The sequence below is a fragment of the Chitinophaga sp. W2I13 genome, from assembly GCF_050434005.1.
GTDB lineage: Bacteria > Bacteroidota > Bacteroidia > Chitinophagales > Chitinophagaceae > Chitinophaga.
Window position 1 is genome coordinate 2,305,634 of the sequence record NZ_JBNPWD010000001.1, and the last position, 57,551, is coordinate 2,363,184.

Annotated in this window: 60 protein-coding genes (2 of these 60 running past the window's edge); 23 read left to right on the forward strand and 37 right to left on the reverse strand. The window is 45.2% G+C overall.

Translation table 11 applies throughout. The features are described from left to right. The 3 genes from QFZ48_RS09310 to rsfS all read right to left on the reverse strand — a co-directional run. Positions 1-79 carry the 5' end (the start) of a LutC/YkgG family protein gene (locus tag QFZ48_RS09310; RefSeq protein WP_370909176.1) on the reverse strand. 557 nt of this gene lie to the left of the window's left edge, so the window shows 79 of its 636 coding nt (coding positions 1-79); its start codon is at positions 77-79; its stop codon lies beyond the left edge, outside the window. An 8-nt stretch (positions 80-87) separates the two neighbouring features. Then, entirely contained in the window at positions 88-2,115 is a 2,028-nt protein-coding gene (ftsH, locus tag QFZ48_RS09315; protein ID WP_370909175.1) for an ATP-dependent zinc metalloprotease FtsH, read from the reverse strand. A 76-nt stretch (positions 2,116-2,191) separates the two neighbouring features. After that, entirely contained in the window at positions 2,192-2,596 is a 405-nt protein-coding gene (gene rsfS / locus QFZ48_RS09320) for a ribosome silencing factor (protein WP_429043755.1), read from the reverse strand. 158 nt (positions 2,597-2,754) lie between these two features. Here rsfS and QFZ48_RS09325 point away from each other — a divergent pair, with 158 nt between their 5' ends. Then, on the forward strand, positions 2,755-3,498 hold the full coding sequence (locus QFZ48_RS09325; protein ID WP_429062063.1) for a biotin--[acetyl-CoA-carboxylase] ligase: 744 nt from the start codon (positions 2,755-2,757) through the stop codon (positions 3,496-3,498). Positions 3,499-3,503: 5 nt separating this feature from the next. On the opposite strand, the gene QFZ48_RS09330 is transcribed toward QFZ48_RS09325, so the two are convergent. Then, positions 3,504-4,526 carry a hypothetical protein gene (locus QFZ48_RS09330; RefSeq protein WP_429062065.1) on the reverse strand — a complete coding sequence of 341 codons (1,023 nt, stop codon included), beginning with the start codon at positions 4,524-4,526 and terminating at the stop codon, positions 3,504-3,506. Beyond that, a complete protein-coding gene (locus QFZ48_RS09335; protein WP_429062066.1) occupies positions 4,477-4,995 on the reverse strand; it encodes an ArnT family glycosyltransferase in 519 nt (172 codons plus the stop codon). The genes QFZ48_RS09330 and QFZ48_RS09335 overlap by 50 nt, the downstream gene beginning before the upstream one ends. 425 nt (positions 4,996-5,420) lie before the next feature. Here QFZ48_RS09335 and QFZ48_RS09340 point away from each other — a divergent pair, with 425 nt between their 5' ends. Both QFZ48_RS09340 and QFZ48_RS09345 read left to right on the forward strand, forming a co-directional pair. Further along, positions 5,421-6,359, forward strand: a complete 939-nt coding sequence (locus QFZ48_RS09340) for an AraC family transcriptional regulator (RefSeq protein WP_370909171.1) — start codon at positions 5,421-5,423, stop codon at positions 6,357-6,359. 87 nt (positions 6,360-6,446) lie between these two features. Further along, positions 6,447-7,439, forward strand: a complete 993-nt coding sequence (locus tag QFZ48_RS09345) for an aldo/keto reductase (RefSeq protein ID WP_429043748.1) — start codon at positions 6,447-6,449, stop codon at positions 7,437-7,439. Between the two features lie 222 nt (positions 7,440-7,661). On the opposite strand, the gene QFZ48_RS09350 is transcribed toward QFZ48_RS09345, so the two are convergent. From QFZ48_RS09350 to QFZ48_RS09365, 4 genes are all read right to left on the reverse strand, one after another. Next, positions 7,662-8,000 (reverse strand): translation initiation factor, encoded by a 339-nt coding sequence (locus QFZ48_RS09350; RefSeq protein WP_429043746.1) that lies wholly within the window; start codon positions 7,998-8,000, stop codon positions 7,662-7,664. A gap of 20 nt (positions 8,001-8,020) precedes the next feature. Further along, complete coding sequence (locus tag QFZ48_RS09355) at positions 8,021-8,902, reverse strand: diacylglycerol/lipid kinase family protein (protein WP_429062068.1); 882 nt, start codon at positions 8,900-8,902, stop codon at positions 8,021-8,023. A 10-nt stretch (positions 8,903-8,912) separates the two neighbouring features. Beyond that, positions 8,913-9,764 carry a carboxylating nicotinate-nucleotide diphosphorylase gene (gene nadC / locus QFZ48_RS09360; protein WP_429062070.1) on the reverse strand — a complete coding sequence of 284 codons (852 nt, stop codon included), beginning with the start codon at positions 9,762-9,764 and terminating at the stop codon, positions 8,913-8,915. Positions 9,765-9,899: 135 nt separating this feature from the next. Further along, positions 9,900-10,313 carry a DUF4783 domain-containing protein gene (locus tag QFZ48_RS09365; protein ID WP_429043742.1) on the reverse strand — a complete coding sequence of 138 codons (414 nt, stop codon included), beginning with the start codon at positions 10,311-10,313 and terminating at the stop codon, positions 9,900-9,902. Between the two features lie 293 nt (positions 10,314-10,606). On the opposite strand from QFZ48_RS09365, the gene gpmI reads away from it, so the two are divergent. The 3 genes from gpmI to uvrC all read left to right on the forward strand — a co-directional run bounded on the left by gpmI (position 10,607) and on the right by uvrC (position 14,943). Further along, on the forward strand, positions 10,607-12,130 hold the full coding sequence (gene gpmI / locus QFZ48_RS09370) for a 2,3-bisphosphoglycerate-independent phosphoglycerate mutase (RefSeq protein ID WP_429043740.1): 1,524 nt from the start codon (positions 10,607-10,609) through the stop codon (positions 12,128-12,130). 414 nt (positions 12,131-12,544) lie between these two features. Next, entirely contained in the window at positions 12,545-13,129 is a 585-nt protein-coding gene (locus tag QFZ48_RS09375) for a hypothetical protein (protein ID WP_429043738.1), read from the forward strand. Positions 13,130-13,131: 2 nt separating this feature from the next. Continuing rightward, entirely contained in the window at positions 13,132-14,943 is a 1,812-nt protein-coding gene (gene uvrC, locus QFZ48_RS09380; RefSeq protein WP_429062072.1) for an excinuclease ABC subunit UvrC, read from the forward strand. A gap of 9 nt (positions 14,944-14,952) precedes the next feature. On the opposite strand, the gene QFZ48_RS09385 is transcribed toward uvrC, so the two are convergent. The 9 genes from QFZ48_RS09385 to QFZ48_RS09425 form a co-directional block, all read right to left on the reverse strand. Further along, positions 14,953-15,546: a DinB family protein gene (locus QFZ48_RS09385; RefSeq protein ID WP_429062073.1), complete on the reverse strand. Its 594-nt coding sequence runs from the start codon at positions 15,544-15,546 to the stop codon at positions 14,953-14,955. A 66-nt stretch (positions 15,547-15,612) separates the two neighbouring features. Continuing rightward, positions 15,613-16,188, reverse strand: a complete 576-nt coding sequence (locus QFZ48_RS09390) for a Crp/Fnr family transcriptional regulator (protein ID WP_429043733.1) — start codon at positions 16,186-16,188, stop codon at positions 15,613-15,615. Positions 16,189-16,263: 75 nt separating this feature from the next. Beyond that, positions 16,264-17,292 (reverse strand): gliding motility protein GldN, encoded by a 1,029-nt coding sequence (gldN, locus tag QFZ48_RS09395; RefSeq protein ID WP_370909160.1) that lies wholly within the window; start codon positions 17,290-17,292, stop codon positions 16,264-16,266. A gap of 21 nt (positions 17,293-17,313) precedes the next feature. After that, positions 17,314-18,852, reverse strand: coding sequence for a gliding motility protein GldM (gene gldM / locus QFZ48_RS09400; RefSeq protein WP_370909159.1), 1,539 nt, complete (start codon positions 18,850-18,852; stop codon positions 17,314-17,316). A 55-nt stretch (positions 18,853-18,907) separates the two neighbouring features. Then, the gene (gene gldL / locus QFZ48_RS09405; protein ID WP_429062075.1) at positions 18,908-19,645 is read right to left on the reverse strand and encodes a gliding motility protein GldL; all 738 of its coding nucleotides are present in this window, start codon (positions 19,643-19,645) and stop codon (positions 18,908-18,910) included. A gap of 142 nt (positions 19,646-19,787) precedes the next feature. Then, positions 19,788-21,071, reverse strand: a complete 1,284-nt coding sequence (locus QFZ48_RS09410) for an SUMF1/EgtB/PvdO family nonheme iron enzyme (RefSeq protein WP_370909157.1) — start codon at positions 21,069-21,071, stop codon at positions 19,788-19,790. A 268-nt stretch (positions 21,072-21,339) separates the two neighbouring features. Continuing rightward, entirely contained in the window at positions 21,340-23,388 is a 2,049-nt protein-coding gene (locus QFZ48_RS09415; RefSeq protein ID WP_429062077.1) for a thioredoxin domain-containing protein, read from the reverse strand. 175 nt (positions 23,389-23,563) lie between these two features. Continuing rightward, positions 23,564-24,355, reverse strand: a complete 792-nt coding sequence (locus QFZ48_RS09420) for a uroporphyrinogen-III synthase (RefSeq protein WP_079469908.1) — start codon at positions 24,353-24,355, stop codon at positions 23,564-23,566. A 35-nt stretch (positions 24,356-24,390) separates the two neighbouring features. After that, the gene (locus tag QFZ48_RS09425; protein WP_429062079.1) at positions 24,391-25,443 is read right to left on the reverse strand and encodes a DUF4271 domain-containing protein; all 1,053 of its coding nucleotides are present in this window, start codon (positions 25,441-25,443) and stop codon (positions 24,391-24,393) included. Positions 25,444-25,660: 217 nt separating this feature from the next. On the opposite strand from QFZ48_RS09425, the gene hemW reads away from it, so the two are divergent. Further along, positions 25,661-26,788, forward strand: coding sequence for a radical SAM family heme chaperone HemW (gene hemW / locus QFZ48_RS09430; protein ID WP_429062081.1), 1,128 nt, complete (start codon positions 25,661-25,663; stop codon positions 26,786-26,788). A gap of 58 nt (positions 26,789-26,846) precedes the next feature. On the opposite strand, the gene QFZ48_RS09435 is transcribed toward hemW, so the two are convergent. Both QFZ48_RS09435 and QFZ48_RS09440 read right to left on the reverse strand, forming a co-directional pair. Beyond that, positions 26,847-27,821, reverse strand: a complete 975-nt coding sequence (locus tag QFZ48_RS09435) for a deoxyhypusine synthase family protein (RefSeq protein ID WP_429043718.1) — start codon at positions 27,819-27,821, stop codon at positions 26,847-26,849. Between the two features lie 153 nt (positions 27,822-27,974). Continuing rightward, entirely contained in the window at positions 27,975-28,427 is a 453-nt protein-coding gene (locus QFZ48_RS09440; RefSeq protein WP_370909152.1) for a hypothetical protein, read from the reverse strand. Between the two features lie 301 nt (positions 28,428-28,728). Between QFZ48_RS09440 and QFZ48_RS09445 the strand changes: the two genes are divergently transcribed. From QFZ48_RS09445 to QFZ48_RS09470, 6 genes are all read left to right on the forward strand, one after another. Then, positions 28,729-29,328 carry an ACP phosphodiesterase gene (locus QFZ48_RS09445; RefSeq protein WP_429043715.1) on the forward strand — a complete coding sequence of 200 codons (600 nt, stop codon included), beginning with the start codon at positions 28,729-28,731 and terminating at the stop codon, positions 29,326-29,328. A gap of 94 nt (positions 29,329-29,422) precedes the next feature. After that, positions 29,423-30,022: a DUF2911 domain-containing protein gene (locus tag QFZ48_RS09450; protein ID WP_429062083.1), complete on the forward strand. Its 600-nt coding sequence runs from the start codon at positions 29,423-29,425 to the stop codon at positions 30,020-30,022. A gap of 380 nt (positions 30,023-30,402) precedes the next feature. Next, the gene (locus tag QFZ48_RS09455; protein WP_370909149.1) at positions 30,403-31,542 is read left to right on the forward strand and encodes a cystathionine gamma-synthase; all 1,140 of its coding nucleotides are present in this window, start codon (positions 30,403-30,405) and stop codon (positions 31,540-31,542) included. A gap of 144 nt (positions 31,543-31,686) precedes the next feature. Next, positions 31,687-32,460: a TIGR02757 family protein gene (locus QFZ48_RS09460; RefSeq protein ID WP_370909148.1), complete on the forward strand. Its 774-nt coding sequence runs from the start codon at positions 31,687-31,689 to the stop codon at positions 32,458-32,460. Positions 32,461-32,476: 16 nt separating this feature from the next. Beyond that, positions 32,477-33,418, forward strand: a complete 942-nt coding sequence (locus QFZ48_RS09465; RefSeq protein WP_429043710.1) for a DUF6263 family protein — start codon at positions 32,477-32,479, stop codon at positions 33,416-33,418. After that, on the forward strand, positions 33,418-33,762 hold the full coding sequence (locus QFZ48_RS09470) for a hypothetical protein (protein ID WP_429043709.1): 345 nt from the start codon (positions 33,418-33,420) through the stop codon (positions 33,760-33,762). The genes QFZ48_RS09465 and QFZ48_RS09470 overlap by 1 nt, the downstream gene beginning before the upstream one ends. 43 nt (positions 33,763-33,805) lie before the next feature. Here the strand turns inward: QFZ48_RS09470 and QFZ48_RS09475 are convergent, their stop codons facing one another. Both QFZ48_RS09475 and QFZ48_RS09480 read right to left on the reverse strand, forming a co-directional pair. Continuing rightward, positions 33,806-34,462, reverse strand: coding sequence for a sterol desaturase family protein (locus QFZ48_RS09475; RefSeq protein ID WP_370909145.1), 657 nt, complete (start codon positions 34,460-34,462; stop codon positions 33,806-33,808). Positions 34,463-34,651: 189 nt separating this feature from the next. Then, the gene (locus QFZ48_RS09480) at positions 34,652-35,899 is read right to left on the reverse strand and encodes a serine hydrolase (protein WP_429062085.1); all 1,248 of its coding nucleotides are present in this window, start codon (positions 35,897-35,899) and stop codon (positions 34,652-34,654) included. Between the two features lie 120 nt (positions 35,900-36,019). Here QFZ48_RS09480 and QFZ48_RS09485 point away from each other — a divergent pair, with 120 nt between their 5' ends. Together QFZ48_RS09485 and QFZ48_RS09490 are read left to right on the forward strand one after the other, a co-directional pair. Further along, on the forward strand, positions 36,020-37,033 hold the full coding sequence (locus tag QFZ48_RS09485) for a fumarylacetoacetate hydrolase family protein (protein ID WP_429043703.1): 1,014 nt from the start codon (positions 36,020-36,022) through the stop codon (positions 37,031-37,033). A gap of 2 nt (positions 37,034-37,035) precedes the next feature. Continuing rightward, positions 37,036-37,920, forward strand: coding sequence for a flavin reductase family protein (locus tag QFZ48_RS09490; RefSeq protein ID WP_429043701.1), 885 nt, complete (start codon positions 37,036-37,038; stop codon positions 37,918-37,920). Positions 37,921-37,989: 69 nt separating this feature from the next. Here the strand turns inward: QFZ48_RS09490 and QFZ48_RS09495 are convergent, their stop codons facing one another. The 3 genes from QFZ48_RS09495 to lysS all read right to left on the reverse strand — a co-directional run bounded on the left by QFZ48_RS09495 (position 37,990) and on the right by lysS (position 41,291). Then, the gene (locus QFZ48_RS09495; protein WP_370909141.1) at positions 37,990-38,748 is read right to left on the reverse strand and encodes a DUF4197 domain-containing protein; all 759 of its coding nucleotides are present in this window, start codon (positions 38,746-38,748) and stop codon (positions 37,990-37,992) included. A 39-nt stretch (positions 38,749-38,787) separates the two neighbouring features. Then, positions 38,788-39,621, reverse strand: coding sequence for a universal stress protein (locus QFZ48_RS09500; protein ID WP_370909140.1), 834 nt, complete (start codon positions 39,619-39,621; stop codon positions 38,788-38,790). 155 nt (positions 39,622-39,776) lie between these two features. Next, the gene (gene lysS, locus QFZ48_RS09505) at positions 39,777-41,291 is read right to left on the reverse strand and encodes a lysine--tRNA ligase (RefSeq protein ID WP_429043693.1); all 1,515 of its coding nucleotides are present in this window, start codon (positions 41,289-41,291) and stop codon (positions 39,777-39,779) included. A 290-nt stretch (positions 41,292-41,581) separates the two neighbouring features. On the opposite strand from lysS, the gene QFZ48_RS09510 reads away from it, so the two are divergent. Then, complete coding sequence (locus tag QFZ48_RS09510; protein WP_429043691.1) at positions 41,582-43,735, forward strand: S9 family peptidase; 2,154 nt, start codon at positions 41,582-41,584, stop codon at positions 43,733-43,735. Positions 43,736-44,430: 695 nt separating this feature from the next. On the opposite strand, the gene QFZ48_RS09515 is transcribed toward QFZ48_RS09510, so the two are convergent. The 4 genes from QFZ48_RS09515 to QFZ48_RS09530 all read right to left on the reverse strand — a co-directional run bounded on the left by QFZ48_RS09515 (position 44,431) and on the right by QFZ48_RS09530 (position 47,907). After that, on the reverse strand, positions 44,431-44,769 hold the full coding sequence (locus QFZ48_RS09515; RefSeq protein ID WP_429043689.1) for a tRNA-binding protein: 339 nt from the start codon (positions 44,767-44,769) through the stop codon (positions 44,431-44,433). 236 nt (positions 44,770-45,005) lie between these two features. After that, a complete protein-coding gene (gene lptC, locus QFZ48_RS09520) occupies positions 45,006-45,557 on the reverse strand; it encodes an LPS export ABC transporter periplasmic protein LptC (RefSeq protein WP_370909136.1) in 552 nt (183 codons plus the stop codon). A 248-nt stretch (positions 45,558-45,805) separates the two neighbouring features. Beyond that, positions 45,806-47,101, reverse strand: a complete 1,296-nt coding sequence (locus tag QFZ48_RS09525) for a hypothetical protein (protein ID WP_429043686.1) — start codon at positions 47,099-47,101, stop codon at positions 45,806-45,808. A 170-nt stretch (positions 47,102-47,271) separates the two neighbouring features. Beyond that, positions 47,272-47,907, reverse strand: a complete 636-nt coding sequence (locus QFZ48_RS09530; protein WP_079471736.1) for an LON peptidase substrate-binding domain-containing protein — start codon at positions 47,905-47,907, stop codon at positions 47,272-47,274. Between the two features lie 171 nt (positions 47,908-48,078). Between QFZ48_RS09530 and QFZ48_RS09535 the strand changes: the two genes are divergently transcribed. Genes QFZ48_RS09535 through QFZ48_RS09550 form a run of 4 tightly spaced genes read left to right on the forward strand, consistent with a single transcriptional unit; the run spans position 48,079 to position 50,748 of the window. Next, positions 48,079-48,378, forward strand: a complete 300-nt coding sequence (locus QFZ48_RS09535; protein ID WP_429062087.1) for a hypothetical protein — start codon at positions 48,079-48,081, stop codon at positions 48,376-48,378. 37 nt (positions 48,379-48,415) lie between these two features. Next, positions 48,416-49,126: a glycosyltransferase gene (locus QFZ48_RS09540; protein ID WP_429065485.1), complete on the forward strand. Its 711-nt coding sequence runs from the start codon at positions 48,416-48,418 to the stop codon at positions 49,124-49,126. 47 nt (positions 49,127-49,173) lie between these two features. Further along, positions 49,174-50,076, forward strand: a complete 903-nt coding sequence (meaB, locus tag QFZ48_RS09545) for a methylmalonyl Co-A mutase-associated GTPase MeaB (RefSeq protein ID WP_429062089.1) — start codon at positions 49,174-49,176, stop codon at positions 50,074-50,076. Positions 50,077-50,082: 6 nt separating this feature from the next. After that, entirely contained in the window at positions 50,083-50,748 is a 666-nt protein-coding gene (locus QFZ48_RS09550; RefSeq protein WP_429062091.1) for a DNA alkylation repair protein, read from the forward strand. A 3-nt stretch (positions 50,749-50,751) separates the two neighbouring features. On the opposite strand, the gene QFZ48_RS09555 is transcribed toward QFZ48_RS09550, so the two are convergent. Then, positions 50,752-52,017, reverse strand: coding sequence for a chloride channel protein (locus tag QFZ48_RS09555; protein ID WP_429062092.1), 1,266 nt, complete (start codon positions 52,015-52,017; stop codon positions 50,752-50,754). Positions 52,018-52,203: 186 nt separating this feature from the next. On the opposite strand from QFZ48_RS09555, the gene QFZ48_RS09560 reads away from it, so the two are divergent. The 3 genes from QFZ48_RS09560 to QFZ48_RS09570 all read left to right on the forward strand — a co-directional run bounded on the left by QFZ48_RS09560 (position 52,204) and on the right by QFZ48_RS09570 (position 53,785). Next, entirely contained in the window at positions 52,204-52,782 is a 579-nt protein-coding gene (locus QFZ48_RS09560; RefSeq protein ID WP_429062095.1) for a protoglobin domain-containing protein, read from the forward strand. Positions 52,783-52,816: 34 nt separating this feature from the next. Next, complete coding sequence (locus QFZ48_RS09565; protein WP_370909129.1) at positions 52,817-53,077, forward strand: DUF2024 family protein; 261 nt, start codon at positions 52,817-52,819, stop codon at positions 53,075-53,077. A gap of 99 nt (positions 53,078-53,176) precedes the next feature. After that, positions 53,177-53,785 (forward strand): MarR family winged helix-turn-helix transcriptional regulator, encoded by a 609-nt coding sequence (locus QFZ48_RS09570; protein WP_429043670.1) that lies wholly within the window; start codon positions 53,177-53,179, stop codon positions 53,783-53,785. Between the two features lie 6 nt (positions 53,786-53,791). On the opposite strand, the gene QFZ48_RS09575 is transcribed toward QFZ48_RS09570, so the two are convergent. The 7 genes from QFZ48_RS09575 to QFZ48_RS09605 all read right to left on the reverse strand — a co-directional run. Continuing rightward, positions 53,792-54,265: a GNAT family N-acetyltransferase gene (locus tag QFZ48_RS09575; RefSeq protein ID WP_370909127.1), complete on the reverse strand. Its 474-nt coding sequence runs from the start codon at positions 54,263-54,265 to the stop codon at positions 53,792-53,794. A 26-nt stretch (positions 54,266-54,291) separates the two neighbouring features. Next, positions 54,292-54,507: a hypothetical protein gene (locus QFZ48_RS09580; RefSeq protein ID WP_079471726.1), complete on the reverse strand. Its 216-nt coding sequence runs from the start codon at positions 54,505-54,507 to the stop codon at positions 54,292-54,294. Positions 54,508-54,568: 61 nt separating this feature from the next. Continuing rightward, the gene (locus QFZ48_RS09585; protein ID WP_429043667.1) at positions 54,569-55,141 is read right to left on the reverse strand and encodes a DUF420 domain-containing protein; all 573 of its coding nucleotides are present in this window, start codon (positions 55,139-55,141) and stop codon (positions 54,569-54,571) included. Positions 55,142-55,217: 76 nt separating this feature from the next. Beyond that, the gene (locus tag QFZ48_RS09590; protein ID WP_429043665.1) at positions 55,218-55,910 is read right to left on the reverse strand and encodes an SCO family protein; all 693 of its coding nucleotides are present in this window, start codon (positions 55,908-55,910) and stop codon (positions 55,218-55,220) included. Between the two features lie 53 nt (positions 55,911-55,963). Continuing rightward, complete coding sequence (locus QFZ48_RS09595) at positions 55,964-56,368, reverse strand: cytochrome C oxidase subunit IV family protein (RefSeq protein WP_370909124.1); 405 nt, start codon at positions 56,366-56,368, stop codon at positions 55,964-55,966. 82 nt (positions 56,369-56,450) lie between these two features. Continuing rightward, complete coding sequence (locus QFZ48_RS09600; RefSeq protein ID WP_370909123.1) at positions 56,451-57,125, reverse strand: cytochrome c oxidase subunit 3; 675 nt, start codon at positions 57,123-57,125, stop codon at positions 56,451-56,453. Positions 57,126-57,152: 27 nt separating this feature from the next. Continuing rightward, positions 57,153-57,551, reverse strand: partial view of a cytochrome c oxidase subunit 3 gene (locus tag QFZ48_RS09605; RefSeq protein WP_370909122.1) — the 3' portion only. The gene runs 183 nt beyond the window's last position; the window shows 399 of its 582 coding nt (coding positions 184-582); its start codon lies beyond the right edge, outside the window; the stop codon is at positions 57,153-57,155.

Sequence of the window (57,551 nt, forward strand, 5' to 3'; positions counted from 1 at the left end):
GGAAGGGCAACTGTACTGACTGACTTAACGCATTCCGTACTCTCTTCAGAATATTTTCCTTAGCAGGAGAAATCTTCATATCACTATTTACGCATTAGCTGGTGATGGAGAAGGATTGATGATATCTGACGGATGTACTCCTTCAGTAGGAGCGCCTTCTTTACCCAGCTGGTGTTCTTTGTGGGTATCGTAAGGACGTTTACCGATCAATCTTTCCAGGTCGGCCTGGTATAAAACTTCTTTTTTCAGCAGTTCTTCTGCCAGTGCCTTTACCTGATCCATTTTGGATGTGAGCAGGTCTTTAGTTCTGATATAAGCGGTGGCAATCAGTTTCCTTACTTCATCATCAATCATCTTGGATGTTTCTTCTGAGTAAGGTTTGGTAAATGACTGATCACTGTTTGGATCGTAGAAAGATACGTTACCAACTTTATCGTTCATACCATACACGGTTACCATTGCATACGCCATACGGGTAATTACCTGCAGGTCGTTTTGTGCGCCGGTAGAAATTTTACCGAAAACCAATTCCTCTACCGCACGGCCACCAAGGGTCATGCAGATATCATCGAGCAACTGTTCGGTGTTGTACAGATATTGTTCCTTCGGAAGATATTGTGCATAACCAAGCGCAGCTACACCACGGGGAACGATGGTTACTTTCACCAGCGGGTTAGCATGTTCCAGGTGCCAGCCACAAATAGCGTGACCTGCTTCGTGGTAAGCAATTACTTCTTTTTCTTCCGGAGAGATGATTTTGTTTTTCTTTTCCAGACCACCAATTACACGATCAATCGCGTCATTGAAGTCGTCCATTTCCACCTGTGTTTTGCCTTTACGCGCAGCAATCAGTGCCGCCTCGTTACAAACGTTGGCGATATCCGCACCGGCGAAGCCTGGCGTCATGGAAGCCAGTTTTTTCACGTCCAGGTTGGGAGAAGTTTTGATAGGCTTTAAGTGCACTTCAAAAATAGTTTCTCTTCCAGCCAGATCCGGCTTATCGATAGAGATCTGACGATCGAAACGGCCCGGGCGCAGTAAAGCGCTGTCCAGTACATCAGGGCGGTTGGTCGCAGCCAGGATAATGATACCACTGTCTGTTCCGAAACCATCCATTTCTACCAGTAACTGGTTCAGGGTGTTTTCACGTTCGTCGTTACTCATCATTACGTTCTTGCCTCTGGCACGGCCGATAGCATCAATTTCATCGATAAAGATGATACATGGCGCTTTTTCACGGGCTTGCTTAAACAGGTCACGTACACGACTGGCACCCACTCCCACAAACAATTCCACAAAGTCGGAACCGGACATGGAGAAGAAAGGCACCTGAGCCTCGCCTGCCATTGCCTTTGCCAGGAGGGTTTTACCGGTACCCGGAGGGCCTACCAGCAGGGCGCCTTTGGGGATTTTACCTCCAAGGGCGGTATATTTTTTAGGATTCTTCAGGAAATCCACAATTTCCATTACTTCCACCTTCGCTTCGTCCAAACCGGCTACATCGTTGAACGTAATATTCACACGGGTACCTTTGTCGAACAGTGTAGCTTTCGATTTACCAATATTGAAGATGCCGCCCGGACCACCACTGCCACCGGCAGGACCGCCCATCTTACGCATCAGCAATATCCACAAACCAATGATCAGGATAATTGGTAACAGCAACTGGAAAATAGGCTCAAACCAGCTCTGACGCTCATCATAAGAGATCTTTACCTGGTTTTCTACCGGAACACCTTCCTGTGCTTTATCTATATCCTTTTTGAAACTTTCTTCGCTACCAATTGAAAAACGGAAGTGAGGACCGGGGTTCTCTCCACCAAATTTACTTTTGTTAACGTCTTTAAACTTGGCCTCTTTCAGATGGTCATGTTTTATGTAGACTTCTACATATTTTTTATTTACGACAACCAGCTTATCAACATCTCCCGGTTTCAGGTAATCCACCTGAAATTCCTGGAAACTGATTTCTTTGGTTGGGGATCTCAAATCAAAAAAGTTCATTGCGAGCAGGGCCACGCCAATAAAGGCATATACCCAGTATATATTGAACTTCGGTCCTTTCTTAGGTGATTTCTCCGAACCCTTGTTGAAGTTATTGCCTCCTTTTTCCATAATCTTACGCTCCTTTACGGATGTTTATTGCAATCAGAATAATATGAATAATTAAATTCTAAAACAACTGTTTTGTTTAGCTTTCTGTGTGGTCCATCCTGTCCGCGTCGCTCCACATTTCTTCCAGATTATAGAACTTCCTGTTTTCAGGCTGGAAAATGTGAACTACTACATTCACATAATCAACCAGAACCCAGTTTTGAGAACTAAATCCTTCGTGTTTGTACGGTTCCTCTGAAGTATGCTTCTCCACCTCCTCTGACACATAATCAGCAATGGCTTTCACCTGGGTGCCGGAATTGGCTTCACATATTATAAAGAAATCGGCCACGGCTTCAGGAATCTGGCGTAGATCCAGGGACACAATATTTTCCCCCTTCTTATCCTGTATGGCCTTTATGATGGTGGTAAAAATTTCACTTTCTCTGGTCAGGCGTTGCTGCGCCTTCTTTCTCGTGCTCAGAACGGTTAAGGGTGCCAATAAATCTCGTTTTTGTTAAAAATAATCTTTAATTGTCAAAGTTACTAAACAAGCAGTAATATAAGATGTTTAATATCCGCCGCGGGGGGCCTGAAAATGTTAATTAAATAATAAAATGAATTACTTTTCGGGCCGGATACAGACTAAAAAAGATTCATGTGATAGGACACCCGTTTTATATATTAGACGAAATAGACAGCACCAATAACTATGCCATGGAGCAGGTAAATTCCCGCCAGGTGACATCAGGCACAGCCTGGTTTACCAGCAACCAAACAGCCGGAAAAGGAACCCGCGGGAAACAATGGCTCGCCCAACCCGGAGATATCAGCGCTCTCACAATTGCTCTCCAACCGGCTATGTTACCGCTTTCAAGACAGTTTATGCTCAGCGTGGCAGTCGCCCTCGGAACCACCGATTTCTTCACTTCCTATGCCGGTGATGAAACAATCATCAAATGGCCAAACGATATTTACTGGCGTGACAGAAAGGCAGGAGGCATCCTGATTGAGAATGTATTGCGTGGAAATATATGGCAATATGCCATTATCGGGATCGGACTCAACATTAACCAGGCTTCCTTCCCGCCCGACCTGCCCAATGCCGTTTCCCTCAGGCAAATTACCGGCAAGTCCCGTGAGGCGGAAACCCTGGCAAGAGAACTCTGCACTTTCCTCGATAAAAGGATCCGTCAACTGCAACCCGCCATTTATGAAACGCTGCTTGCTGAATACACCTCCCGGTTGTTCCGCTGGCAACAATCAGGGTTATACCGGAAAGACGGGGAAATTTTTGAAGGCATCATCCGCGATGTATTGCCCGACGGCCATCTCTGCCTGGAGAAAAACGGCGAAATATTACAACTTGGCTTTGGCGAAGTGGAGTTTATTGTTACCCGGTAACCGGGTTACTTCCGGGAGTAAACGTTTTGCTCTTCATGCAAAGCCCGCTTCAGCGCTGCCGGCAATTCCGGCGAAAGGTCCGACAACAGCCAGGCGCCGGCGCCCCATAAGTATTCCCTGGACAAGGTATCTTTCATTACACAGGTTTGCTGCAACCGGCCTATCATTTTCATATAGGCGCCTTCCGGCTTCTTACCGATTTTAACAATGTAACGGATGGTGTCCATCTCCCTGAACCAAAAAACGTAATCCGCATCCATTGCATTGGCCAATGGAATATTCCTGCCCCTGTTATAGTAATTCAAAGCACCGGCCTCGCCGTAGTTGTCGCAGATCAGCAAGGTGTAACGTTTATCCGCGTCCGGCACCTGCTGCCACGTTTGCCACGACATATCCGCCAGTTCCCTCCAGCCAAGCATATCCGCAAAGTCCTGGGGAAGGGTATGATCTTCCCCGTCTTCCCAGCGCAATAAACCCAGCGCCTGGAACTTGCCCGCCTTTTCACGGATCTTAACAGGCTTCATTACCGGGAAAATAACGTTCGCCAGCAGTCCAAAAGGCACTACAATCAGGGCCACCCAGAGCAAACGCAGGTAACGCGTCCAGTCGTGCGTGAAAATCCGCTCCCAATAAACACTCCCGAAAGCCAGTAATACCGGGTATAAACCAACCGAATAATAACTTTTTGCCCGGAAATAGGTAAACAATAACATGGTTAGTGCGTAAATGCCGATTATCACCCGGTAAGATCGGAACGACGGCGAAATAATTAACCCTATAACCGCCGCCACCACAATAAAAGCACCACCCACAAAGAACTTTAACTGATCTCCCAAAAAAGAAACCCGGCTTACATGTACCAGCTGGCTTTCACTTAATTCCTTCATATGATGCAATACCGGTATGCCATGCTGCAACTGCCAGATGATGTTTGGAGAAATGATCACCACGGCTATTCCCATTCCTGCATACAGGTATTTATTCCTGAACACTTTCCGGTGTGCGGACAGCAGCAGTGCCACCACCATCCCCAATACGAGGAAAAATAATATTGTACTTGTTAAGCACGCCCACACCCGTAACCACGCCCATCCACAACAACCATTTGTTCTCCTGTGTTTGCAGAAACTGCATCAGGCACCAGAACAAGGCCGTCCACGCCAGGATATCAAAAGAATTGGGCTGATACAGTATGTTCATGCGGGACAAGCCTGAACATAAAAATGCAAGCGCCGCCAATACCTGCGCAAACCAGCCGCCACCCAGCTTTTCCACCATTTTCCACATCAGCACCATCGTGAGCGCACCATACAACGCAGGAAAAAATTTCACCCAAAAAAAATTATTCCCCAACCATTGTATCAGTAAAGAATTAAAGGCAGTAAGCGGCGGCACCGATAAGTATCCTGCTGCCAGATGATTGGCCATATCCAGGTGTAGGTATTCATCCCGGTGAAGCTCGTAATACGGGCTCAATACTGCATATTGAAAAACCATCTTTATAATAATGAATGATAATAACAACCATAAAGAAGTGGGGCGATACCCTGGTTGTCCGGCAGTGGGATGTATCATATGCGGTGACAAAAAAAATTTTAATCATTAAAAAAAACGGAAATACCTGCTGATGTTGCAATGTATTTCCGTTATAGATTTTAAAATTTCTTGTTCAGTGGCATATGTGGCAGGCTGCTCTACATAGCGATCATCAGGGCTTGATGATAACAAGATTTTGGTTGATAAAGGCGTTAACAAATTGTGAAATTTTTTCTGATTAATCAAAAATGAAATTGCAACTATGTTTCATTTACGAAAACAAGTCCCTGTCAGCAAGGCTTTACATGGATTTCAAACCAGTAAAAGTTAACATACCCGCAAGAAGTACTGAAAGATTTTAACATAGAATTGTTTAAATTTGGTGTATGCCTTCAAGTAAAAACAACTCCATTACACTCAGGACCTTCAATGACTTCAACGACGATCTGCTATTATACACGCAAAAGGAGGTAACTCCCAAAGCGCCGTTAAATGGTAGTTTTACAGTACATGAAAGATCTGATTGCCCTTGCGTGGATGAAGTGAGAGCCAGCAGACGGGACTATTATAAGATCAGTTTCTTTACCAAAGGTTCCGGCATTTTCACCCTCGGTGATAGCCGTTACGAGATCGATAGTCCTGCTTTACTTTTTATTAATCCATACGAATTAAAAACATGGCAGCCCACCTCGGAAGAACAGGAAGGGTATAACTGCCTGTTCACCGACCTGTTGTTTGAAGCACAGCCCAATCACCAGGAAAACCTGTTACAACACCCGCTTTTACAGATGGGCGCAAAAGCGGTATTCACTTTAACAAATGAACAGGTCGATTATCTCGAGTCCATTTTCAGACAACTGGTAAAAGAATACCGGGAGAATGCCGCCTTTAAACAGGAAGCGATTCTTATTTACCTGAAATTGCTGATGCTGGAAGGAAAACGCCTGTCTGCCCAGGTAAACGAACCCAAACGGCAGCTAACAGCCGCACAGGCGCTTGCTCATCGCTTTACAGACAAGCTGGAAAAACAATTCCCGATCGAATTTACGCATAACCAGTTGTCACTGAAAACTGCCAAGGAATTTGCACAGGTATTAAATACACATCCCAATCATTTAAATGCGTGTGTGAAACAGGCTACCGGTCGTACCGTGAGCGAACATATCCGGCAAAGAATGCTGCTGGAAGCGCGCCTGTTACTCATGCATACTGACTGGCAGATTGCTGAAATTGCCTGGTGCCTGGGATTTGAAGATCCTGGTAACTTTACGCATTTCTTTAAAAATCATAGCGGCGTTTCTCCACATCTCTACCGGGCGCAGTAATGCTTGATTTTTGCAATTAATACTTTGCTTCTTACAATTCCGGAACCTGTACCTGCATGTAAATTTGTATCACTAAAAATTTTAACAATGCAGTACAGAAAACTAGGTAAAACAGGCGAATCAATTTCCGCAATAGGACTGGGTTGCATGGGCATGTCATTTGCATACGGCAATGCACAGGATTTTAATGAAACAGAATCACTGGCTACGCTGGAGCTGGCACTCGATCTGGGCATTAACTTCTGGGATACCGCAGATATGTATGGTCAGGGTGCCAACGAAATCCTGCTGTCAAAAATTCTCGCTACTAAAAGAGATAAAGTTTTCCTCGCTACTAAATTCGGATTCAGATTCAATGAAGATGGCACCAACTATTTCGATGGTTCCCCGAAGTATATGAAACAAGCAGTGGAAGACAGTTTGAAAAGACTGAAGGTAGATGTGATTGATCTTTATTACACCCACCGGATAGATGAAAATATCCCTGTAGAAGAAACAGTAGGCGCTATGGCTCAACTGGTAAAAGAAGGCAAGGTGCGCTATCTCGGATTATCAGAAGCTGGTGTGGAGTCTATTAAAAGAGCCTACGCGGTTCATCCCATTGCTGCGCTGCAATCAGAATACTCCTTGTTTACCCGCGATGTGGAAGATGGCATTTTGGCCACTACCCGCAACCTTGGCATCACCCTGGTAGCCTACAGCCCACTGGGAAGAGGCCTTTCCACCGGCGCCATCAACAACACCGATGTTTTGAAAGATGGTGATTTCCGCAAAAACCTGCCCCGGTTCCAGGGAGAAAATTTTGAGCAGAACTTACAAACGGTGAATGCATTGGAAACTTTTGCCAAAGAAAAAGGTATTACCGCTGCCCAGTTATCGCTGGGATGGTTGTTGGCACAAGGCGAAGATATCGTGCCTATTCCAGGAACAAAACGCAGAAAATACCTGCAGGAAAATGCCGCCGCAGCGGAGGTGAATTTATCCTCAGATGACCTGGCAGCCATCGATAGCATCTTACGCGATAACGCCATCGCCGGCACGCGGTATACACCAGGGGGAATGCGCCTGGTGAACAGGTAGGACGCGAATTTTGTCTTTCTCGCTGATTACGCTGATTATAATGATTTTCTTGATTTTTACTTTTGGATTTTTACTGATTTTCTTAAAAATTGATATAATTAAGGGAGATAAAAGCGAATATATCCGCTTCTATCTCCCTTAATCCTTTATAAAATCCAAAAGTAAAAATCAAGAAAATCATTATAATCAGCGTAATCAGCGAGAAAGACAAAATCCGCTGTATTACTTAGTACGCTTATATCCCCAATCCAGCAACCATTTCACAACTTTCTCCTTGTAGTCGCCCTGAATCAGGATTTCACCGTCTTTCACGCTGCCACCGGTGCCGCATTTCGTTTTAAGTTCTTTACCGAGCTTCTCAATATCTTCCTCTTTACCAACAAAACCGGTAATAAGGGTAACTACTTTACCGGCACGTTGTTTTTTATCTAATGTTACTCTCAGGATTTGTTCTGCAGGTGCAAGTGTTACTGCTGCTTCCTCTTGCTCCGGCTCCAATGAGAAGTTTGGATCGGTGGAATACACGATTCCATTGCCTGGTGTATTTTTCTTTTTCGACATCTCTCTAAAATATTTAAAGGTTATTCGTTTACCACTATATTGATTGCCGCTGTTTGAATACGGATACGTACCACCCCGTTTTCCGTAAGAGGCACTGCATCACCGTCTACCTGCAAATACTGCAATGCACTGCTGCTGATGGTGATATCTTTGCCGGTATAATGTTTCAGGTACCTTGTTTTGTCAATGTTACCCATCAGGGAGAAAACGCTTACCGGTAACAGGCTCAGAATACCTACCGGCGGCATTACGCAAAGATCGAGTTGTCCATCGAAAACACTGGCTTTGGGAGCCAGTTTAAATTCATAGCCAAACTGATTGCCATTAGCTACTGTTAAAAGGAATGCTTTTGTTTGCAACACTTCGCCATCAATATCAATCCTGTATTCTGCCGGTTCATAGCTGTTAAAACTTTTCAATACCAGTTTTGCGTAGCCGGATAAACCACGTTTGGTATTATGCCGGAACTGTTCTGCAATAAGCGCATCAAAACCTACGCCGGCATTGCTGAGAAACAGGTGTTCATTCGCATAACCCACATCGATGGCGCGTTGTTTATTGGCAACAACAAGACTTAACGCCCTATTTACATCCAGCGGAATTTTCAGCGCGCGCGCCAGGCCGTTACCACTGCCTAACGGCAGGATGGCCATTGCGGTATTGCTTCCTACAAGGCCCTGTGCTATTTCATTGATAGAGCCATCGCCGCCTACGGCCACCACGGTATTTACACCATTACTAACAGCCTCCCTGGCCAGGTCTGCCCCATGGCCAAGGTATGCCAGGTAAGCAGTGCTCACTTCATACTGATCGGAAGGGAAGTGCCGGCTGATAGCGCTTTCCAATCGTTTTTCACGGTCAGTGCCCGCTTTGCGGTTGATGATAAATAGAATCTTCTTCAAAAAAACTGTTTTATAATATAATGGCCTTCAGGCTCAGGTCCAGGCTCACCGCGTGATGTATAATTGCGCCTACAGAGATAAAGTCTACTCCCGTTTTAGCGTATTCTTCAAGGGTATCTATTGTAATGCCGCCGGAGGCTTCTGTTTCGAAACGCCCGTTAATCAGCGCAAGTGCTTTAACAATGTCTGCAGGGGTAAAGTTGTCCAGCATGATCCTGTTTACCTGGCCTATAGCCAGCACTTCTTCCACATCCCGGAGGTTGCGTGTTTCCACTTCAATTTCGAGCGGAAGATTACGTTCTTTCAGATATGCAACGGTATTGGTAACGGCGGCAGTGATGCCACTGGAAAAATCGATGTGATTATCTTTCAGCATCACCATATCATACAATCCCATCCTGTGGTTAACGCCGCCACCGATGCGAACCGCTTCTTTTTCCAGCATCCTGAAGTTGGGAGTAGTTTTGCGGGTATCTAGCACACGGGTATGGTACCCTTTCAGTTTTTCCACGTACCGGTGCGTTAATGTAGCGATGCCGCTCATGCGCTGCATGCAGTTCAGCACTAGTCTTTCACCCATCAGCAGGGTATGTACGGCGGCTTCCACTTCAAAGGCCGTTTCGCCGGCCTTCATGGGGTCGCCATCTTTTTTATGGGGCGTAAAAACCGTAAACATATCCAGCCACTTAAAAATGGCTTCCGCCACTTCCATTCCGGCCAGGATACCGTCTTCTTTAATTTTCAGCACCGCTTTCCCTTTGGCGGTGGGAGGAATACAAGCCATCGTGGAATGGTCTCCGTTTCCGATATCTTCTGCCAGTGCGCTTCTGATAAACGCATTCAGCGCTGCTTCATCTAACATATTGATTGTATTATCTGGTATTCACGCAAAGATTGGTGCTTTGCTTCTGAGCGCGAAAGATAGGTCAAAAATAAAAAGTGCCCCGCAATAAATTGCGGGGCACTATGGTTTTTCAACTAATTTATGTTAGCATCTTTATTTACTCTCAAATCTAAGTTCGTTCAACACCATTGTCCCACCTTTCTTCTGCAGGAAAAAAGAAACCCTGAAGTTACCGCCACCGGTAGTCATATTCCCGATACCAAAACGGGAATTATCCCCGCCCTGATGTACCAGTTCAAATGATTTAACCTGGTTTTTTGAAAAGAAATCTTTCAAAATTATTTCGGCCTGTGCCTTACTGTAAGAATTTGATTTTCCGGATATATTGATCTCTACGTTATTGTCGAGGTAACTGGCTAATCCGCTTACATCTCCTTTCTTAAGTGCTGCCACCACATCATCGAACGGGCCGGCAACAGTGATTTCAATTGACCTGGCTGATAATTTTAATGTTGTAAAAGCACCCCCCAACAACATAATCCCCAGCACCATCAATAGCTTCTTCATTGTCAGTTTTTTTATTAAAAATGTAATTTTCTCCAACTCAAATTAAAAGCGAAAACTATGCCAAACACCCTGCAAATCAACAAAATCACATTATCGTGGTAGCTATTAAGCGCTAAGTAATAACAGTAAGATAATATGTGTTTCATTTTGAATAATTAGAATAACAAATCTATTGGAAGAGGCAAGCAGCACTTATTTTTCACGGAAGCTTTATTTTTGTAAAATATTTAAACCCTTTATAAGTACTTTCACCCTCTCGAGTGAATTTATATTAAACTATAACCAGATAGGATATGGAAAAGAAAAGAGCCATTCTCGTGATTATGGACGGATGGGGCGAAGGTAAAGTTCCTACAGCCGATGCCATTGCACACGCAAAAACCCCTTTTGTAAGCAGTTTATACAAGCAATACCCGCATAGCCATCTTATAACCTGCGGGGAAGCGGTTGGTCTTCCCGACGGGCAAATGGGCAACTCTGAAGTAGGTCACCTGAACATTGGCGCCGGCAGAATCGTATACCAGGAGCTGCAAAGGATCAACGTAGCTATCCGTGATGGCGAAATGGCCCAGAACCAGATCCTGCTCGACACCCTGGCTCATGCTAAAAATAATAACAAAGCCCTCCACCTGATTGGTTTGGTAAGCGACGGCGGTGTTCACTCTCATATTGAACACTTAAAAGCGCTCGCCTCCATCGCCCAGGCGCACGGGCTTGAAAAAGTATATATCCACGCATTCACCGACGGACGCGACACCGATCCTAAAAGCGGATTGGGTTTCCTCGAAGACCTGTCGGCCCACCTGGAAAAAACTACCGGCAAAATCGCCACCGTTACCGGACGCTATTATGCAATGGACCGCGATAAGCGCTGGGAAAGAGTGAAGCTGGCCTACGATGCTCTCGTAAACGGCGCCGGCACGCCAACCCAGGATCTCCTTACTGCTGTGAAGGCATCCTATGCAGAAGGTGTTACAGATGAATTCATTAAGCCTATCATCGTAACCGATGATCAGCATAAAGCCATCGCCACTATCCAGGACGGCGACGCCGTGCTTTGCTTCAACTTCCGGACGGACCGCTGCCGCGAAATTTCGCAGGTGCTTACCCAGGAAGCCTTCCCGGATTTCGGTATGAAACCGCTGGATATCTACTACACCACCATGACAGATTACGACCGTACCTATAAAAATGTACACGTCATCTTCGAAAACGATAATCTGAACATGACCTTGGGTGAAGTACTGGCAAAAGACCACTGCACACAGATCCGTATAGCTGAAACCGAAAAATATCCGCACGTATCCTTCTTCTTCTCCGGCGGACGGGAAAAAGAATTTGAAGGAGAACGCAGGCTGATGGCGGCATCTCCAAAAGTTGCCACCTACGACCTGAAACCCGAAATGAGCGCCAATGAACTGGCAGACCTCATTGTTCCGGAACTGCAGGCTAAAACCGCTGACTTCGTAGTGCTCAATTTCGCCAACGCCGACATGGTAGGCCATACCGGCGTATTTGAAGCCGTAATTAAAGCCGTTGAAACAGTAGACCACTGCGTGGAACGTGTGGTAACAGCTGCGCTCGCAAGCGATTACACCGTTTTCCTGACCGCGGATCATGGCAACGCCGACTTTATGATCAACGCCGACGGCTCGCCCAATACCGCCCACTCACTGAACCTCGTCCCTTTCTTCATTATCAATAAAGATTTCAGAGGCCCGGTAAAAGACGGCAAACTGGGCGACATTGCCCCTACCATCCTGCATTTCATGGGCCTGGAAATTCCGAAGGAAATGACCGGCAATTTGCTGGTATAAGGCGGATTTTGTCTTGGCTCAGGATTACGCTGATTATACTGATTAGCTGGATTTTTACTTTTGGATTTTTTTCGGATTTTTTTGATTAATAATAATTAAGGGAGATAAAAGCGAATATATCCGCTTCTATCTCCCTTAATCCTTTATAAATCCAAAAGTAAAAATCCAGCTAATCAGTATAATCAGCGTAATCCTGAGCCAAGACAAAATCCGCATCGCCGAAGGCGATTTATTTATTCACCCCTGTAACATTTAGTTTATCACCTCCGTTTAACAAGCGTTACCCATGAAAAATATCAGCCCAACACGCTGATTTACATATTTTTAGTGCTCTCGACAGATTTGCTCATGCATCGATGCGCCGTTTTTACGGCGCATTTTTTATGACCCGTATTTAAGTATTAATTTTGCAGCATGAAAAAATACAGGCAAGCAACAGCTTTGTTTACCATGATTGGCTTAATGGCCTGTAACCTGGCAAATAAACCATCAAAAAATAATACGCCCGATAAGTTCATAAAACTGCCGGAATATTTCAGCCAGGAGGATGCTCATATCCGCACTGGTGGCTTTATACTACATAAGTCTGTAACGCTCAACGGCAAAACAGACACTGTGAGCATCCCCGGCAGCGACAGCGCCACGGTACACGACCTGTTAAAGCCCTTCACAGATGCAGATCTGAATAAACCCTCCCTCCGGGACGAATACGATACCTCCGGTTTGTATGATCCGTTTTCAGGAAGAAGATCGCTGATCTACAAATCCAAAGGAAAACAAACCAATCCTTCCGAAATAACCCTGGAACTGGATAAACATGGCAATATACAACAGGTAAATATCCACTCCTATACCAGTAACATGGTGTATGAATTCCGGCAGGATCTGCACTACCAGCAAAACAGGCAGGTTCGGATGACTACCTATCAGAAAATTGCCTTCCTGTCGCCAAAAGAACTTGAAGTAAATGTAACGATCGCACCAAAAACAGGGATGTAAACATGACAGCAGCGGAGTTTCAGCAAATATCACATACCATACCGGGAGATGCCGGTATCTATAAATACTACGATGAAGCCGGCACCCTTCTTTATGTAGGGAAAGCCAAAAGTTTGCGCAAAAGAGTAAGTTCCTATTTTGTAAAAAATCACGACAACTATAAAACCCGCAAACTGGTTGAACACATCCATCATATTGAGTTTACAATCGTCGACTCTGAACAGGATGCTTTCCTCCTGGAAAATTCACTCATCAAACAATTCAAGCCCAGGTATAATATCAATCTGAAAGATGATAAAACCTACCCTTATATTGTTATCAAACATGAGTCCTTTCCACGGGTATTTTTCACCCGCAACGTTATTAAAGACGGATCCGACTACCTGGGGCCATTCACTTCGGTTGGTCGGGTACGGGAAATACTGGATGTAATCAAATACAATATTCCTCTCCGCACCTGTAACCTCAACTTATCGGAAGAGAATATCCGTAAAGGAAAATTCAAAGTATGTCTCGAATATCACCTGGGAAACTGCAAGGGTCCCTGTGAAGGGCTGCAAACACAGGAAGACTACCGCGAAGGATTACAGCAGGTAAAGAACGTATTAAAAGGCAATCTTACCCCGGTAGTAAACCTGTTCAAGGAACAAATGCTGGAGCATGTGTCGAAGATGGAGTTTGAGAAAGCGGAAATCATGCGAAAAAAAATAGCAAGCCTGGAAGACTATTCCGCTAAATCCACCATCGTAAATACCCGCATGGGTAATGTGGATGTGTTTTCAATTATCAGTGAAGGAAATCACGCTTATGTAAACTACCTGCGCATTCTCAACGGCACTATTGCTGATACCAAAACCGTAACGCTGGAAAAACAACTGGAAGAAAGCGACGAAGAAGTACTGGCCTACGCCATTGCCTATCTCCGGGAAGTATTTAAAAGCATCAACTCGGAAATCGTAGTGCCATTCCCGTTAGTATACCCGGAAAGCAGTGTTACCGTTACCGTTCCTAAAGGCGGCGATAAAAAGAAGCTGCTGGAATTGTCGGAAAAGAATGTGAATTATTTTAAGGAAGAATTATACCGGAAGAAGATTCTGCACCTGGAAGGCAAGTCGGACCTGGAACGGAAACAGGTGCTGTACCAGTTGCAGGCCGACCTCGAATTGCCGGTGCTACCAGAGCACATCGAATGCTTTGATAACTCCAACTTCCAGGGCAGTTACCCGGTAGCCGCCTGCGTAGTGTTTAAAGACGGCGTTGCTTCCAAAAAAGATTACCGGCATTTCAACATTAAAACGGTGGAAGGCATCAATGACTTTGCTTCCATGAAAGAAATTGTTTTCAGGCGGTATAATCGCCTGCTGGCAGAGCAGCAACCACTTCCTCAACTGGTAATCATCGATGGTGGTAAAGGCCAGCTGGGCTCTGCTATGGAAAGCATCCGGGAGCTGAACCTCATAGGTAGCATGACAGTAGTGGGCCTTGCAAAAAATGAAGAAGAAATATTTTTCCCGGGAGATTCCGAAAGTATCAAATTACCCTATAACAGCGAAAGCCTGAAACTTATCCGCCGGGTGCGTGATGAGGTACACCGCTTTGGTATTACTTTCCACCGCCAGAAAAGAAGCAAAGGCACCTTTAAAAATGAGCTGGAAAGCATTAAAGGCATCGGCGAAAATACGGCTACCCAACTATTAAAAACATTCCGTTCGGTAGCCAAAATAAAATTGCTCACGCAGGAGGACCTTGTAAAAGAAGTGGGCGCCGCCAAAGCAAAACTAATCTGGGAACACTTCCATAAAGAAGGCGCATAACATTAACGGCTATACGGCCTTTTTTGCCTGCTGCCTGGTGCCGATGGCACGTTCCGCCTGCAACATATGCCGGCGAATGTGCGCCGTTAAAAAACCAAATGTATCTCCGGCAGATAATTTTATAAACCGCGACAGGGAAGTAGTTACTTTCAGCTGTTGAATATTTACTTTTTCTGCGCGCAACAATAAATCTCTCATCTGTTCCTGCTGATCAATAAACTCCTGCAACACCGCTTCCACATCCGGCTGAACGGATGGCAGGTGTCCTTTAGGGGATTTCATACGGGAACGCAAGCTGCCATCTGCGGCAGGTTCCATGAGGCGGGTAAACCATGCGCCGATCCAGCTGCTGCGGAAGAAGGGAGCGGGCCGGCTGTTACGTTGTTCCCCACGGGTAATGGCCTGGTCCAAGGCCGGCAAATAAAACCGGCCGTAAGTATTCAGGTGCTCCAGGCATTGCGCGGCACTCCATTGGCCGGGACCGGGTGCATGTTGTAAAACAGCATCGGGCTGCCCGCCGAAACGGCTTTCTGCCTGGTATTGCATGGCTGCATTTTTTCTTCGTAAATCCTGCAGGAGCTCATCACTGTTAACGCGGTTCATATTCGGTTTGATTTGACACAAAATTAGGTGGGTTGCTTGTAAAAAATCTTTGTGCAGATCAACATTTTATAGCTTCACAGTACTTAGTAATTTGCTGAAAGTAGCGGGATCGATGCCGAGATAGGAGGCCAGGTATTTATGTGGGATCAGCTGTAATACCTGCGGGCTGCGGGTTAGCAGTTGCCTGAATTTTTGTTCTGCGGTGAAAGACAGCAATTCTTTATGTCTTTCCAATACCCCGGCCAGTGCGGCAGCGGTTCCCAGCCTGGCCCATCTTTCAATGACAGGATATTGCAGGGCAAGCCGGTTAAAATCGGCGTACGTCATCCGCAGGAATTCACTGTGTGTAAGGGTTTCCAGGTACCAGGGTGAGGGTTGCTGAAGCTGGAAAGAATCCAATACGCCAGAGAAGGAGCCGGTGTAAGTGAATACGATCGTAGATTCCTTTTCGCCTTCCAGGGCAAAAACACGCTGTACGCCGGCTGTTACGAAGTAGAGATACTTTTCTATTTCCCCGGCGGCGGTCATTACTTCCCTGCGTTTAAACTGCACCGGATGCCAGCAGGCTGCCAGTGCCTCCCATACGGGATCCGGGAGAGGCATGATCTGGAAAACGGTTTTATGTAGCTGCTGAAGGGACATACGGAAAGATAAAAAAAGAAAGGCAATCAGCATAAACTGATTGCCTTTCCGTATTGATCGGTGATCATTATTTGATTAATACTGCCAGAGGTCCTGCTCTTTATTAAAGATGCGGTCGTGAATACCTTGTCCTTCCAGGAGGCGCATGGTACCATCTTTAATATAGTCTTTGATCTCGCGGTTGTAGGTATTGTTTTCCTTTACTATATAGCTGCCAAAGAAGCGCATTTCAAAAAGGTCTTCCCAGCTGATAGTGGATGCATCGTTATTCTGGTTATACACATCGTGTTTGGCCAGGATAGCGCGGCAATCCGGATAATACACCCAGAATAAAGGGATGGATGCGCGTATGCTGCCATCTTCATTTATACGGGATACCATAGGAGCTATACCCAGTATACGAACTTTGAGGGCGGAAGCTTCTTTGTCGAATACCCAAACCTCTTTTATTTTGTACTGTTTAATGGTACGTGCATCGAAGTCATCGCGGGTAGTCACCATTTTTTCTTCGCCGGTTACCGGATCTATACTGCGTACGGTTCTTTCTTCGCCTGCGAGTTTAGTTTGTATTTCGGAGTAGGGCATTACAGTAGTGAAGCGATCATCAACAGCGTTGAAGGCTTCTATCTCTTTATTCTTGATAGCGTCGAGCAAAATATTGATGAACAGCTGATTGGTACCAGACTCATCTTCCACGTTGTATTGGAAGGGGAGATTGATCTTTTCCCTGATATCGATTACCTGCCATACACGTTTTTCCCAGAACCTGTCATCCTCGCGGATGTAGTCATAGGCGATGGGTGTACGTTCCCTGGCAAGGTTTCTTTCCACCACACCATCCACTCGCAGTGATTTGCGCGGAGTATCTACCAGCGGGGCTGATATACCATCCGTACGCAGAGAAGCAGGAGGAGCAGAAGATGGAGGAGGAGGCGCTACCGCATTCCCGGTTGCCGGGTTTACTACGCTATCCGGTGCAGGTGTTGCTGTAGTAGCAGTTCTGCGGCGGGTTGTACCGCCACGGCGTTGCGCATCAGCAGCTGTTGCCAGCATCACCAGCAAAAGAGTGCACCAACCAATTCTGTTAAATATTACTGCTCGCATAATTCAGTAATTAATGGACCGTTAGTTTAATTTAAATATAGTACTCGGCATGGAACGAACCACATTATCCGGGCCTTTCACTTTTACGTTTTCAAAGAAAACTTCATCGCCTGGGCGCAGAGAACGGATGGATGCGGCTACATTTCCGGGGAAATAAGCAGAAGTAGCATCGCCTTCCTGGTATTCTTTGCCTTTTGCAGAGATACCTACGCGGTAACCGATTACTTCATATTTCACGCCTTCAAATTCAAAATCTTCGAGGTCGGCACGTAAGCCACCCTGTACTTTAAAGTCAGCTGCTTTCATGCTGCCGCCTTTATTAACTCCCACTTTCAACACCGGATCCGGAACACGTTTCACACGGAATTCTTTCTGGCCGAGTGATTTGGTTTTTCCATCGATGTTAGCGACTACATTAATCACTGCTTTGCCTGGCTGGCTAACAGTTACAAGGTATTCGCCGGAACCGCGTTTGGTCATATTACCACCTGATATAGAAGCAGACACCTGTTCGGCAGGTACGCCGGCAGCAGAAATCGAAATAGGATTCTGGAGGCCGATATACAGCACGTTCATTTTGTCTGCGGAGATGGAGGTAGCAGAAGCACCTACATTATAAGTTTCGGTAAAGGAATAGGATTCAGGAGCGCCACCAGTTGGGCTAGGTAAGGTAATAGACCCGGTTAATGTTTTTTCACCAATGCCGGAAACAGGAACAGTATATACTCCTAAACCTTCATGTGCTTCAATGGTAGAACCATTTACAACAATAGTCGGATTAACCGTAGTGCTGTAAGCACCTACTGCGATGTTGGCAGTTAGGGTTTGTCCTTCCATCAGGTTTTTGGAATTCAGGGAGATAAATGGTCTTACTTTATCGAATTTGAATGTGTTCGCATCAATCTGACGGAACAGGTCATCGATAATGGCAGACTCAGAGTTTTTGATATCATTCTGGAATTTACCCAGGATGGTTACTGCAGCGATAGTAGGAACCATGTTGAAGTGGTAGGTAGTCCATGATTTCGGACCGCCACCATGTTCATCATTTGATTTACCTACTTCAATTTTCAGTGGTAAAGTTCTTGTGAATTGATCTTTCTTTTTAGGATCAACGAAAGAGAGTAATTGATTACGTAAATCTTTCAATTTAGCCTCCAGTTCAGGACCTTTCTTCATATTCTCCATTACCCTGGTAGGAGCGTCCAGTCCGGCTTTATCCTTAATTTCACCATGTTCGTCCAGGCCACCACTTTCTGTGATGATGGTTTTCTTTAATGACTCTACGTAATCATACATGCTGGCGGATATTTGTTTCACCTGCTGCGCTTTTGCTCTGAGAGGTGCTGTTTTTTCCGCATTATCCTTCATCTGTGCATCAAATTGTTTGTAGATGAAGTCATTCTTGTCAGCTAAGGATTTATTTGAAGTATTGATTGAATTATTTACGATACTAAAAGCGTTCAATATTTCAGCAGAGACGTTCAACGCCAGCATGGCCGTCAAGACCAGGTACATGATGTTGATCATCTTCTGCCTAGGATCTTTAGGTAGTGCCATAGTTTGTTTTCAGATTTAATTGATATGTGTTAATTCAGAAACTATTAGCGTTACCTTATCTTCCTCCGTGCATAGCGCTCAGCATATTACCATAAATTGAGTTCAGGTTGCTGAGGTTTTTAGCGAGCAGGGAAATTTGTTCCTGTGTTTTCTTGGCATCTTCAATGCTGCCACTCATTGCACTGGAAGCATTCTGCAGGTTGCTGTAGAATGAATTCATTGCTTTCAGGTGGTTGTTGGTGTCCTGGAGTTCCAGTTCGTAGATAGCGTTGAGGGAAGCCAGATTTTTAGTCATACCCTGCATCTGTACATGGAAATCTTTAGTAGATTCTGATGCACTGTTGAAAGAAGATACGGCAGCAGCGGCTGTAGTATATGCATTTGCTACATTACCGATAGCGCTGGCAGCTTCTCTTGTTTTCTGTGTGTAATCTCCGGTGGCTGCAACTACATCGCTGATATCTCTCATTTTATCAACGGTAGTACCCAGTTTCTGGAAGTTTTCGCTTAAGCGCTGCAGGTTGGCAGGTGTAATGTCTGCTTCCTGGAGCATTTTGTCCAAACCGGCTACAGCTGGACTTCCTGCTACTGCTACCACCTGGCCTTCCGTGTGTGCGCCGGAATCAGGTACAAAAGCGTAAACGAAAAAGATCAGCGCTTCTACGCTCAGACCCAGGATCAAAGCGATGTCAGCTCCGCGCCAGTGCTGTAATTTGAACAATGCCCCCACGATTACCACGGAAGCCGCAATACATACGAAAAAGTTCAGCCATTTAGCTTTGTTAGGATTCATAGCCATAGGTTAAAATTTACTGGTTAAAATGTTAGTTAAAGTCTGTATGGAATAGTTAATTCTCACTGATTTACTCATAATAGTGTACATACTAAAGGTTTCTTTGGTGTTAATAAATACAGGCTATTATTTATTGATTATCCTATCTGTGCTTCACTCGTCTGCTCAGGGCAATGGTACATCTGAAACCAACATAAGATTTCGAACTGTCCTGATACTCATATGTTCTGGTTCCGGTTTGAAGGAAATATCCTACGTCTTTCCATGAACCACCTCTGATTGCTTTACGCTTCATCTTTAATGGTGCATCATCCGGTACATCCATTCTCAGATATGGGTTCATATCTGATGTGAAAGAATAGGCATTTTCGTAAAAGATATCTGCTGTCCATTCTGCAACGTTGCCGGACATGTTATATAAACCATAATCATTAGGCCAGTAAGCATCTGCACGAACAGTGTAAAAACCACCATCTTCCGGATAATTACCACGGCCGGGCTTGAAGTTAGCCAGTAAACATCCTTTCTTGTTACGGATGTAGTAACCACCCCAAGGATAAGGCGTTTGCTCTCTTCCACCACGGGCGGCATATTCCCACTGCGCTTCAGAAGGTAACTGGAATTTATCTTCCGTAAACAGCTTCTTGCTGGCCCGGTAGTCTTCCCAGAATTTACTTCTCCATTCGCAGAAGGCAGTTGCCTGGTGCCAGTTTACACCTACTACAGGATAGTTATCAAACGCCGGATGCCAGAAGTACATACGTGTCATCGGCTCGTTATAGGCGTATGAGAAATCCCTGATCCAGCACAGTGTATCCGGATAAATGGGCACGTCTTTCTTTACAATAAAAGTAGAACGCGGCTTACCGAAATTTTCTCTCAGCTTCGCTTTATCCCAGTTAAAGGTTTCCTGGTGGTAAATCAGTTTACCTACATCAATATCCTTGCGGCCGTATAACCGGTCTGCCTCGGTATACACCATCGCATCCAGTTTTTCCATGGTAGCCTTGTCCTTATAGACAATCTTCTGCTTCCAGTCAATAATATCATGACCATCATCAGATTTTACATGACCCAGCAAAATGTGTGCAATAGAGTCCTGTACCCAATTCACAAACTGGCGATACTCGTTATTCGTAATTTCCGTAGCGTCCATATAGAAGCCGGAAATAGAAATCGACTTGTTACGCGCCGTGTATGCATAGTTTACGTCCTCATCACTGGGACCCATGTGAAAAGTTCCGGCTGGTACGTATACCATCCCGTACGGTACAGGGGGAGAGTACTTCGGTCTCGGACTTACGCCGATCAATTGCCCTTGCGCATTTTTAGGGGTTTTACTACCGCCACAGCTGGCCAGCAGGGAAACCAGCAAAACTGCCAACAGACCTTTTACATAGTTAAGCTTCATAAGGGTAGCTTTCATCAGAATATGTTTTTTCTATTAACCAGCCTGGTGTGATTTGCCTGTATACAAGGGAACACAATTCTCATTTTTTCACCCGCTTTGTTTATATGAAAGATAGCAAATGTAATAATTAATTTTAATCCGTAGTGACTTTTTATCCAACTTTTTCAATTCGCCTTATATCCGTTCTGTAACTAGTTTAAACGCACCTTTTAACATTTTATTATATAAACGTAATAACATTTATTGAATCAATAGCCTCCCTTACGAGAGGCAAGTTACATAATTATTGTATTAAATTAATAATTTCTTCTATATAATGCACGGGCTTAATGCAATGATAATCTTTACATAAATAAACTAAAGTGTCATTTTCCTGCTCCCGCCCGGTCAGCAGGGGAATCGCCGGAATATTTTTTGCTGCGCCGACAAGAATCCTGTACGGGATAAACCATTTTCCCGCTTCATCCATTCTTTCCCTGAAATTTTTTCCGACAATGGCCAATTCGGGGGTACCTTTTACCAGCTGTAATAACTGGCTCGCCCACACGCCAAAGGAGGTAGGGTATCTCACTATCGTTTGCGACAGGCTGGAAACGGCTCCCACACAACGGTTCGCCCATTCCTTCTCATCAAAAACAACGGAAAGGTACCAAAGGTTCTGCATCATCACCGCATTTCCACTGGGCACTGCCCCGTCGTAGATTTCCTTCTTCCGCACAATCACATCATTCTGACCCTCAATGGTATAGTAAAAGAACTGCCCGGCTTCATCACTGAAATGAGCGATCACAAAGGCCGTAATATCACGCGCCTCATATAAATACCGCGTGTCGCCGGTAACTTCCTGCAACGCTATCAGCGCCCGGACCAAACACGCATAATCGTCCAGGAACGCCGGATACTTCGCCTGGTCCTGTTTCCACGTATGGTAAAATGCACTACCGGCAGCCTCCTGGCGGAAATTCGATAAACAGAAATCCATATTGCGGATAGCCATCTCCCTGTAAGCTGGTACGCCCAGTGCCGCATAAGCTTTACAGCAGGCATGTACCATCATGGCATTCCATCCCAGCAGGATCTTATCGTCCAATCCCGGCCGGATACGGTTAGCCCTCACCGCCAGCAGCTTTTCCCGGCAGCCTTTTAACATGGCGCCGAAAATATCCGCATCATATCCTTTTTCTGCCGCGAAATCCAGCAGCGGCTGTTGCACCCATAAAATATTCTGTTCCTCCCAGTTGCCATGATCCGTTACATCATAATACTCGCAGAAAGGCTTTGCCTGTTCCCCCAGGATATGATGAATCTCCGCCTTGCTCCAGGTATAAAACTTTCCTTCCACACCCTCAGAATCAGCGTCCAAGGCAGCATAGAAGCCCCCTCCGGGAGCGGTCATTTCACGGGTGATAAAGTCCATCGTATCCCTGACCGTTTGAGCGTATACTTCGTTATGTGTCAGCTGATAAGCATCGCACAACACATCCAGGAGCAGCGCATTATCATACAACATCTTTTCAAAATGCGGCGCCAGCCACTTTTCATCGGTGGAATAGCGGGCAAACCCGCCTCCCAGCTGATCATAGAGGCCTCCCTGCAGCATTTTATCCAGCGACAGCAACGCCTGTTGCAGCGCTTCCGGATGCTGATACGCATGATGATACCTCAGCAAGTAAGCAATGGTAAAGGTTTGCGGGAACTTTGGCGCCCGGCCAAAACCGCCCCACCGGGTATCGGCCTGCTTCAGTATATTTTCACAAATGGTGTCACACTGCGCTTTGGTAAATAATTCTTCGAAGGGAATATCAAGATGCAACCCAGGCTGCTGCCCAAACTGGGCTGATTGCTGTATATGCTGCACCAGGTTATCTGCCTGTGTTTCAATCTCCTCCCGTTTATTCTGAAATGCATCAGCAAGGGATAACAGCACATCTGTCCAGGAAGGACGGCTGTATGCTTTCACCGGCGGGAAATAAGTGCCACCATAAAAAGGCTTTTTATCCGGTGTAAGAAAAACATTCAGCGGCCAGCCACCAGCGCCGGTCATAGCCTGTACGGCATCCATATAAATATGATCCAGATCGGGCCTTTCCTCCCGGTCTATCTTAATATTAATAAAATGTTCGTTCATGATGGCAGCTGTAGCTTCCTGCTCAAAGCTTTCCCGCTCCATTACATGGCACCAATGACAAGCGGCATACCCGATACTTACCAATATAGGTTTATCCTCCTGCAACGCACGTTGCAGGGCTTCTTCCCCCCACGGATACCAGTTTACAGGATTGTGCGCATGCTGCAGCAGATATGGACTGGTTTCACTGATAAGCTTATTCATGGATTCCCCCTACGCGATAATAATGATTGATCTTCTTATTTCTTCTACAAAGAAATTTATTTTTTCAGGATTACAAAGAAATATTTTGAAACCGGCCCCTGCATTGCCATCGCAGCAAAAAAAAGCAGGGATGGCATTACGCCACCCCTGCTCAATTTTATCGCAGAAAAATTGCTTACTTCTTTATTAATGTAGTCAGGTACTGCTCCAGCGCAGCTGCCATAGAAGGCGCCTGCGGAAGCGGTGCTTTTACATCCAGTCTTAGCCCCGCTTCTTCCACCGCAGCGGAAGTAGTAGGACCGAAGGCGCCGATATGCGTCCCGTTCTGCACAAATTCAGGCATGTTCTCAAACAGTGACTTCACGCCGGAAGGACTGAAAAACACGATCATGTCATAAGCAGTAGCAGCCAATACTTCCTTTACATCTGTAGAAACAGTTTTATAAAGCGTAGCGGTAGCATAGTCGCACTTGTTTGCTTTCAGCCATTCTTCAATATCTTTCTTCTGGCTATCAGAGCTGGGGAAAAGGAATTTCTCATTATCCCGGTGTTTGTTCATCACCTCCAGTACTCCTTTGGTAGAACCGTCTGCTCCGTAAAATACCTTCCGTTTCCGGTAAAGAATGAATTTCTGCAGATACAACGCCACGGCTTCTGTAATACAAAAGTATTTGCAGTCCTGTGACACCTTAATCTTCATTTCTTCACAAATCCGGAAAAAGTGGTCTACCGAGTTACGACTGGTAAAAATTACCGCCGTAAAGCTGAGAATGTCGATTTTCTGTTTTCTGAACTCCTTCGCTGGCAAACCTTCCACCCTTATGAACGGATAAAAATCCAATTTTATATTGAATTTCCTGGCCAGATCAAAGTAGGGTGACTTTTCTGTTTCAGGCTTAGGTTGAGAAATTAGGATTGACTGAATTTGTTTTCCTTGCAAATCTTTTTTTGGCCCGCCTTTTATCATACGTTTTTTGCTCTTGTGTTAACAATAGGCGATAATCAGGGATTACCAGTTAACCAGATATTCTGCAGCACCTTGGTTAATATTAAAACAGGCGCTACTTCGAATGCGCAAAGGTAAAGAAAAAAATGCAATTTACTGAAAGATAGGTACTGCCTAACCAGTGAATAAGATCTAATATACCTGTAGATAATGAGTAATACAATAAAAAACAAGGATATATATAGGAAAGTGCGCGCTATTTCGGGTGTACAGAAGGCAATTATCACCAAAAACGGCACCAGCAACACCCCCAAAATCTTGTTGATCAGGTAAAGAATGAAAATATAAGCATCCGCCAGCTCAGAATTCCCAAACAGCCAGCCGCAAAAACGCAGCATCACATACTTAAATCCATACACCACAGCCACCATCACTATTAAACCCGGTATCAGCAACCAGGGCTCCGCCTGCGGAAATACCTGCTGACGGTACAATACCAGGTAAAAATACAGCCCAAGTACAATAGCGAAGAAAATATTCAGCAACATATTGGGAAAAGGCGATTGCGATAACTGGTCCTTTAGCTGCCGCTGGCTCAGCGTAGGATTCAGGAATGCCCGGAACAGATCCGAGAAATATTTCCGGTAAGCCAGGCGTATCACGCTCAGGATCAACAATACTCCCGCCATCAGGTAAATAAGCCAGTCCATATTACGGTAAGGCCTTATCGGGTTGGTATCCACGAACCGTGGTTTGCCGGGTTTCAGGAAGACGTTTTCCTGCGATATCTTCTTCAGGTAAAGATCATATGCTGATACCGGCTTCACCTTGGGTACTGCCGCCAATGTCAGGCTATCTGTTTTCAGGTGGGCAGTATCCTTCACGAGCTTTGTGGTATCTTTCTTTATGCGCGCAACTGCCGGTAAAGCAGCCCTGGTGCTGTCTCTTTTAACAGGAGCGGTACGCGCCTTCGCGCGCAATGAATCTGCGGCTGTACGGGTTATCACCGGCTTTTTCTTTACTGCCGGCGGCACCGCAGCGGAATCTGTTGTTTGTGCCAAAACGGGCAAATAACCTAAAATGAATAACAGCAGTAACCAGTTTCGCACCAGGAAAATATTTTGCAATGACTTTAAATCGGTTTTTCAATAACCCGTTTCCCACACAAAGGAATCAACGGCAATTAACAACGTCCTGCCCACATAACAAAAAGGAAACGTAATTATGATATCGCAAAGATATTAAAATAGTCCATAGTTGACCGGAGTGTAGTAAAGGGAAGAAGGTATCTTTGCGGCCAATAAGGGTAAACAATCATAAAACGTCATGGCCGGAATTTATTTACATATTCCTTTTTGCAAGCAGGCCTGTTACTACTGCAATTTTCATTTTTCCACCTCGCTGTCGCAGCAGGAGGCAATGGTCAATAGCATCCTGCAGGAAATCACGCTGCAAAAGGATTATCTCGCGCAGGCCCCGGTACACACCATCTACTTTGGCGGCGGCACACCCAGCCTGCTGAAGGAAGAGGAACTCGCTGCGCTGCTGTCGCACCTGCGCGCCACCTTTGCAGTAGCGGAGGATGCGGAAATTACCCTGGAAGCCAACCCCGACGACCTCACCGCTGAAAAACTCGCCCATTTGAAAGCTGCCGGCATCAACCGGCTCAGCATAGGCGTGCAGTCGTTTCACGAAGAAGACCTTACCTGGATGAACCGGGCGCATAACAGCCGGCAGGCACTGGATTGTATCAAACAGGCGCAGGACCTCGGGTTTCAGAATATCACCATCGACCTTATTTACGGAGGCCCCACGCTTACCAATGAAGGCTGGGAACAAAATGTGAAACAGGCCATTGCACTGGGCATCCCGCATTTATCGTGTTATGCGCTCACCGTAGAACCGGGAACGGCGCTGGATCAGTTTATAAAGAAAAAGAAGATGGCGGCTACCGATCCGGACAAAGCAGCGCAGCATTTTGAAATGCTGATGGAATGGCTGGGAGCCGCCGGCTATGAACATTACGAAATCTCCAATTTCGCCTTACCCGGATGGCAGTCCCAGCATAACAGCAGCTACTGGCAGGGTAAGCCCTATCTTGGCCTGGGCCCGTCGGCCCACTCGTTCAACGGCGCTTCGCGGCAATGGAACATCGCCAATAATGCCCAATACATAAAGAGCATCACGGCAGGTACCGTGCCTTTTGAAATAGAGTCGCTCACTACGGCCATGCAATTCAACGAATACATCATGACCTCCCTCCGTACTTCCGCCGGATGTAACCTGGAATGGGTGGCAGAGAAGTTCGGCGCCGATCATACCATTCATTTACTGGCGCACAGTGAACCGTATATTAAGATGGGCCGCATAGAGCGGATAGGGGAAACCTTGCGGTTAACAAAAGCCGGTCGCTTGTTCGCAGATGGAATCGCCGGCGAATTATTCATCTTATAAAAAAAGCAGCGGAGGTAATATCCCGCTGCTCTTCTATATAATCATATCTTATAGTTAATTACCATCCCAGGATATACGCGAACATCAGCGGCGCCACAATAGTAGCATCTGATTCTACGATAAACTTAGGTGTATGGATATCCAGTTTACCCCAGGTAATTTTCTCATTAGGCACCGCACCGGAGTAGGAACCATAAGAAGTGGTGGAGTCGGATATCTGGCAGAAATAACCCCAGAAAGGAACATCTGTCCATTCCAGATCCTGGTACATCATCGGCACCACGCAGATCGGGAAGTCGCCGGCAATACCGCCGCCAATCTGGAAGAAGCCAACACCTTTACCAGCGGAGTTGTTACGGTACCACTCAGACAGGTAGATCATGTACTCAATACCGCTTTTCATGGTTGACGTTTTCAGGTCGCCCTTGATGCAGTAGGAAGCAAAGATATTACCCATGGTACTGTCTTCCCATCCCGGAACAATGATAGGAATATTTCTTTCGGCAGCAGCAATCATCCAGCTGTTCTTTGGATCAATTTCGTAGTGCTCTTTCATTACGCCGCTCAGCAGGAGCTTGTACATGAATTCGTGCGGGAAATAGCGCTCACCGGCCTCTTCAGCATCTTTCCATATTTTGTAGATATGCTTCTGAATACGGCGGAATGCTTCTTCTTCCGGGATACAGGTATCTGTAACGCGGTTAAAGCCCTGCTCCAGCAGATCCCATTCTTCCTGCGGGCTCAGGTCGCGGTAGTTAGGTACTCTCTTATAGTGTGTATGTGCTACCAGGTTCATGATATCCTCTTCCAGGTTAGCGCCTGTGCAGGAAATGATATCCACTTTACCCTGACGGATCATTTCCGCGAAAGAAATGCCCAGTTCAGCCGTACTCATCGCACCGGCCAACGTCACCATCATTTTACCACCTTCCAGTAAATGTGTTTCATATCCTTTGGCAGCATCCACCAATGCAGCTGCATTAAAGTGGCGGTAATGGTGCTGGATAAATTGAGAAACAGGTCCCTTATTCATGTCATTTAATCATTTATACATTAACAGTCTGGCTAATAAAGCCTTAACAGGTGGCAAAGTTAAGATAATTTTTGCAGGGGCAAGGGGCGTGGGGATAAAACAGAAGGGCCCAGAGCAAATGCCCCGGACCCTGTATTTTTAACACTACTAAAACTAAGCTTTTTTCAAACGGCTGTATACTTTCATATTGGCATCCGCATCGGTTTTGACAACAGTCCAGGTATCAGTACCCTCCAGTGTTACAAAGTATACCACGTTGTCTGAAGAAGCATATTCCACTACACAATAAACGCTGGTATTGGAATATTTTTTATTCAGTTTACTGAGTACTTTCAGTGGCAGCTGTTCTGCTTGCAGGTACCGGGAGGTAGCCAGCAGGGTGCCATCTTCTTTAAAGAAGGCAGTCACCTTTGTATTACTCATGGTAAACTTGGCGGTAAACGTTCTATTATCATCCGTGTACCATTTTACATCGGTAGCACCGTTGAAAGATTCATTGAAGGTACTGTTGATCCTTTTGTTAACAGTAGTTTCATAAGGGCTTGCGAGAAGCACATTGGCACTCAACAGGAGCGCTGCACTGACTAATAAGATAAGTTTTTTCATGGCGGAAAAAATTTATGGTGATTGTAATTTTTTTTGTTTCGATAAGTCAAAGCTACGCCGGGAAGTGCCCAGTGGTCAAGGCATACTTTACTGGTGGGGGTACATGATTAGTTGGACTATCCGTTAATGAACGTCCGCCTGACCGGTGGCGGACATACGGCTATTCAGACCAGCCATAGCCTGTTTGTTGGTGCCAACCTGCCAATGTTGCTTGGCTGAGAGTTAAGAAATTGTTAAAATGGATAAGATTTTAAGACATGGACCGATCCCTGCCAATTGCTGTATAAATACGTATCTTGAGATGATGAACCACCTGGCCCATGCTTACTTATCTTTTCGTGAACCGGAGCTGATCACCGGTAACCTTATTGCAGATTTTGTAAAGGGCAGGAAAAACATGGCAGTTTACACAGCAGGTATCCAGCAGGGCATCCGGATACACCGGGCCATCGACAACTTTACTGACCAACACCCGGTAACGGCCAGGGCTAAACAGTTTTTCCGTCCCTCCTGCGGATTATATAGCGGCGTATTCACTGACCTGGTATATGATCATTTCCTGGCTGCTGATCCGGAACGCTTTACAAACGATTCCCTGTATTCGTTTGCCCGTTACGTTTATAACCAGATTAACCAGCGCACAGAACAGCTGCCACCAGCTTTTTTGCAGATGTTTGAATATATGCAGGCCTATAACTGGCTCTACAACTATCATACTACAGAAGGAATTTCCAGCTCTATCAGGGGTGTAGCCCGGCGGGCCAAATACCTGGAAACTGATGGCAATATTGTATTTGCCGTGTTTATGGAACATTATGCCGCCCTGAAAGAATGTTACCAGGATTTCTTCCCTGAGCTGCAAACTTATGTGGAAGGACTGTTGCAAATTGAAAACCGCTAACAGCTTGTTAAATGAGAGAACTACGCTTTTCAGATTCCTTAAAAAAAGGTAGGTTTGCCGCCAATAATCTATAAAAGAAATAAAGCTTTCCAGGATGATGAAAAAAGTTCTCCTTTTTGCCTTTGTAGCGGGCCTAATCAGCTTAAGCGCCGCTGCGCAGGATAAAAAACTGCCTCCACTCGATGCCAGCCCGATGGACATGGCCTATTACCCTGTCATGTATCCCTATGTTGTAAAAGTAAAAGGCGAACCCGGAACACTGGTAGCCAGAGTAATTTACAGCCGTCCCCAAACCAAAGGAAGGGATATCTTCGGGAACCTGGAAGAATATGGCAAAATATGGCGCCTGGGCGCTAACGAAGCCACTGAAATAGAATTCTTCCGGCCCGTGATCATCGCTGGTAAAAGCATCCCGAAAGGACGTTATACCCTGTATGCCATTCCAACAGAAAAAACATGGACCATCATCCTGAATAAAGACACCGATGTATGGGGTGCTTTTAAATACGATCAGAAAAAAGATGTGGTAAGAACTGCCCTCCCGGTATTATCACTGGATACAGCAGTAGAAGCCTTCACCATGGTATTTGAGAAAGGCGATCCCGGCGCCAACCTGATTATCGCCTGGGATAAAGTAAGCGTAAGTCTTCCCATTAAATGGACCGAAGGCGCCACCACCGCAAAAAAGAAGTAATCCGTACATTATAAAATGCCGCCGGGGCGGGATAAAAAGCAGTGTTCTGCTGCTTTTTATCCCGCCCCGGTAACGTTTATTCGAAAACTGTTTATACAGTTGTTGTTGTAAAAAGAAAAAGCGGTAAGAATACCGCCTTAAGAATTTTAACCATATCCTATGAAAAACCTAAAACGAATGTAGCAGGTTTATTCATATTCGTTAGTTGCTAATTGGTGAACGATATAAAAATGTTCGTAACCGTTGGAATTTATGCCATCATATTTTAATATAAGCTAAAACGGACAAGTTTGCCCTTTATCAATTGGCGAATTTCCAATCGCAAAAACTGGAGTATATTTGGAGACCATCAGAAATTGATCATCTAAACTATTAAAGACATGAAGCTGGGTACTAAACTCATACACGCAGGTGTAGCTCCCGATCCGTCTACCGGCGCCATTATGACGCCAATTTTTCAAACATCTACCTACGTACAAAGTGCTCCCGGAGTGCATAAGGGCTACGAATACGCCCGGACGCAGAATCCTACCCGCGACGCCCTTCAGAACGCACTGGCAGCCATTGAAAACGGCACACATGGCATTTCTTTCGGCAGCGGCCTGGCAGCTACAGATGCAGTGATGAAGCTCCTGAGCCCCGGCGACGAGGTAATTGCCACCAACGATCTTTACGGTGGCACCTACCGGATCTTTACCAAGGTGTTTGAACGTTATGGTATCCGGTTCAATTTCATCGACATGTCTGATGCCCGGAACATAGAAGCCCATATTACCCCCCAAACCCGGATGATATGGCTGGAAACGCCAACCAATCCGCTGCTGAAAATCATAGATATCGCGGCCTGTGCCACCATAGCCCGCAAAAGTGAAGTCATCTTATGTGTGGATAACACCTTCGCATCGCCTTATCTCCAGAATCCGCTTGACCTGGGCGCCGATATCGTGCTGCATTCGGCTACCAAATACCTCGGAGGCCACAGCGACGTGGTACATGGCGCCGTGATCGTAAAAAATGAAGACCTTGCCAAACAACTGTATTTTATCCAGAACAGCTGCGGCGCTGTTCCCGGTCCACAGGACTGCTTCCTGGTGCTCCGCGGAATCAAAACATTACATGTACGCATGCAGCGTCATTGTGAAAATGGGGTAATAGTCGCTAATTTTCTCCGTAACCACCCCAGAGTGGATAAAGTATACTGGCCCGGATTTACAGACCATCCTAATCATGATATTGCCAAACAGCAGATGAGGGGCTTCGGGGGCATGATGTCCTTTACATTGAAAGATGATAGCATAGAGTCGGCTAACCGGATCCTGAGCAACACCCATTTATTTGCCCTGGCAGAATCACTGGGAGGAGTGGAGTCGCTGATAGGCCATCCCGCCAGCATGACACACGCCTCTATTCCCCGTGCAGAAAGAGTGAAGAACGGGCTCGCAGACTCCCTGATCCGGCTGAGCGTGGGTATTGAGGATGCAGATGATCTTACCGAAGATCTTGCAAAAGCTATCGGCTAAGTAATAGATTTTAATTCTTATGCGGTAAAAATTATCTTTACCGGGAAGCGTAAATATTTATCCTAACCATATCCAGCGCCTTTTTATATCTGAATTGAAGATTCCGGTGTAAAAAGGCTTGTGGTAATACACGTGATTAAACTTATGAAGATCCAGAAATTAAGGGAGTTTTTAGATGCCAAGGCGGCATACTATAATCACCCGGACTTTATAGCTAATGATCCTATTAGCATACCGCACCGGTTCAGTGTATTGCAGGATATCGAAATCGCCGGCCTTTTTGCTGCTGTACTGGCATGGGGAAACCGTACCAGTATTATCAACAAATGCACGGAACTGATGAAAATGATGGATGATTCGCCGTATGACTTTATCCGTCATCACCAGCCGCGGGATCGTATGAAATTACTTTCCTTCTGTCACCGTACTTTCAACGGTTTGGATCTGCTGTACTTTGTAGAGTTTCTCCAGCATTATTACACCAATGTAACATCGCTGGAATTTGCCTTCAGTGCCCACATCACCCCGCAGGATGAAAATGTGGAAAAAGCACTGATGGGGTTCCGGAAAGTATTTTTTGCACTGGAACACCCGGAAAGAACTGTTAAGCACATCGCCACACCGGCAAAGAACTCTGCCTGCAAGCGATTGAATATGTATTTACGCTGGATGGTGAGAAATGACGAAAATGGCGTGGATTTTGGGCTCTGGCAGCACATATCACCTTCGCAACTGGTGTGCCCGATGGATGTACATGTAAGCAGAGTGGCCACCAGGCTGGGAATTATAACCGAGCCAAAGGCCGACTGGAAAACAGCCACCGCGCTCACACACCAGCTGAAGAAACTGGATCCTGATGATCCTGCCAAATATGATTTTGCCTTGTTTGGCCTCGGGGTGATCGAAAAATATGTCTGATAAAATAAAAATGATAATGAAAAGAATCCTGGGACTGATTGCAATGGTAGTAACACTGTCTTTATCCGTTAAAGCACAGGAATATGTAGCCCTCAACTATACCTTCAATAAAGGAGAGCTATTTGAACTGGAACAGAAAAGCAGGAGCGAAACCTATATGACGGTGAATGAAATTGTACAAAGAACCACCCGCGATTACAACAACATCATTACCATGGAGGTAACCTCCGTAGAACCAGGCAAAACCATCCTCACTTTCCGGTACAAGGATCTGAAATTCAATTTCAACGCTAAAAATCAGAACATCTTTGTAGATGCAAAGGTCACCAAACAGGAAGAACCCTTCCAGGCCGGGCTGAAAAAAGTGCTGGATCAACCCTTTACTGTAGAAATACAAACCACCGGTATCATCAATAAGGTAGACGGGCTGGAAACTATCCTGGACAACGCCGCCGGCGCTTTCAGCACCCTTAAAAAGGATGAACAGGAAGCCTACAGGAAACTGATGAAAGACCAGTTCGGAACAGAAGCGTTCCAGAGCTGGTTAGAACAACTGCTGATCATGTACCCCGCACATGGCATTAAAACCGGCACCCAGTGGGAAGAAAATGTACCCCTGCGCGGCGGACTGGTAGGCCGGATAGATCTTTACTGGAACCTGCAGACATGGGATGCACAAACAGCAAAAATTGGCGGTACCTCAAAAATCAATACCGATAAGGTGCAGATGCTCACCCTGGATGACGGGATCAAAGCTACCGCGGAAATCAGCGGCACCACTTCTTCCAATTACCTGATAAACCGCAGCAGCGGCTTACCCAGCATCTGTGTACAAAACACCGATATGTCCGGTAACTATACCTACAAGGCCGATAAGGCAAAACGTATAAAACATGACCTGAAAGTACCGGTAAAAGTAGTTACCAACGCCTCCTACAAGATCAAACAAATGAAATAATGACCGCACAGCCAGCGCAATATCTCCAGGAAACAGCTGCCTGGACACAGGACAACTTCGAAATAAGTGTGCCCGTGAATGTTAGCTATGAACTGCTGGAAGAAATACTGGCGGGCAAACTGCAGCAACTGATCAGCGAAAATTTCTCCCGGTTTATATTCCTGCTCTATCGTACAGATGTGGCGGAGAAAAAGGTAGAAGGAATACTGGAGAATGCCGCCGCTACAGGGGAAGACCCTTATAAATCCATTGCTGCGCTCATTATAGAAAGACAACTGCAGAAGATAATTTCCCGGGCCACCTATAAACAAAACGATTTGCCCGATGATGAAGAAAGGTGGTAAACAAGAAGGGGTGATGCTAAGCATCACCCCTTCTTGTTTACATTTAAAATGTTAGCTCCTTCACTTTTTCCTTGTCCTCCTTTTCCTTTTCCAGGTCAAAGAAGGTTCCGAATACATGATCCCATACGGACGAACTTACCCCAAAACCCTTATCCTCACTTTTATAGTGATGGAGGTGATGGTTACGCCACAATGGCTTCATAAACCGTAAAGGCGGGTTCCACGCATGAATGGCGTAGTGCATACTCCCATAAATCAGGTATCCCAGGATAAAGCCGGGGAAAAACATAAACGTGATTTCACGCAGGAAGATATATTGTACACCAAAAATGGCGGACGCGAGTATCAGGCTTGGTACCGGAGGCATAAATAAACGCTGTTTGTCTCTGGGGTACTCATGGTGGTTACCATGCATTACATAAATAAAACGCTGCACCCTGGGGCTGTCGCTCGCAAAGTGAAACAGAAACCGGTGCATGATATATTCAAAAAAAGACCAGAATAACATGGCCCCAAAGAATATACCTGCTACTGAACCGGGTGTAAAGCCTAAGGTATTGTGGCTATAGTAAAGCATGTAGCCAATAATGGGCAAATATAGCCCCCAGATCACCAACGGATGCGTTTTGGTAAGCATCTCAAGATACTGGCTTTCAAATAATCTTGCCTGTCCTTTGTTCTTAATCTTTTCAAACTTCATAACTCCCAAATTTTAGAGTGCAGTTACGGGATATGAATAAAACCTTCCTTATCTACCCTGGCAGCCGCCTCAAAAATGATGCGCATTTTGAAGATGGATGCCACTATCGAACGCAAAAATACAACGTTCATGTATTATTTCGCTCACTATATTACTCTATAAGGCTATAAATAATATTTATTCCCTCTGTCAATCTCTATAGTTTATCTTAAAATTTTGCAGGTCGGGTTTATGCTTCCTCCTGCGTTGTAATTCATACCTGTAAATTATTTCCCCCACTTCCTTAAAGAAGGGGTGCCCATTTTCCTCATATTCGTATTTATCATCATTCAAAATACCATCCCTGTTTACATAAATATTCCCGGTGAGCATAAACTCCACCTGGTTTTTAAAGTCAACGATATAGGCCACGTCAGTAAGGAAACCGTAGGACCAGCCAGCTTTATTAAATACACGTATATATGGCGGAATGTTCTTTTTACCGGCCTTGAAAAAAAAGAATTTTGTAAAACTGTCGTAATATTCAGCGGTGTCATATTTCGGCCACAAAGTTTCAGACGGATACTGCGACATATAACGGTATAAAAAACGGTAATCATCTTCCGTAATATCAAACCGTTGTGATGCCGGCACACTCGCAGGAAACAATACCGATTGCAGCATTTGCTGCAAATCCATAAGCGGCAGGTTATTATGCTTTGTGAAGTCCATAGGCGAAAAAACCAGCTTATCATTTTTATCCAGGTACCCCTGTCCCAGCGTTACCTTCCGGCTGTAATCAAAGGTAAGGGTATCGTATGCAACCGGTTGTTCGTATATCACCTTCCCGTTATCCACAAAACGCACGGGATTGGTATGCCGGTTTTCTTCTTCCGTAAGCGGCATAAACCGGCGTACAATACGTACATCTTTATACCCTTTTGCCCATAACTTTTCGTGAATGGTTTGCTGACCAACAAATTCATACAACCTGTTATAGGCATCGTTATCACTGATGAGGAATATTTTTTTGATATAGTGCTCCACCGATGGCAACAGGTTATTGGCAGAACTATCTGTGTGCACGGTTACCTGTCCGTCCCAGGCGCTGTCGGTTAGCATAGGCGTATTCCTGTGAAGGCCGGGAACCTGCAATTCATGCATTTTTTCCAGTGCCAGCAAAGCAATAGGCAGCTTTACCGTACTGGCGGGATTGAAGTACTTGTTCCCGTCCACTTCCAGGTAATAGCTCTTGAAATGTGGCCTGTTACGGGCATCCCGGTCTATTTGCGTATAAATAAGCTGGTAACGGAACGAATCAGGATATTGCAGCACATGCCGGAGGGCCGGAGGCGCTTCACGGTCCAGCAGGTTTTTCAGCAGCGTATCTGTGCGGGGTTGTGCCTGCACAACGAACAATTGGCCATACATCAGGAGTAGCAGCAAACAGCAACGCATATTGGTGGTTCTGTTTATAAATATAAAGTAATTCGCTGGCAGGACACAAAAAAATAGCCAATGCTTTTAACCGCCATTCTTATATTTGATCCTTCATACAACCAGAACAATTACCAAACCATGAAACTAGTAAGTTATTTAAGAGAAGAAACAGATCAACTGGCCATCCTGGTGGACGGGCTGTTATACAATACACAGGAGCTGTACCCGGATCTTCCCAATAATATGGGCATGTTCCTGATGATGTGGGAAGATGTGATAGACATCGCCAAACGCGCTGATGCCCTGCTGAAAGAAGGGAAAAATCCCAGCTCCGCTATCGGTATCCCCGTAAACAGCGTACAGCTGCTGTCGCCCGTACCGTTCCCTACTTCCTGCAGGGACGGATATGCTTTCCGCCAGCACGTTGCGGCCGCACGCCGCAACCGCAAGGTGCCCATGATCCCCGAATTCGATCAATACCCGATATTTTATTTTACCAATCATAACGCTATCCAGGGTCCCGGCGAAATTGTATGCATGCCCGACCATTTTGAAAAACTGGATTTTGAACTGGAAGTAGCCATCGTCATTTGTAAGGCAGGCCGTAATATCACCGCCGCTGAAGCCGATGACTATATCGGTGGATACATGATCATGAACGACATGAGCGCACGCACCCTTCAGATGGAAGAAATGCTGCTTAACCTGGGCCCCGCCAAAGGCAAGGATTTCAGCACCGTAGTAGGTCCCATGCTGGTAACTGCCGATGAACTGGAACCCCTGAAAATACCGGCGAAAGACGGACATACCGGCAACAACTTTAACCTGAAAATGACCTGCAAAGTAAACGGCATCCCAGTGAGTGAAGGCAACATGGGCGATATGGACTGGACCTTTGCGGAAATTGTGGAACGCTGCGCCTATGGCGTTAACATCTTGCCCGGCGATATTATCGGCAGTGGCACGGTGGGCACCGGCTGCTTCCTGGAACTGAACGGTACCGGCAAACTGAATGATCCGGACTATACCGAACAATGGCTGCAACCTGGTGATGTAGTGGAAATGGAAGTTACCGGCTTAGGTACCTTATCCAATACTATCGTAAAAGAAGATACCGGCTTTTCGCTGCTGGCCCTTAAGAAAAAAGCATAACCATGCAGATAGATCCATCACAGGTGAAAACAAGTGAGCTGCATGCTTACCTCCTGGGTGCGGTTTCTCCCCGCCCCATTTGCTTTGCCAGCACAATAGATGCGGATGGGCAGCCAAACCTGTCGCCCTTCAGTTTCTTTAACGTATTTGGCTCCAATCCCCCTACACTGATCTTTTCACCATCGCGCCGCGTACGTGATAACACGGTAAAGCATACACTGGAAAATGTATACGCCACCAAAGAGGTGGTCATCAACATGGTAAGTTATGGTATGGTGCAACAAGCCTCTTTGTCGAGCTGCGAATATCCCGCTGGTGTAAATGAATTTGAAAAAGCCGGCTTTACGCCGTTGAAATCTGAAAAAGTACAGCCTCTCCGGGTAAAAGAAAGCCCGGTGCAAATAGAATGTATTGTAAGAGAGATCATTGAAACCGGGCAGGGTGGCGGCGCGGGAAACCTGGTTATCTGCGAGCCGGTAATGCTGCATATCAACGAAAACATACTGGATATCAATGGTAAAATAGATCCGCATAAAATAGACCTGGTAGCCCGTATGGGGGGCGACTACTATTGCCGGGCCTCCGGCGATGCCGTATTTGAGGTAGCAAAACCTAATACCAAACTGGGCATCGGCGTTGATGCGTTACCGTTGGCCATCAGGAATAGCCACATTCTTACCGGCAACCACCTGGGGCAACTGGGTAATGTTCATGAAGTTCCTTTTGTAGATGCCGCCTTTCATGATGATCATCTCAAAAATATCATCCAGTATTACAGCGTAACACCGGATGAAATGGAAAAAGAGTTGCACTATTATGCAAAGAAGTTGCTGGATGAAGGAAAGGTAGCCGCAGCATGGCAGGTATTACTGGCCGGCAGCTATTAAGCCGCAAAATAAAAAAGGAAAGGGGCGGGAGATCATCATCTCTGCCCCTTTCCTTTTTTATCGTTGGTACTATTTTGCTCCGAATACTTTCTTCAGCAGGTCAGTAGTTCTGGCTGCGGGATTGGCACGGATGGCCAGTTCCTCTTTCGCTATCTGGTCAAATAAAGCATTTACGGCCATGGTGGTCACGTAGTCCTGTAAGTCGGGATTTACTTTATTAAAGGTAGTAGGCAGCTTATTGTAGTTATTCACGATATCCGCATAATAACGGGTAGCGCTGGTGCTGTCGAGCGATTTCTTAATCACCGGCATGAAAGCGGTTTTCAGGGAATCTGTTGTTTTGCTTTTAAAGAAATCAGTGGCAGATGTATTTCCTCCTTTCACGAGGTTCAGTGCATCGGTGAGGGTCATTTGTTTAATGGCGCCTACAAAGATAGGTGCGGCATAGCCCACTGCTTTTTCCGCGGAGCGGTTGATTTGCAGGATAGCCTTATCTACCTGGCTGCCTAAACCAATTGCCCGTAAGGTGTTGCCAATTTTCACAGCATCTTCCGGCAGTAACAGTTTATATACATCACTTCCAAAGAAACCATCTTTTTTATTCAGCTTTGCAATACCGGCAGCCACGCCTTTAGCCAAAGCTTCCTTGATTCCGGAACCTGCGTCAGATTCAGTCAAACCAGCAAGGGAAGTACCACTACCGGTACTCGTGCTGCTACTCTTGTTGGTGGCCGTTTCCAGCTGTTTACCCAGCTTCTTCAGGAACTGGGCCTGGGTGGCCTGCAGGCTAAAGAAACCCAGCAATACCAATAATGAACGTTTAAGCATAGTGTTATTATAAATATTAATATCTTTCAAAAGTATAAATTATTCGTGTAAAGTCAACAGTGGTATATGTGTTTGATACGCCAGTTTGGAAGTACGGCTGCGTTTAAAGATGCTTTCAAATAAACCGTGTTTTTTAGGAATAGTGAGAATAAGGTCTGCCTTATTTTCTTCGGCAAATTCCACAATTCCTGCTACTACATTGGGATTATCGATGAAATGGTACTCCGGATGGAAATCTTCCAGCAGGGTATCCAGCATCAGTGTTTCAAAAGGTGTATCGGTGCTGAAATGCCTGCTTTCATGATCTATATTGATTACATGCAGTTCCGCATTAAAAATATGCAATAGTTTTTTCAATGGTTCCACGGGAGTGGTTTCCGCCACCTTCCGCAGATCTGCTGCAAAAACAATTTTTTCTATGGGTTTATACTTTGCTGATTGGGGTACCACCAGCACCGGGTAGCTGGTATTTTTCACTACGTCAATGGTATTGGAACCAACCAACACTTCTTCCAGTTTACTGCCGCCGGTAATGCCCATTACAATCAGGTCGGCGTTCTCATTTTTACATACTTCTTCAATAGTAGCTGCCAGCAGGGTGTTATCCGCACGTGTAAGCAGCGTGGTACCTTCCCGGATGAGAGGGGTCAGCTCTGCCTTCATCTTTTCCAAACCTTCCAGGCTGGCGTCTCTCAGATCCTCCGGATTCACCATCGGAATCGCCGTAGGTACATCCGGAATTGGTACAATCAGCTCATATGCGTGGTACAATACAATGCGGGTGGCCTCTAAACTGTTTCCCAGGGCAATAGCGTAGGTAGCGGCATTATAAGCGGTATCAGAAAAATCAGTGGGTACTAAAATTGTTTTCATATGGGCTAATTTTAAGATACTAATAAGCACTACTTAAAGTTAACGATGTGCATTGGTATATGAACGCTTCATGAAAATTTAATGCCACATTTATATTATATAAACAAAAAGGCGAATGACCGTAGCCATTCGCCTTTTATTTTATTAAGATGATTTTATTTCTGTTGTTCCGGCTTCATCTGCGGGAAGAAGAGTACATCCTGGATAGATGGCTGGTTAGTCATCAACATGGTTAAGCGGTCGATACCGATACCAATACCTGAGGTAGGCGGCATCCCGTATTCCAGGGCGCGTAAGAAGTCGTAGTCAATATACATGGCCTCGTCATCCCCACGTTCCATCAGTTTCACCTGTTCTTCAAAACGTTCACGCTGATCGATAGGATCATTCAGTTCACTGTAGGCGTTGGCAATTTCCTTACCATTCACCATCAGCTCAAAGCGTTCTACCAACCCCGCTTTGCTGCGGTGTTTCTTGGTGAGCGGGCTCATTTCTACCGGGTAATCGGTAATGAAAGTAGGTTGAATATAATTGCCTTCGCATTTTTCACCAAAGATCTCATCTATCAGTTTTGCCTTGCCGAATTTGGCGTCCACGTGGATACCCAGCTGTTTGCATACATCGCGCAGCTGTGCTTCATCCATATTGGCGATATCAAAACCGGTATGTTCCTGTATCGCTTCATACATAGATACCCGGCGGAATGGCGCTTTAAAATCAATGGTTGTATCACCGACCTGCACGGTGGTGGTGCCATGTAAGGTGAGGGCAATTTTTTCCAGCAGTGATTCGGTGGTGCGCATCATCCACTCGTAGTCCTTGTAAGCAGCGTACATTTCCATTACCGTAAATTCCGGGTTGTGGGTACGGTCCATTCCTTCGTTACGGAAATCTTTTGCAAACTCATACACCCCTTCAAAACCGCCTACGATGAGTCGTTTCAGGTATAACTCGTTGGCTATACGCAGGTAGAGCGGCATATCCAGCGCATTGTGGTGCGTAACAAACGGGCGGGCAGTAGCGCCGCCGGGAATAGGCTGCAGGATAGGCGTTTCTACTTCCAGGTAACCCAGGTTATTATAGAAGTCGCGGATCGTTTGCATCATCCGGGTACGCTTGATGAACACCTCTTTTACTTCGGGATTGATCACCAGGTCCACGTAACGCTGGCGGTATTTGAATTCCGGATCGGTTACTTCATCAAAAACTTCTCCTTCTTTCTCTTTCACAATAGGCAATGGACGCAACGATTTGCTCAGGATGGTGATTTCTGTGGCATGAATAGAGGTTTCACCGGTTTTGGTAATAAATACATACCCTTTCACCCCGATAAAATCGCCGATGTCCAGCAGTTTCTTCATTACAACATCGTAACCGCTTTTGTCTTCACCAGGGCAGATATCATCCCGGCGAACATATATCTGGATACGGCCCGCGCTATCCTGAACCTGGACAAATGAGGCCTTACCCATGTCGCGCTTGTTCATCACGCGGCCTGCCAGGCATACGGCCTGGAATTGTTCCTTTGTTTCTTCCGAATAATTGGCTTTTATATTTACGGAAGTATCATTAACCGGGTACTCAGCTGCAGGGTAGGGGTCTATACCTAAATTATGCAGTTCCTGTAATTTCTCCCGGCGTATAATCTCTTGCTCAGATAATTGTGTCATGTAGTAATTTAATTGCACTAATGGAGTGCAAAAATAGTAAAAAGGGCTGTAAGACTACAGCCCTCTTATTTTTTGACCATATCCTATGAAAACCAGACTAAAGATAACCGCTTCCACTGCCATTTACAGCCCTAATTAACCGGCGCGGGGAAATCTTTCATATCTGGTGGTATTTGACTTGTCCCCGGCTTACACGCGCCGCCCGTTTGTGTAAATTGTGACCGCTATTTTTTAGTTATGCTTATTTTCGTCCGCTAACGACAACAAAACAACCACCTGATATCTTACAAATGATGAGAAGCGAACAATGGTTAAAACCAGCCACTATCAGCAGTATAGGCTTACTGCTGCTGACTGCCCCCTGTTTAAAGGCCCAGCAAAAGCAGGACCTCACCTATGAACAGGCTTTTAAAGGCAAAGCTACCCATATCACCAAACCATTACCAGCCATCCGCGACTGGGCAGATGGAGAACATTACCTGGAAATGCGCCCGGATGAGGCAAATGGCCGCATGCAGGCATGGTCTGTAGATGCCCGCACCGGCAAAGCCACCATTTATACGGCCCCGGTAGACGGTCCCAGTGTAGAAGTACGTGAAAAGGATGTATTCTATAAAGCCGCCGATGGCAACACAGTTCGTTTGACCAACGACGACGCAGAGGAAAAGAATCCAACCCTGTCGCCGGATGGAAAATATGTGGCATTTACCCGCAATAATGACCTTTACAGCGTGGAAGTAGCTACCAAAAAGGAAACCCGCTATACTACCGATGGTTCTGATGTAATATATAATGGATGGGCATCCTGGGTATATTATGAAGAAATCCTGGGCCGTCCCACACATTACCGCGCTTTTTGGTGGAGTCCTAACAGCCGGCAGATCGCCTACATGCACTTTAACGACACCAAAGTGCCGGTATTCCCTATCTACAGCGAAAAAGGACAGCACGGATACCTGGAAAACACGCGTTATCCCAAAGCCGGCGACCCCAATCCCGCTGTGAAAGTAGGCGTGGTACCCGTTACGGGTGGCCCCACCGTTTGGGCCGATTTTAATGAAAACGACGATCAGTACTTTGGTATGCCTTTCTGGACCGACGATAGCCGGCAGCTGTGGATGCAATGGATGAACCGCGGACAGGACAACCTCAAAATATACAGCATCAACCCGCAAAGCGGCGCCAAAAAGGAAATCTATGATGAAAAGCAGAAAACCTGGATCGATTGGTTCGATGCCGTTCCTTTCGTGCAAAATAACCAGGGATTCCTGCTGCAAAGCGATAAAACCGGCTGGTCACATCTCTATCTCCATAATATGGACGGCTCCCTGAAAAAACAACTGACTTCCGGTAACTGGACCGTGAAAGAAGTACTTCAGATAGATAATAAGAATCAACTGGTATACTTCACCGCCCGTAAAGAAGCCTCCACCCGCTTCGATCTGTATAAAGTGAGCATGAAAACCGGCGCACTTACCCGGTTAACCAACGGTAATTATAATAATGTAATCAAACTGGCGCCGGGAGGTAAATACTTTATTACTACTTATTCCAACCTGCAAACGCCTTCAAAAATGGCACTGCTGGACAACAATGGCAGGCTGGTGCGGGAATTAGGCGATAGTAAAGGAGAAAACTTTGACGATTTCAACCTGGCCAAAACAGCATTGAAAACATACAAAACCCGCGATGGACTGGTACTTCCTCTTACCATTACCATGCCCGTGCACATGGAACCAGGTAAAAAATACCCGGTCCTGATCAGCATTTACGGCGGTCCAAATGCCGGTACCGTATACGATACCTGGAAATATGGCAATGTGCAGCAATGGTGGGCGCAAGAAGGCGTGATCCAGGTAGCCATCGACAACCGCAGCAGCGGACAGCTCGGCAAAATGGGCATGAACTATATTCACCGCCAACTGGGTAAACACGAAATCGAGGATTATATGGACGCTGCTACCTGGCTTCGTTCCCAACCCTGGACCGACACCGGCAAAATATGCATGACCGGTGGTAGCTTTGGCGGTTATATGACCTGTATGGCCCTCACCTATGGCGCCGATGTATTTAACTATGGGATGGCCAACTACGCGGTAACTGACTGGCAATTGTACGACAGCCACTATACAGAACGCTATATGGATACACCCGCAGAGAATCCCGAAGGCTATAAGGCTACCTCAGTAATGACCTATGCCGATAAGTATAAAGGGCTGATCCGTATTGTACATGGTACAATGGACGACAATGTGCATATGCAGAACTGTATCCAGCTGATCGATAAATTGGAAAATCTCAATAAGCATTTCGAGTTTATGTTGTATCCCGGCGAACGGCACGGATGGGGTGGCCTAAAAAGCGTCCATTCTTCCGGTGAGTCTTACCGCTTTATTTATAATAACCTCCTGGATAAACCTTATCCGGCGCTATTCACTAAATAGGCACACTGCTATAAAACCGCTACGGCTTAACATACAGATATACGCTTGTATCTGTTTGTTAAGCCGTAATGTTGTTTATCTGTTTGGAAAATAACCGGAGAAAGAGAAAGGCAGAGGGAAAAATAGGACTTCAGAAAAAAGAAACAGGGCTGCAAGACTACAGCCCCGAAAAATTTTAACCATATCTTTATTGAAAAACCTATACCAAAGGTGGCCGATTTTTATCACACTGCGATGGCCATTCTAGTGAATGATATATTTTATCCGGTAAACGTATCAAAAGTGAAGGTGAACGTATGAGGGCAAAAAACACTTCATGATAAGCTGGTATGTGAGTATGGGCACACAATAAATTGATTATCAGCCTAAGAAGGTGTTTAAACAGTTATTTGCCATTTTTCGGCTTTGGGACTGGAAAAAAGCAAAAAAAAGGGCTGGTAAGAATACCGCCCTTGTAATAATTTTAACCATATCCTATGAAAAACCTAGAACAAAGATATACCGCCGATTTTAGGAATAGGTTTCATTTCCGTGAACGATGTATTATTGTTCGTAAACTGATGATAATGGATAATGTGTTATTATATTATTTTAATAATAATATTATTAAAATTCAGAATTATAAGATTTAAATATCTATAATCAAATGATAATTATAAAATAGAGAAGTTTACACGGTTTATTATTAAATCTATTTAAGCTATCCGTTGCCCGTTAAGCACTTTCCTGTCCGGCTGAAGTAATACAATTTCCTTGTTATCGCCTACAGCGCCCAAAACCAGGCATTCCGACATAAAGTTTGCAATTTGCTTTGGGGGAAAGTTCACCACCGCCACAACTTGCTTTCCGATCAGGTCCTCTTTCTGATAGAGATGCGTGATCTGGGCAGAGGATTTCCTGATTCCCGTTTCCGGGCCAAAATCTATCAATAACTGATAGGAAGGATTACGGGCTTTAGGAAAATCGTTCGCCTCCAGGATAGTGCCCACTCTCATTTCTACTTTTTCAAAATCGGGCCAGCTGATAGTTTCCATGCGCTAATTTTTCGCCTAATATAGCCATCCCGGCTGAAGTTTAAAACAGCTTTGCCAGCGGCGCTTATAAATTATCTTCAAATGTTATGAATGGTAACAAACAATGCGGGAAACATGGCAAACTGGCATAATTATTGACTTTTTATCCCAAATTTTAGGTTAAAAAATAGGTTAAAGCGAAAGAACCCCACCTGCATAGGTGGGGTTCTTTCGTATATAGCTTTACGTTAGTGAGATCAGTTGAGGGCAGCAGTACTGTCCTGTACTGTAATAGGACCGCTCACCTTTAGTATTTTCTTTACACTGAAATCCTGATTGGCTTCCAGTCCCCATCCATGCAGCGAGTCGGTAGGCGTTTTGATAAACACTTCTTTAGTAGAGTAGAAGATCTTTCTTTTAGGATCCCAGTTCAGTTCTTTCGTATCCAGACGCTCGCCCTTCTTATTAATTACAATCACGCTATCCGACAGGAACACATCCCCATCATCTTCCATAAATTTTCCTTTCTTGGCCGATAATGTGCTTTCCAGCCCCAGGCTGTCGTTATACATAAATACTTTCAGCCCGTTATTAAAGGCCACATAGGTTGGCTTATCCAAACCACGCTCCATAGTGGGCCCCGTTAATTTTGCATTCACCTTTCCACCCTGGCTGAATATGATTACAATATCCTGCCCGTTTTCGGTGGCTGCCTTTTTGGAATCCAGTTCCATCACCGCATCAATATCATTTTCGCAGCTACTAACGGCAATGGCTATAATAAAAAATAAGATGGCTCTTTTAATCATTTGAATGAATAATACTTCAAAGATAGGAATTCGCTTTCAGCTTAATGCAGCGGAGATATAAGCGTATTTTGTCTTTCTCAGGATTACGCTGATTTTATTGATTTTAAGGATTTGATCACTTTGGATTTTAAATGATTTGGGGAGATATGAGCGGGTATATTCGCTTATATCTCCCCAAATCTTAAAAAATAAAATCAGTATAATCAGCGTAATCCTGAGAAAGACAAAATACGCGCTGTGCAAAAAAGTTATTCGTATTTACGCTTGATAAACCATTTATCACTCAGGGTAAAGCCCAGCGATATACGGTAGATATTTTCTTTCAGGATGGTTTCGTTGTTGCCGCGATGAGCAACTTCAAACGCCAGGTTGATCATACTGTACTGGTTGGAATAAGGCATGCGGCGTACGGGTAAACCAGCGCCCACCGTGAAGCCCATTGTAGGCATATTTACGCCTTCCAGCTGCAGGTAATCTTTCCCATAGTAACCACCCAGGCGATACGCTACCCTGTTCCAGTAACCGCTCAGTGCAGTTGCATTGGGTACAAACTGTCCGCCGATAGCAAGCTTCCAGGAATTCTGCAGGGAATCTTTATTACCAAAGTTTTTATAATTCTCCCACTGGCTGGAATTAAAGTCTACCCCAACCATCCATTTATCAAATTTGCGCAACATGATACCTGCGCCAAACTCTTGCGGAAACACCACAGTTCCCCTGTCGCCTTTCGCATAGTGAACGGTATCCTGTGTAACATAGTTATTGGAAGATGCGTCGAACTGCACGGTTTCATTGAGTATTTCCTGGCGGGCATTCATATTTTGCTTCAAACTTCCGGAGGCGCCAAACGTCAGATCCATATCCGTTTTCAGCTTGGCCCTGTACTGCACGCCCAATTTATAGAAAAAGCTGTTGTAGGAAGTACGGAACATGCGGTGGGAAGCATACATGGTAGGATCAGGGAAGGTAAGACGGGTATTGTTCTCGATGTTACCGAACAGATAACCCAGGTTTACACCCACGCTGAAATGACCAAAACGCACACCTGTACCGGCATATAACTGGTATAGACCGCCACTTCCTTCATATTTGCTGGTGAGCGGAATCCTCAATGTATCAAAGAAGGTACCGGTACCTGATTCCTGGATGTTATAGGAAACCCTGGTTACCGGGCGAAGCCCCAGATTTAATCCCCATTTGTTGGTAATCAGCGGAATACCCAACTGCAGGTAAGAGAGTGTACCGAATCCGGAACTAAATTTTGCCCCCTGGTCTGTGATAGAGCGGGCGCCACCTTCCACTCCTACATCAAAGGTAGTAAGCAGCAGGCTGGAGTAGCTGGCCGGATTAATAAAGTTGACTGATTGCGGATCACTATAAGCCTGAGAAACGCCTCCCATTCCACGGTTTACCGTGTTCTGGTTATTATGCAGATCTCCTAATCCGTAGCGGGAATATGGTGAATTGTCCTGTGCGATAGCCTTATTTGCCAATAGAAAAAAACTTCCAAGCAGGCAAAGAATACTGACTTTTGTCCAATGCATTTAGTATCAGAATTGAGTTTAAGCCCTTATTCCAGTGAAAATATGGGTCTGCAAATATCTACTTTTTAAGGCGGGAAGCAAAAAAATCCAAAAAACCACCTGTTAAATGCACGTTAAAGTTGCGGTCATGATGCCCGAAAAAGCAAGTCAGGCGGGCATCTTCATAAAAATTATAAATTATCGGCAGATAAGTTCCTGAAGTGACCATTCAATAAAACACGCTCTTTCAGCCTTTCCATCTCCGCCATCATGGGAATTACCTTGTGCAAATGCCGCTTCAGGTACTCCAGCCGCTGTGCTTCGTAGAAAAGATGGAGCATTTCATATTCCTCATCAAGCGACAGCCCCGCATGGTGCGCCAGGTCGTATGAACTGAGCTGGCTGTCTTCTTTCTTAAACGATTTATGGATCTGGAGGATAGCATGCAATTCCCGGACGCCATGCAATACTTCCTGCAGCAACCGGTTATTGCCGGCTTCATTATTCTCCGGGTAGTTTACAATGGCCCCGGCATACAATTTCTCCGGAATTTCCGAAACATGCTCCAAAATGCGAAAAACACTGTCTCCAACGGTAATTATGTCCATTTCCCCGCTCTCATATATTTTTTCTACCTTTTTTATTTGGACGAGTGTTCCATATTCCATAATTTTTTTATTTATTACAACTGGAATACCAAACGGCTTTTGCTCGGCCAAACAGGCTGCAATTAATTGCTTGTACCGGGGCTCAAAAACATGCAGATTCAACTGCTCTCCCGGATACACTACAATTCCAAGCGGAAATATGGAGATAAAATTCGTCATCTGTATTAATTATTCGCCATCGGACTGACGACCAATATACGCCAGGCTGATAAATTTATCTGGAAAAGGCCGAAAGATAATTATCTCTTTTTCGTAAAAAGTTGTAATATCTTCGCTTAAGCATTTAGTTATATATAAATATATACCTGACAATTATTCAAACTGATTAACATGCCAAGATTTGTGATAGACTGTGAAAGAATGAAATATCCGAACAACGGTCTATATACTTATTGCAGCGAACTTGGCCAAACTCTGATGCAGCTGATCTCTCCTCCCGAGGAGTTGTACTTCTATCTGCCCTCCTATAAAGAAACACTTTTTTCAAATCAGGCACATTACAAACAAAAAGCATGGCATAAACTGTGGATGCCCTATTCAAAAGATATTCAGCTCTGGCATACCACCTACCAGCTTTCCGACTACATTCCTTCATCACCCGACATAAAAACGGGTATTAACTATACATGATCTCAATTTCTTATACAAGCCTAACTATAAACACAAAATATCGGGCCAGCTGGCCAAAGTACAGCGGATGATCAATAAAGCTGATCATCTTATTACTATTTCAAATTATGTAAAGGAAGATGTTTTACAACATCTTGAAATAGGAGATACCCCCTTGAGCGTTATCTATAACGGTTGCGATGTAAAATCATTCCCCTCATTTAACGCCCCGCTTTACCGTCCCTCCCGGCCGTTTCTTTTCACCATTGGTACCATCTTACCCAAGAAAAACTTTCATGTCATTCCGCGACTGCTGAAAGACACTGATTATGAATTGATTATAGCAGGAAACGCAAATACCACCTATCAAAAACAGATCCTGCAGGAAGCAGCCGCCTACGGTGTGCTGGACCGGGTTAAAATTATCGGTCCCATTGATGAGAAAAGCAAATACTGGTATTTCAGCAATTGCGCCGCGTTTGTATTCCCGTCTATTGCAGAAGGCTTTGGCATTCCTGTAATAGAGGCTATGCACTATGGCAAACCGGTATTCCTTTCTGATAAAACCAGCCTGCCCGAAATTGGCGGCAACCTCGCCTACTACTTCGAAAATTTTGACCCTGCCTACATGCGGGATGTTTTCGATAAAGGAATGGCTCATTACGAAGCTACCCAGCCAATGGCTGCTCTTAAAAAGCATGCCGACAGCTTCAGATGGGAGGAGATAGGAGGACAATATCTTGATATTTACCGGTCGTTGATCGCGTAAACAGGGATACCGCTTATTTTTGTTCTTTAAATTCTGTAAACAATAAAATGTACCAGCAGCATATACCCGGACTCTTAAACGGAAATATCAAATCACTGGCCCGTTGCATTTCCCTTGTTGAAAACGAAGCAACGGGATATGAACAGCTGCTGGAGCAAATACCCGTGACTGACCATACCAAAGTAGTGGGTATCACAGGCCCTCCCGGTGCAGGTAAAAGCACGCTTGTAAATGCGCTCATTACTCAATTACTGGAACAGGATAAAAGCGTAGCTATCATAGCGGTAGATCCTTCTTCGCCCTTCAATTTCGGCGCCCTGCTCGGCGACCGGATCAGGATGAGCCAACACTTCAACCATCCAAAGGTATTTATCCGCTCCATGGCCACCAGGGGCGCCCTTGGCGGATTAAGCCCTAAAATTGTAGAGGTGAGTGATCTTATTAAAGCAGCTGCATTCGACTATCTCTTTATAGAAACGGTAGGTGTAGGTCAAAGTGAAGTGGAAATAGCCGGTATAGCAGATACAACTGTTGTGGTAGTAGTTCCGGAAGCCGGCGATGAGATCCAGACCATGAAAGCAGGGTTAATGGAGATCGCAGACATCTTTATTGTGAACAAAGCTGACCGCGACAATGCAGATGCTTTTGTGAAAAATCTCCGGCTGCTCGCACATAGTAAACATCAGGGTGACTGGGAAATTCCGGTGATCAAATCCGTGGCTATCCAACAGTCAGGCATACACGAAATTATACAGGCCATCGAAAAACATCACACTATCATCTCCCATCAACAACAAAAACATATCCTGCTGCTGGCAGAAAAAGCCTGGCAACTGATACAACAAAGGCGTATGAGAGATATCTCCAAACAAACCCTCCAACAGGAAATACAGGAACTTATCCGGCAAAAAGCGTTTAACCTTTACCGTTATATCAGCACTAAAAGCTAAGTATACATGCGCTACCTCCCCCTGATCACGGATGCATACCTGGTGGCCGCCAATCCGGACAACGCGGTTGCTATGAAAGCGTATATGCGCAACCAGTTTGAATACCTGGGTATAAGTGCGCCGGAGCGCCGTCTTATCAACAAAGGATTGAAAGCAACATATGGATTACCCGCCATTGGTGATATGCCGGTGCTGATAAAAGCATTGTGGAAAAAACCGGAACGTGAATACCAATACGCTGCCATAGATTTTATGCAAATGTTAAACAAGGAATGGCGCGCAGAAGATATCCATCTCTTTGAATACATGATAGTTCATAAATCGTGGTGGGATAGCGTAGATGCCATCGTGTCGTGCCTCGCCGGTCCGTGGCTGAAAAAATTCGGGGAAGAATGGCCCGCCACTACCAATCGATGGATCAATAGTGAAAATATGTGGCTGCAGCGTGCGGCCATTATACACCAGAACGCATACAAGCAACATACCAATGAACAATTGTTGTATCGCTATATAAAACAGTGCGCAAGTTCTAAAGAGTTCTTTATCCAGAAAGCCATTGGCTGGGCCTTGCGGGAGTATGCTAAAACAAACCCCGGCAGTGTGCGAAAATTCGCAGACAGTCACACGCTGGCGCCACTCAGCAGGCGGGAAGCGCTCCGCAGAATTAATTAATAATTATGCCCTGGTTAGTTCCTGTTGTTGTTTACGTTTGAAAACAGCAATGCCATAAGCCAGGATACAGGCAAGTATGGCAGGAAGCGCTGCATTAATATCATGCGTCATTTCCAACAGTAATATAATAGCTGTTAACACCGCCCGGGAAGTACCCGCCAGCATAGCTCCCATCCCCACCAGCACTACAATCCCTGCATTAATCATTAAAGACGGAAAAGCCATTTGCAGGGGCGCTCCAATCAACAAGCCCAACGCGCCTCCTATGATCAGCAATGGAATGATACCACCACCTGTTTTGTTGGCGCCGGAGAAGAAAATCCAGGCGATCCATTTCATAAAGGCCAGTGTAAAAAGAATCGCCAGCGTTACGTGTGCCTCCAGCAGGTCACGCACATAACCTTCGCCGGTGCCCAGTATCCGGGGGAAAATATATCCAATAATACCCGTAAGCAATGCCGCCAATAACAAATACCAGGCATTGTATTTAGTTAGCATGCCGAACCATTTACCAATAAGATGGTACAATGCTGTACTTAATCTTGCCCACAATCCCACTATTACAGCTACTATCATATAGCCTATCATGGCCTTTGCACTCATAGCCGGCAGTGCTGTAAAGCTTAATACAGGAGTGGTGCCACGATACAGGTAGCTTCCTGCGGCAGCAGTGGCTGCAGCTGCTGCAACCGGTAATATACTGGCAAGCGTCCATTCTGCCAGAAACACTTCCAATGCCAGGAGTACAGCCGCCACCGGCGCTCCAAAGAGGCTGCCTAAAGTACTGCACATGCCTGCTGTAAAAAGCAGTCTGCACTCGTCACTGGTGCAGCCAAATAATTTACCGATCCAGGCGCCTAAGCCCCCGTTAAATAACATGGCGGCATTTTCTACCCCCAACGGATTACCGGCGCCGATGGCAACGGTCAATCCCAATGCACGAAGCAGGAACGAAGTATACCGGGCTATGGCAACAAGGAACAGGGCGCCCGCCACCGGAATACCAATGATCCACAATTCCCGTTCTGTATTTTCGATCCCCCTGTATGCAGTATCTATTTCCCCGTAGTAAACCAGTGAAGCAATCGCATGGATTATAACGTTAATGCCCCATGCTGCAACAGCGCCTCCCGCTGCCACCACTATGGCTGCAACAGAAAGATACAAAGTGCGCGATGCCTTTTTACCGGGTACATCTGCAGGTTCATATGCTGCTGCCGGTACAACCGGTAAACCGTTTTTTGTTATTGCGTATAGCTTATTAATCATGAAAGGGGTATTATCAACCAGATTATCAAAGCTATATAGTTCATTGTAGAATCACAAATAATTTTTTATTAATGTATTTAATAGCTAACGTATAGGAATATACGTCATTATATTTATTGTTTTAGTTAGGCAACCTTATTATATTTGTAATAACCAATCCGTGACGGAAACCAAAATTCAACATGTATGAATGACGCTATGCACCAAGGCACAGCTGGCGCTGATAACCCCCAACCCTCACTGGATGCACAAACCCTGGTCAGATTAAAAAGGATGTTGTTATTCACCCATGAGGACGAGCAATACCTGATGATGGCAGGAAACATCCTCGCTGCACATACAGAAGACATTTTGAATAACTGGTATGATACCATACTAAAGAATAATTATCTCGCCACCTATTTTACCAGGAACGGTGCTCCCGACATGGGGTACCTGCAATCGCTCCGTCCGCATTTCCATAAATGGATCACTGATTTATGTAACCGCCAGGAAGGCAAGCCGTGGTGGCAGTTTGAAGAGCGGATTGCTGCACAGCTTCAGTTCAGGTCTTCAGCGGAGCATGATATGGACCCGTTGCCCATGGTATACTTACGTTACCTGTCTTCTTTTATATACCCCGTTTCCGAAGCAGGCCGGCCTTATTTAAGTAAACACGGGCGCCCGGCTGCTGAAGTAGAACGTATGCAGCAGGCCTGGTTCAAAGCAATAAGTTTTAGTGTATTGTTATGGGTATACCCTCAACCCCGACAACTCCCTTTTTAGTGTACCCATTTACGTTAGTATCAAAAGTATTCCTATGGAAGTTGCTGTATTCGACACTTATGTTAAGAAAAAAGATGGGAGATATCTTCATTTCGATATCATCGTTACAAAGGAAACCTCCTTTGATGAAGTACTGAATTATGGCAATACCTATCTTCAAACCAAAAAAGGAGAGGGGTTAATTGTTTCCCGGAAAGACTGCCGCTTTTGTCATATCACTGAAATTATACCACGCTGGGAAACCCAGATCCGGCAAAAAGGCTATTATATCCATGAATTGGAGGGTTGTCACTGAAAAAAGCCGGATTCACTCAGGAATGTCACTAATATGCTATTTCACACCATATATTTATATTGTACCTTGCCACACTAACTATAAGGACAGCAAGAATATATGGGGAAAGTTTCCACATTCAGCCCTGCACAGCAGGCAGAAGACACACCTAGTAAAGTAGTGGCCTCCCTGGAGCGATTATCAGAAGCCTTCCGCGTATTATTATGGCAGGAAGCAACTCAGTATGGACTTAGTCCCATACAAATCCAGGTACTTACCTTTTTACTGCACTACCCGGAGGAAAAACGTACTGTAACCACCTTGGCATCGTACTTTAACATGACCAAAGCCACCATCAGCGATGCGGTAAAATCATTGGAACAGAAGAACTACCTGACTCGTAAGGCAAGCCCTACAGACACCCGGAGCCACACTTTACACCTGGTAAGGGAAGGAAAAGCGGTTGCCAGGAAAGTAGAGCAATTTGCGGATCCACTGCATGCAACCGTAGCACAGCTGCCATTGAAAGACCAGGCCGGACTGCTGGAGCAGCTCATGCAGCTGATTTACCAGCTGAATCAACAGGAAATTATTTCCACTCAGCCTATGTGCTTTAACTGTGAGCATCTCAACGAAAAGAAGGGTTACCACTGCAACAAACTAAAGATCTCTTTAAACAACGGTGGGTTAAGAATGGAATGTCCTGTTTTCAAACTCCGCGAAGAGTAGCCGTTATTATTGAACACGGGGCAACTGGCAGGTCATTTCATTGTCTCCGGCCACAAAGCCGAACTGCTCATATAATAAACGTCCTTCTTTACTGGTATGCAGGCTCACCTTCCCGGTATTGCGTGCTTTAGCTTCATCGAGGATCTTTTGCAGCAGCGCTTTTGCAATACCTTTCCGCCGGAAGGCAGGAAGCGTGTATACGTTCAGAATATAGGCCACTTTGCCTTCAAGGTTGTGGTACAGCGGCGGCTGGTTATAAAAAACTATGCCCGCGCTGGCCACCACCTTGCCTTCTGCATCGGCAAACCAGTTTACAAAATTGTTTTTAGAGAGATGTTCTGTTAAGTAGACCCTTAGCTGATCCTTCAACACGGCATCCTGGGAGTTATCAGACTTAGGGTAAATTTCTTTCAGAAACTGCAGCCGCAAATGCACTAACTGCGGGATATCCGTGATATCCGCCTTTCTGTAGGTAATCATAGTTATTTTGGGTTATACGAAAATTGTCAGGCTTCTTTATTACTTCTCCACCACCGGAATGCCAGAAAACCTATGATAGCCAGGGGCGTTAGGGCCAGCATTAGAATACCATTGTTCAAACCTTTCGCCGGGCCTTCGCCCAGCTGCTGAGCCGTTTTAGTACACAGGGAACATTGCGCCATTACTGATCCGCTCATCACCGTCAAAAACACTGTCAGTAAAAACAAACCTGTCTTCTTCATAGTATTGTTGTTTGATCTCACAAAATTAGGCTATCTGTCTTAAAAAATCTCCTTAATTCTATCAGTGGTAATAGGGAGAAATCATAATATAAACAATCACACCCGTTACTGCCACATAAAACCAGATAGGCCACGTAATACGGGCAATTTTGCGATGACGCGGAATATCATTTTGAAAGCCGCGCAGCAGGGTGAAAAGCACCAATGGCACAATAATAGCCGCCAGTACGATATGTGTCAGCAACAGGAAATAGTAAATATAACGGATGCCGCCCAGCATGGCTTTTTCACCGGCATCCACAATACCGTTGTGATCCAGGTCGCCGAACCGGGTTTCTGTAGCCAACGCATGATAAGTAACATACGACAGCAGGAACACGGCCGACAAACCCACTGCAATTAAATTGGTGATCTTATGGGCTTTTACATGTCCGTTCTTTATAAAATATAAAGTGGCCAATAGTAAAACGGCAGTGCTGGTATTGAGGATAGCGTGGAACAGCGGCAGTATCCTGATATCAAAACCAGGATGCATTTCCGGCTTGGGCAACACAAACAATAACGCCACCAATGCGGGTATAACTATCGATACGATGGTGATAGGCGTATTGAGATTTCTGTTCTTAAGTTCCATATCCACTAAATGTAAAAGGTGAATAAAGAAAGGTGAACAACCTTTCCTTATTCACCTTTCCTTTATAATTATTTTATTATTTCTCTCCGGAGAACAGCTTTTTGAGGAAGGCTCCAAAACCCGGTCGGTGTCTTTCTTTTGCCAGATGCAATATGGCGATATCACCAGCGCATCTTTTTACATCATTGGAATCAAGACCGTTATAATATCCCCGGATATTCCTGTTTTTGTCGATTAATACCAGCTTCTCGGTATGTATGAAGTCGTCCGGACCACCGTCTCCCTGTGTTACAGAAACAAAAAAGTCGTTTCTGGCGAGGTCGTAGATTTCTTTTTTACTACCTGTGAGCAGCCACCAGTTATCGGGATTTATCTGGTATTCGTAGGCGTACTTACGCAGCTTATCTACGGTATCCCTTTCCGGGTCTACTGAAAAGGAGAGGATCTGCAGCAAAGAATCATTCTTTACATAAGCGCTCTGTACCTTTTTCAGGTTCTTTGTTAAAGTAGGACAGATACTTGGACAGGAGGTGAAAAAGAAATCAACCAGTAACACTTTTCCTTCCATATCTTTCAAACTCACCTGTTCTCCAAGTTGGTTGGTAAGTTTAAAATCCCTGATCTTATGAAAAACGGTATCGTATGAAACTTTACCATCTTCAGAGATCGTATCTACTCTTTCCGGGATGAAGTATCCGGGTACAGGTACCACATTTTTTCCGTAGTGATCTACAATGAGATAACCCAAAAGCGGCACCAATATAGCCAACGACACTCCTAATAAAGCCCTGCGAGAGATGATCCTGATAGTTTATGATGAAATTAATAATGATGTCCTTCTTTTGCAGGAGCCTTTGGTGCTTCCACCGGCGTACCTGGTTTCAGGTCTTTCCGCATGTTTTTCCAGGAATCCCCTTCATACAGGAATGCAACGATAAACCATACAAATAACAGTAACGGAATCAATATGGTAAGGATCAGGTTCTTGATTTCGTGACCCAGGTGCATGAATTCAGCAACTATATAGAAAGCTTTCACCACGGTGAGACCAACGAAGATGGCATTCAGGAATACCCTGCTCGGGAAACCAGTTTCCAGATGTAAAAAGGCCAGACCTACTTCCACCATTGTGATACACAACAGGATCCAGAACGTTCTCCAGATTGTTTTGGTAGATGAATCGGCATGTGCAGCTTCATGCCCAGCTTCAGTATGTGTATGCTCCATTATTATTTAAATTAAATAAATTCTAAAAATCAGATTCCAAATAATCAACAACAAACCTTGTACTATTCTGCTTGTCTTTTACTCAGAGCAGGTAGAAGCAGGTGAATACGAATACCCAAACCAGGTCTACAAAGTGCCAGTACAAACCTACTTTTTCCACCATTTCGTAGTGACCTCTGTGCTCATAAGTACCTTTCAGTACGTTCGCAAGGATTACGATATTCAGGATCACACCGGAAGTTACGTGTAAACCGTGGAAACCGGTAATAGTAAAGAAGAAGTTGGTAAAGTTGGTAGATGCCAGTGTGCCGTCAACATTCATGAAAGGATTACGACCCCACCATGCACCTTCGTGGTACAGATGCGTCCATTCCCATGCCTGACAGCTCAGGAACGCGATACCACCAATGATGGTCCAGATCATCCATTTGGCCACTGCTTTTTTATCTCTCATGTGACCGGCGTGTACTGCCAGTACCATGGTTACAGAACTCATGATGAGAATGAAGGTCATCAAACTCACAAATACCAACGGTAAGTTGGCATGGCCCATGCCAGGGAAGGAGCGGAACACTTCATTCGGATCAGGCCAGGACGGGCTGGAAAACCGGATGGTACCATATGAAATCAATAATGCGCCGAATGTGAACGCATCTGACATCAGGAAGTACCACATCATCAACTTACCATAGCTCACATTAAAGGGAGAATATCCTCCGGCCCACCATTTTTTCTTCGCTGTAACTGCTGTATCCATTGTTTGTTTTATAAAATTTTACAAAGTTTATCTGGCGATACTTAAAAAAATTAACAGGTAAATCCACAGTACGTCCACGAAATGCCAGTATGTTGCGGCTACTTCAATGGGCACTGCGCTGTAGGTCCGTACACGGGTTCTGTAAGCCCTGCCAAACATAATAAGCAGTGCTACTACACCACCCAGCACGTGCAGCATGTGCACTCCTACGATAACATAAATAAAAGAAGCGGAAACAGGCCCGTTGAGGGGCAGTCCTACCGACTTCAATTGTGAAAATCCTATCCACTGGCAGGCCGCAAACACCACACCCAAAAATGCTGTGAGGGTGATCAGTTGTTTGTAACGCTGCATATTCCTTTCTCTGAACTGCTTTAAAGCCAGGTGTATTGTTACGCTGCTGGTTAAAATTACGGCAGTGGATAT

Excerpts from the sequence above, each read along its gene's own strand:
- ftsH (WP_370909175.1), bottom strand. The coding sequence starts at position 2,115 with ATGGAAAAAGGAGGCAATAACTTCAACAAGGGTTCGGAGAAATCACCT.
- QFZ48_RS09330 (WP_429062065.1), bottom strand. The coding sequence starts at position 4,526 with ATGGTGGTGGCACTGCTGCTGTCCGCACACCGGAAAGTGTTCAGGAAT.
- QFZ48_RS09335 (WP_429062066.1), bottom strand. The coding sequence starts at position 4,995 with ATGGTTTTTCAATATGCAGTATTGAGCCCGTATTACGAGCTTCACCGG.
- QFZ48_RS09340 (WP_370909171.1), top strand. The coding sequence starts at position 5,421 with ATGCCTTCAAGTAAAAACAACTCCATTACACTCAGGACCTTCAATGAC.
- QFZ48_RS09345 (WP_429043748.1), top strand. The coding sequence starts at position 6,447 with ATGCAGTACAGAAAACTAGGTAAAACAGGCGAATCAATTTCCGCAATA.
- QFZ48_RS09350 (WP_429043746.1), bottom strand. The coding sequence starts at position 8,000 with ATGTCGAAAAAGAAAAATACACCAGGCAATGGAATCGTGTATTCCACC.
- nadC (WP_429062070.1), bottom strand. The coding sequence starts at position 9,764 with ATGTTAGATGAAGCAGCGCTGAATGCGTTTATCAGAAGCGCACTGGCA.
- QFZ48_RS09365 (WP_429043742.1), bottom strand. The coding sequence starts at position 10,313 with ATGAAGAAGCTATTGATGGTGCTGGGGATTATGTTGTTGGGGGGTGCT.
- gpmI (WP_429043740.1), top strand. The coding sequence starts at position 10,607 with ATGGAAAAGAAAAGAGCCATTCTCGTGATTATGGACGGATGGGGCGAA.
- QFZ48_RS09375 (WP_429043738.1), top strand. The coding sequence starts at position 12,545 with ATGAAAAAATACAGGCAAGCAACAGCTTTGTTTACCATGATTGGCTTA.
- uvrC (WP_429062072.1), top strand. The coding sequence starts at position 13,132 with ATGACAGCAGCGGAGTTTCAGCAAATATCACATACCATACCGGGAGAT.
- QFZ48_RS09385 (WP_429062073.1), bottom strand. The coding sequence starts at position 15,546 with ATGAACCGCGTTAACAGTGATGAGCTCCTGCAGGATTTACGAAGAAAA.
- QFZ48_RS09390 (WP_429043733.1), bottom strand. The coding sequence starts at position 16,188 with ATGTCCCTTCAGCAGCTACATAAAACCGTTTTCCAGATCATGCCTCTC.
- gldN (WP_370909160.1), bottom strand. The coding sequence starts at position 17,292 with ATGCGAGCAGTAATATTTAACAGAATTGGTTGGTGCACTCTTTTGCTG.
- gldM (WP_370909159.1), bottom strand. The coding sequence starts at position 18,852 with ATGGCACTACCTAAAGATCCTAGGCAGAAGATGATCAACATCATGTAC.
- gldL (WP_429062075.1), bottom strand. The coding sequence starts at position 19,645 with ATGAATCCTAACAAAGCTAAATGGCTGAACTTTTTCGTATGTATTGCG.
- QFZ48_RS09410 (WP_370909157.1), bottom strand. The coding sequence starts at position 21,071 with ATGAAAGCTACCCTTATGAAGCTTAACTATGTAAAAGGTCTGTTGGCA.
- QFZ48_RS09415 (WP_429062077.1), bottom strand. The coding sequence starts at position 23,388 with ATGAATAAGCTTATCAGTGAAACCAGTCCATATCTGCTGCAGCATGCG.
- QFZ48_RS09420 (WP_079469908.1), bottom strand. The coding sequence starts at position 24,355 with ATGATAAAAGGCGGGCCAAAAAAAGATTTGCAAGGAAAACAAATTCAG.
- hemW (WP_429062081.1), top strand. The coding sequence starts at position 25,661 with ATGGCCGGAATTTATTTACATATTCCTTTTTGCAAGCAGGCCTGTTAC.
- QFZ48_RS09435 (WP_429043718.1), bottom strand. The coding sequence starts at position 27,821 with ATGAATAAGGGACCTGTTTCTCAATTTATCCAGCACCATTACCGCCAC.
- QFZ48_RS09440 (WP_370909152.1), bottom strand. The coding sequence starts at position 28,427 with ATGAAAAAACTTATCTTATTAGTCAGTGCAGCGCTCCTGTTGAGTGCC.
- QFZ48_RS09445 (WP_429043715.1), top strand. The coding sequence starts at position 28,729 with ATGATGAACCACCTGGCCCATGCTTACTTATCTTTTCGTGAACCGGAG.
- QFZ48_RS09450 (WP_429062083.1), top strand. The coding sequence starts at position 29,423 with ATGATGAAAAAAGTTCTCCTTTTTGCCTTTGTAGCGGGCCTAATCAGC.
- QFZ48_RS09455 (WP_370909149.1), top strand. The coding sequence starts at position 30,403 with ATGAAGCTGGGTACTAAACTCATACACGCAGGTGTAGCTCCCGATCCG.
- QFZ48_RS09460 (WP_370909148.1), top strand. The coding sequence starts at position 31,687 with ATGAAGATCCAGAAATTAAGGGAGTTTTTAGATGCCAAGGCGGCATAC.
- QFZ48_RS09465 (WP_429043710.1), top strand. The coding sequence starts at position 32,477 with ATGAAAAGAATCCTGGGACTGATTGCAATGGTAGTAACACTGTCTTTA.
- QFZ48_RS09470 (WP_429043709.1), top strand. The coding sequence starts at position 33,418 with ATGACCGCACAGCCAGCGCAATATCTCCAGGAAACAGCTGCCTGGACA.
- QFZ48_RS09475 (WP_370909145.1), bottom strand. The coding sequence starts at position 34,462 with ATGAAGTTTGAAAAGATTAAGAACAAAGGACAGGCAAGATTATTTGAA.
- QFZ48_RS09480 (WP_429062085.1), bottom strand. The coding sequence starts at position 35,899 with ATGCGTTGCTGTTTGCTGCTACTCCTGATGTATGGCCAATTGTTCGTT.
- QFZ48_RS09485 (WP_429043703.1), top strand. The coding sequence starts at position 36,020 with ATGAAACTAGTAAGTTATTTAAGAGAAGAAACAGATCAACTGGCCATC.
- QFZ48_RS09490 (WP_429043701.1), top strand. The coding sequence starts at position 37,036 with ATGCAGATAGATCCATCACAGGTGAAAACAAGTGAGCTGCATGCTTAC.
- QFZ48_RS09495 (WP_370909141.1), bottom strand. The coding sequence starts at position 38,748 with ATGCTTAAACGTTCATTATTGGTATTGCTGGGTTTCTTTAGCCTGCAG.
- QFZ48_RS09500 (WP_370909140.1), bottom strand. The coding sequence starts at position 39,621 with ATGAAAACAATTTTAGTACCCACTGATTTTTCTGATACCGCTTATAAT.
- lysS (WP_429043693.1), bottom strand. The coding sequence starts at position 41,291 with ATGACACAATTATCTGAGCAAGAGATTATACGCCGGGAGAAATTACAG.
- QFZ48_RS09510 (WP_429043691.1), top strand. The coding sequence starts at position 41,582 with ATGATGAGAAGCGAACAATGGTTAAAACCAGCCACTATCAGCAGTATA.
- QFZ48_RS09515 (WP_429043689.1), bottom strand. The coding sequence starts at position 44,769 with ATGGAAACTATCAGCTGGCCCGATTTTGAAAAAGTAGAAATGAGAGTG.
- lptC (WP_370909136.1), bottom strand. The coding sequence starts at position 45,557 with ATGATTAAAAGAGCCATCTTATTTTTTATTATAGCCATTGCCGTTAGT.
- QFZ48_RS09525 (WP_429043686.1), bottom strand. The coding sequence starts at position 47,101 with ATGCATTGGACAAAAGTCAGTATTCTTTGCCTGCTTGGAAGTTTTTTT.
- QFZ48_RS09530 (WP_079471736.1), bottom strand. The coding sequence starts at position 47,907 with ATGACGAATTTTATCTCCATATTTCCGCTTGGAATTGTAGTGTATCCG.
- QFZ48_RS09535 (WP_429062087.1), top strand. The coding sequence starts at position 48,079 with ATGCCAAGATTTGTGATAGACTGTGAAAGAATGAAATATCCGAACAAC.
- meaB (WP_429062089.1), top strand. The coding sequence starts at position 49,174 with ATGTACCAGCAGCATATACCCGGACTCTTAAACGGAAATATCAAATCA.
- QFZ48_RS09550 (WP_429062091.1), top strand. The coding sequence starts at position 50,083 with ATGCGCTACCTCCCCCTGATCACGGATGCATACCTGGTGGCCGCCAAT.
- QFZ48_RS09555 (WP_429062092.1), bottom strand. The coding sequence starts at position 52,017 with ATGATTAATAAGCTATACGCAATAACAAAAAACGGTTTACCGGTTGTA.
- QFZ48_RS09560 (WP_429062095.1), top strand. The coding sequence starts at position 52,204 with ATGAATGACGCTATGCACCAAGGCACAGCTGGCGCTGATAACCCCCAA.
- QFZ48_RS09565 (WP_370909129.1), top strand. The coding sequence starts at position 52,817 with ATGGAAGTTGCTGTATTCGACACTTATGTTAAGAAAAAAGATGGGAGA.
- QFZ48_RS09570 (WP_429043670.1), top strand. The coding sequence starts at position 53,177 with ATGGGGAAAGTTTCCACATTCAGCCCTGCACAGCAGGCAGAAGACACA.
- QFZ48_RS09575 (WP_370909127.1), bottom strand. The coding sequence starts at position 54,265 with ATGATTACCTACAGAAAGGCGGATATCACGGATATCCCGCAGTTAGTG.
- QFZ48_RS09580 (WP_079471726.1), bottom strand. The coding sequence starts at position 54,507 with ATGAAGAAGACAGGTTTGTTTTTACTGACAGTGTTTTTGACGGTGATG.
- QFZ48_RS09585 (WP_429043667.1), bottom strand. The coding sequence starts at position 55,141 with ATGGAACTTAAGAACAGAAATCTCAATACGCCTATCACCATCGTATCG.
- QFZ48_RS09595 (WP_370909124.1), bottom strand. The coding sequence starts at position 56,368 with ATGGAGCATACACATACTGAAGCTGGGCATGAAGCTGCACATGCCGAT.
- QFZ48_RS09600 (WP_370909123.1), bottom strand. The coding sequence starts at position 57,125 with ATGGATACAGCAGTTACAGCGAAGAAAAAATGGTGGGCCGGAGGATAT.